Below are 56,473 nucleotides of genomic sequence, written 5' to 3'. Positions count from 1 at the left end.
CGCTTTTCCTTGTCGGCCATCGACTGCCGCAGGGCCTTCAGTTCGATATAGGCGGCAGTCAGCCCAGCATGGCTGCTGAAGTTGACTACCTGACCGTTGTCCTCCGGATACAGGCAGCGTAGCGCTGCCTCCGCGGATGCCGTCCCGTCGGCTGGCGGTGGTGTGTCGGTCTCCACGTAGCGCCAGAACTTGCACTCCAGCTCGATCAGGCGAGCAATCATCTGCTCGTCCCGCTCAATGCGGTGGATCTCCAGCGTCTGGCCACCAAGCAGCACGGCTACATCCGCAGCCTGCTTGCCAGTGACGGCGAGCTGGTGCATCACCTGAAGCTCGACATACTCGGGGATGCCTTCCTTCCAGAGACGTGCCCCGTTTATGCCGGCGGTCTTGCATTCGAGGATCTGCACATCGTCGGCACCGATTACCTCACGGTCGATGTTGGCCAGCATCCAGGGCAGCTCCGGATCCGGATGCTGTAGCACGGCGTTAATGCGGCGGACCTTGTTCTTGGTGCGCTTGCTGTAGTGCCAGGCCACGATGGGTTCCAGGACGTTGCCCCAATACATCGGGCTTTCCTCATCCTGGGTATCGCCCTTAGGCAGCGCAGTGTCGCGGCCGGTCTTCTCCAGCCACAGTTCGAGCTGCGATTTGTAGGGATTCAGTCCCACGGCAGCCGCGGCATCCGAACTGCCGATGCCTTGTTTACGGATCTGCAGCCAGTCCTCGCGCGGAAGCTCCTTGGTGCTGACCAGGCGCAGGGCCGGGCGGGCTTTGCGGGAGCTGCCGTTCAATGACGTTGCTTTCATGGTATTCAGCTGCAGACATGAAAACGCCCGACCAGCACAAGGCTGACCGGGCGCGAGGGTTGAAGTAAGTGAGGGCTAAGCGGCGAGCTGTAGCGCGGCATCCAGAGCGCGTTGCTTGATCTGTGCCCCCTGGCCGAACCAGGCCGAGTCCATGCGGTACTCGTTGCTGCGGGCACGACGTTCGTGGTCGACGTACTCGGTCACGGCGTTGAGTAGGCCCCAAGCTGTGCCACGTGCAGAGTCCAGCTGGCTACCGCGACCACGGCCTTCGTACAGCTCCTGGGCTTTGCGTAGCGCACGCTCGTTGGGCAGTACCTCCGGTAGGGCGCCGGTCGGGCTGGTCTCGCACAGCACGCCCATAAAGAATCCCAAAGCCTCATGCCACTGCACCTTGCGTTCGGCCAGCGCGCGCATGCGGTACATGAAGTCGTCCCACTGGGATACGGCGATACCGAGCTGTTTCTTCACTGCTTGCGGATCGAAGCGGGTGTTGTGCGGCACCTTGATCGCGCGGCTGGTGCCGTCCAGGGCGATGGTCAGGGTGTTATTGCACACCACCCGTACGGTGGTCGGAGTGGCGGTGGTGGCCAGGGTGCCGTCGCAGGACGTCGCCAGCAGCAGATAACCATTCACCTGGTCGTTGCCCTTGAGCGCCGCGCCTTGCCCGGTACGCGCCAGCGCCCAGAACTTGCGACCGCCCTTGAGTACGCCAGCCGTTTCCAACTCGTAGCCGGAAACCTCGGTGAGGTCACGATAAAATTCGAGCACTTCCCGGGGCTGCACGGTGTGGTAACGCTGTGAGACCACCGACAGCGGCGCCTTGCTGTCGGAGCGGTAGAGCACCTTTTGCTCGGGGAAGGAGTGGATCGCGCCCAGGTGGCCGACGGCATTCGATTTGAAATGCACGGGGCTTTCGAGGATCTGCCAGTCCATGCCGGCTTCGCGTTGCCAGACTTCGATGGGTTGCTTTTGCGTGAGCTGATTGCCCAGGCCATGCCACGGGGTAGCGCCAGCGTAGGCCATGGTTTCGACGAGATGTGCCATGTGAGTGATTCCTTTAGGTGCAAATCGGTATAAAGCGCTGAGCGAGGCGCAGCACCGACTAGATGAATGGATGGGAACAGCGCTGGATCAGGTCGGCAGGTTGAAGCGATGACCGCAGAGCAGGCAAAGGTTGTGGGCCAGAACGTGGCGGTCGAGCGACTCGCCGAGTTGAGCGCCGAGCGCGCATCCACCGACGCCACCCGCCAGACCGCCGAGGATGGCGCCCGACACTGAGCCGAGTGTGATACCGACCGGCCCGGCGAGCGCGCCGATGGCTGCGCCGGCCTGCCCACCGGTCCAGGCTGCGCTGACGCCACGCGCAACACCGCCTACAGTGCCAATAGCTGCACCGACTTTCATGGCGTGATGGAAGGAAGCGATCTTGGGGGAGTTACAGCGAGGGCACTGCAATGACATGGGGCTAACCTCCTTGGTGCTTATGTCATCGCGATAATGTGTGGTTGAGATTTTTTCGAGTCGAATGGTCGCATTTCAGAAGCGAAACCAATGACGTAACGAGCCACAATCGGCAGAGACAGGCCGGGATTAGTGCTGATAGCTACTGCTCGCGTAGCGTCGCTCAAACTCCATCGTGCAGAGATAGCCCTTTGAATCGCCCCTGGTTTCGTAGACACCTCCAAGCCTCATAATGAGGCCCAAATAGGAGGTGCCATGAGTCGTCAGCGTTACCCCGAAGAGTTCAAGATCGAAGCGGTCAAGCAAGTGACCGAGAAAGGCAAACCCGTCGCCGATGTCGCCCAGCGCCTGGGCATGTCCGTACATAGCCTTTACGCCTGGATCAAGGTCTACACCAAGCCCCAAGAGCAGCGTCAGCAAGACGACGATCAGCAGGCCGAATTGCGCAAGCTACGCGCTGAACTCAAGCGCGTGACTGAAGAGCGAGACATCTTAAAAAAGGCCGCCGCGTACTTTGCCAAGGAGTGCGGCTGAAGTACGCCTTCATCAAGAAGCACTCGACTGATTACCCGGTGCGGCGCCTTTGCCAAACCCTCAAGGTGCACCCCAGCGGCTACTACGCCTGGCTGGCCGAGCCTCAATCTGCCCGAGCAAAAGAAGATCAACGTCTGCTTGGCTTGATCAAGCACGCTTGGCTAGAAAGCGGAGGTGTATACGGCTACCGCAAAATTCACGATGACCTACGTGAGCTGGGAGAGGAATGCGGACGAAATCGAGTCGGGCGCTTGATGCAGGCGGAGGGGCTGCGTTCGCAAACGGGCTATCGGCGGCGTCCAGGGTTTTACGGTGGAAAACCAACAGTGGCCTCGCCCAACCACCTCGCGCGGCAGTTCAAGGTCAGTGAGCCGAACAAGGTCTGGGTGACAGATATCACTTACATCCGCACCTATGAAGGATGGCTCTATCTAGCGGTAGTGCTGGATCTGTTCTCACGCCAAAGGATCTGGGCGAGATTGTTCCCCACAGCGGGCGCTTCCCCGCTGCGGTAGAACGTGCACTGTTTTTCCTGCTACTGGCGCCATGGGAAGACTGGGCCGAGATGACCGAAGTGGACTGGCGGGGTTTCCGGCTGCCTTGGGTCTATACCCTCGACGATGACCTGTGCGCTTTCCCGCACCCGCCGCCCCACCCTGAGCGGCTGACGTGGGAGCCGTGCTCCTTCCAAGTGGACCACGACGAGTGGGAGGAAGCCGAACGCCCTATGTGGCTGCGAACTTGGGCAACCGCCGAGGATGTGCGGCAGGCACTGGAAGCCAGGTGGGAGCTGCTGCGTGTAGCTAGCCCCAAGCGTCGGAGCTTTTCTCAACTCCTGTCGAACACTTCCTGGTCCGTGCGTTTCTTTCTGACGGCATCGATGAAGTGATGGCGCACCTCATCATGATTGAGGCCGCGTTTGGCGCCGAGGAAGACCACAGGCGTAAGCTGCGACTAACAGGTGATAATTACGACGAATCGCCGACGCGCAGCGTTGCTGCAAGACTGAGCGCCGCCATCGTCGAGCCTGGCGCAGCGAAGGAGCATCCCGTCGCCGTGTGATGATGGACCTGGGGTACATTAAGCGTTTAACGCAGCGCTGCGCGAGTCCTGCATTGGGGGTGATTGCTTTGAGAGAGGCTGAAACACTGATTCGGCATACCGGCAAGCTGAATATTGGCGCTGTGGAGAAAGCGATATTGGAGACTTTTCCATGATGAGGTTCTCTGAAATTGAGGCGTTCAGGGCCGTCATGTTGTCGGGCTCAACCACTGCGGCCGCGCAGACGCTGCACACCTCACAACCTAATGTGAGCAGAGCGATTGCGCTGCTTGAACAAAAAACCGGCTTGAAACTTTTCGAGCGATTGCCAGGGCGACTGGTGCCCACCAGTGACGCCCGGTCCTTCTTCAAGGAGGTACAACGAAGCTTTGCGGGGCTGCACCATCTGGACGAAGCCGCCAAGCGGATCAAGCGGTTCAGCGGTGGCGCGCTGACGGTCGCCGCAGTACAGATGCTTGCGCTGGGCCTGGTGCCCAGGGTGATGCAGCAGTTTTGTCAAAATCTGCCCGAAGTCAGCGTGTCCATCCATACCGGCCACGCAACGACAGTGGCACGCTGGGTTGAAGATCAAACCTGTGATGTCGGCTTGGTCTCCCAGGTCAATAACAACTATGGCCTGGCCTATGAGCACCTGTATGAGGTAGACGCCGTCTGCGTGATGCCTGCAGACCATCGGCTCGCACGCAAGGACGTGATAACCCCCCAGGACCTGGCGAATGAGCCTTTCATCTCGCTGCCCCGCACCGAACATGGCTACTCACTGGTCGACACCCATTTTGAAAACGCCGGTATTGACCGGCACATTCGCCTAGAGACCTCTTACAGTTCAATCACCTGTTCGCTGGTCATGCAGGGGCTAGGCCTATCGATCGTGAACCCGCTCGCCTCATTGGATTACCGCCATTCGGGCATGGTGACGCGGCCTTTTCTGCCCACCGTAAAACATCAGGGGTACATCATCTACCCCAAAGAGCGCGCGAACGATCGGTTGATTTCAGACTTCGTGACGACCGTCAAAGACGTGCTGGCCCGCGAACTCGAGAGCCTCGGGTGTAAAGCGCCGGCGTAGGGATTGCTCCCGGGAGGGGGGGTATATCACCAGTGCATAGGCCAAGGCGATATTCTATTTGCTTGTCCACCGCTGCTCCCCTTAACGTTGTGTTCAGCCGGAACTGGGGCGCTAAGCGTCTCCTGGAAGACAACAATTATAGTCCGTGCATTGAAGCTGGGCTTCTGCCGACTGATGTTACCCAATTGAGTCAAAACAGAGGCGGACCACTGCCTCGTTAACTCGCGTGAGGAGGGGAAGCTGACATGAAAAAAATCAACACCTTTGCATTGGCCAGCGCCATTACGCTTAGCAGCGGCGCGTATGCGCAAGACACGCTCTATTTCGCAGGGTATTCCGGCGACTTTCAAAAGACCTTTGAAACGGTCATCCTTCCCGAGTTCGAAGCCAAGCATGATGTCAACGTCGTTTATGTGCCGGGCAGCTCGAGTGAAAACCTTGCCAAATTGCAAGCGCAGCGAGCCAGTCAGCAAATCAACGTTGCCTTGTTTGACGACGGCCCCATGCATTACGCCGTGCAATTTGGCCTGTGCGATAACTTGGCGCAGTCGCCGGTGTATCAGGACATCTACGATATCGCCGCAGCCTCGAACTTCAAGGGTAAGGCGGTCGGTATCGGGCTGGTGGCGACGGGCATTGCCTACAATAAAGCAGTCTTCGCCAAGAATGGTTGGGCGGCGCCCACATCGTGGTCCGACATCGCGGACCCCAAATATGCCAAGCGCGTCGCCTCCAACCCTATCTCCGGTACGTTCGGCCTAAATACCTTGATCATGTTCTCCCGCATCAACGGTGGCGGTGAGCATGATATGGACCCAGGCTTCAAAGCCGTTCGTGAAAATGTCGCGCCCAATGTATTGGCGTGGACCTCTTCGAATGCCCAATTAGCGCAGATGTTCCAGAGCAACGATATCGATATTGCTGTCTGGGGTAGCAACCGTGCCGTGGCGTTGAAAAAAACAGGCTTTCCTATCGAGTTTGTTTATCCAAAAGAAGGCACACCCGCCATTATTGCTTCGGCCTGTGTAGTTTCCGGGAATAAGCTCGCAGAAAAATCTCAAGCGCTGATTCAATACCTGGCGTCTCCCAGTGTGCAGGCCAAGTTCGCCACCGAGGGCTTCGGCCCCGTCAACCGGCAAGCCAAGCTCGAAGAGGGTTTGGCCGAAGAGGTCCCTTATGGCGAAGAGAAGCTTGCGCAGCTGGTGCCGATAGACTGGGACACCGTTAACCGTAAACGTGCTGAATGGACAAAACAGTGGAGCCGTACCGTTGAGTGAGCGCTTTTCTCGACGATGATAATAATAGTGAGTATTGGCCATGAGTAATTTGATTATCCGAGGGCTCTCGAAAACCTATTCGGGCGGCTTTACCGCTGTGCGCAACTTGGACCTAGAGGTTAAGAGCGGTGAGTTCATCTCGCTGCTGGGTGGCTCGGGATGCGGAAAAACGACGACACTTCAGATGGTCGCGGGATTTATTTCCCCTACCACGGGTTCTGTCCATCTCGGTGGCAACGACATCACCAGCATGCTGCCTGAAAAACGTGACATGGGCATCGTATTCCAAAGCTATGCACTGTTCCCGCATATGACCGTTGCCGAAAACGTCGGCTTCGGGTTGCAGATGCGCAAAGTGCCTAAACAAGAGCTGGCGACGCGTGTCGAAGAAGCGCTCGCGATGGTCCGTCTGTCGGGGCTCGGGGCGCGTTATCCACGGGAGTTGTCCGGTGGCCAACGGCAGCGTGTCGCTATCGCACGGGTTTTGACGATCCGTCCGAGTGTCTTGCTGCTCGATGAGCCTATGTCGAACCTCGACGCTAAGCTCAGGGGTGAAATGCATGTTGAGCTCCGGGCGCTCCAGCGCCGGCTCGGCATTACTACTATCTTGGTCACCCATGACCAAGTCGAAGCCATGACAATGAGCGACCGAATCGCTGTGATGGCCGACGGTTGCATCGCAGAGCTGGGTAAGCCTCAAGATGTCTACGACCAGCCCACCTCCAGCTTCGCCATGCGCTTCCTGGGTCAGACCAATATTCTCATGGGCAAGGTGAAGTCCATCTCCCAGGGACAGGCATTGGTCCACCTGGACGGCATCGTCGTGCCCGCGAACCGGCAGCAGCTCAAGGTGGGCGACGACGCCATGCTGTTCATCCGGCCTGAGCGCATCCGCTTCACCCCGCCCGGCGTTGGGAAAGCCGAGGGGCGTATTGCATCACGTTTGTTCCTCGGTGGCCTGTGGTATTACGAAATCGAAAGCGCCTTGGGCGCGTTGAAGATGACAGCACCGAACAATGGCGAGCGCCAGCCTCAAGAAGGCGAAACGGTCGGCATCGGTTGGGGCGACGGCGACCTGCAGGTCGTATCCGCGGAGGCCGCCCATGGCTGACACTACCTACCGCGCCAATGGTGCTCAGTGGGTACTCTCGCTGCCCGCGCTCCTGTTGTTTCTAGGGTTGCTCGTCGTACCCATCGCATTGACTGGCATGCTTTCATTCAATGTGTTCGACGCCATGAGTGGCACTCAAAACAGTTATACCTTGGCCAGTTACCTGGAGGTACTCAGCGACAGTTTCTATTACGAGCTGTTTGCCCGTACCGCTTTGATGTCACTGGGCGTCACCGCCGTCTGCATTGCCATTGGCGTTCCTGAAACGCTGATCCTTTCGCGCATGCGGCCCGCATGGCAAGGTGGCTTTTTCGTCGTGATACTCGGCCCGTTACTCATTTCCGTGGTGGTACGGACGTTGGGATGGTCGCTGTTGTTGGGACGTGAAGGTTTTATCAACTCAGCGCTGATGGCACTCGGTCTGATCGACCAGCCACTACAGCTCATGTTTACCCTGACCGGGGTAGTGATTGCCCTGACCCATGTGATGATGCCTTTCATGGTGATCTCGGTATGGAGCACGCTGCAAAAAGTCGATGGCCAGATTGCCCATGCGGCCCGCTCCCTCGGGGCCGGCCCGGTGACCACCTTCAGGCGCGTTGTGCTGCCGCAGCTGATGCCGGGTATTTTGTCTGGCGGGATCATCGTCTTTACCTTGTCTGCCTCGGCCTTCGCCACGCCGGCGATGATCGGCGGTCGCGGCGTCAAAGTCGTCACCACGGCGATCTACGATGAATTTCTCTCCACGATGAACTGGCCATTGGGCGCTTCCATTGCGGTGCTCTTGCTTATTGCCATTGTCTTCGTGGTGATCGGCAGCAATCGATTGATCGAGCGAAAATTCAAGCAGGTGTTCGTATGAGTGATCGCAGCCTGGAAAGTAACGGACCCTTTGCAATACTCTTCCACACACTGTTCGTCAGTTTCATTGTGGCGCCGCTGTTGATCATTGTATTGGTCTCTTTCTCAGACAAGGGCTATATATCGATGCCTTTCGACGGCGCCTCGTGGCGGTGGTACAAAGCCATTTGGGACGCCCCGGAGTTGATCAATGCGTTTTGGCTCTCGGTGTGGCTGGGGCTTGGCGCGGCGACGATTGCGTCCATTGTCGCGGTACCCGCCGCGATAGCTATTGCCAAATACCGTTTCGCCGGACGCGAAGCACTTACATCATTGATTCTCTCCCCCTTGATGATTCCTCATGTCGTGCTTGGTGTAGCGTTTCTCAGGTTCTTTTCAGTGGCGGGGATTTCGGGTTCCTTCATCGGGCTGTTATTGGTGCATGCATTGATCGTCACGCCTTACTCACTGCGGCTTACCCTGGCGGCTGTCATCGGGATTGATCGCGATGCGGAACTGGCGGCACGCTCACTCGGCGCCTCTAAATATGTGTCCTTTTGGAAAGTGTTGTTTCCCTTGATTCTCCCAGGCGTGGCCGGCGGTTGGTTATTGGCCTTCATTCAAAGTTTCGATGAAGTCACCATGACGATATTCGTCTCCACCCCGGGTACTACGACACTTCCGGTTGCCCTGTATGAACGGATCGCATTGATGACCGACCCGGTGACGACTTCGGTTTCCACGGTAATGATTGTGGGAACGATGATCCTCATGTTTTTGCTAGACCGTATTGTCGGTTTGGACAAAGTATTAATCGGTAAAAAATAGGCCCAGGTGCACTTTTCGCTTCCAAAGACTTTGGCAGCGAGGAGCCGCTCGCCCTTTTTTCAAGAGCTGCCGCACAGTTGCGGAGGTGAAGTATGAGCAAAGAACACATGATCGTAGTGGGCGGTGGACTCGTCGGCGCGGCAATTGGCTACGGTGCCGCGCGCAGGGGCCTTAAGGTCACCGTCCTCGACCAAGGGGATGCCGCATTACGCGCCTCTCGGGGAAATTTTGGCCTGGTCTGGTTATCGAGCAAAGGTGGTGGGATGCCCCGCTATGCGCAATGGACGCGCGATGCCGTAAGACAGTGGCCGGAACTGCACCGGGAGTTGCTCAGCCTGACGGGTGTCGATACGGGGCTTGAGCAAACGGGCGGCTTCTGGCTTGGGTTCAGCGAAAAAGAGGTACAAGCGCGGGCGGACTTGCTTGAGAAAATCAACAAAGCAGTGGGTGATATCCCCTATCAAATGATGGGCCCTGCAGAGCTGAGGCAGCATTTGCCTGGGCTAGGCCCCAAGGTCGTCGGCGGAAGCTTCGGTACTCATGATGGCCACGCCAACCCCTTGATGCTGCTCAGGGCACTGCATGCGGGTCTGAAAATGAAGGGGGCAGATATCATTTCTGGCGTTGACGTTGTTGCGGTCTCGCAGGACCCCGGTACCGGTAAATTCACGGCGCGTTCCCGGGATGGCCAATCCTGGAACAGCGACAGGCTCGTACTCGCCGCCGGTATCGGGATCTCCGAGTTGGCATCGCAAGTGGGGTTGCATGCCCCAACCCGCCCGACGCGCGGGCAAGTGCTGATCACCGAGCGGCTCAAGCCGTTTATCCCCTACCCGACGAACAAGGCGCGGCAGACCAAGGAAGGGTCGGTGCAGATCGGCTCGACTTCAGAAGATGTCGGTCTGGATGATCGCACGACACCTGACAAGATCAGCTGGCTCGCCGAACGGGCTGTAGATACGTTTCCCGCCCTCAAGGATGTGAGGCTCGTTCGAGCATGGGGCGCCATTCGGCCTTTAACCCCCGACGGCTACCCGGTGTACCAGAGTTCGACGACGTGCCCAGGGGCCTATGCCGTTATTTGTCATAGCGGCGTGACACTGGCGGCAATCCACGCCTACGTCATCGGGCCCTGGGTCGGGGGCATAACACCCTCACCCCCGAACTTCGAAGGGTTCCACAGCGACAGATTCCTAGACCCCAACGCGAGTTTTACCCATGACCACTAAGCCGCTTTTTTCTGTTTCGAACGCGCCTGCTGGGCGGACGGTAAAAATCACATTCGAGGGGCAAGAATTGCGCGTCGCCGAGGGCATCAGTGTGGCTGCCGCGTTGCTGACCCAAGGCGCCCGTGATTTCCGCTCCAGTATCGTCGGTAATGTTTCCCGCGCTCCGTACTGCATGATGGGTGTTTGCTTTGAATGCCTCGTTGAAATCGACGGCGTACCCGCACGGCAAAGTTGCATGGTCCCGGTGCGCGACGGCATGCATATCAAGCGTCAACTCGGCGCTGTGGCACTGGACCTCGGCGAAATGGGAGGGTGCCATGAATAATGTCCCGGTAGACCTGGTGGTCGTCGGTGCCGGCCCAGCTGGAATGGCCGCAGCCTGCCAGGCACGCGCCCAGGGGTTGACGGTGGTCGTGCTGGACGAGCAACCAGCGCTCGGCGGCCAGATCTATCGGCGGATCGAGTCCGCTCCTGAAGCCATACAACACATCCTCGGCGCGGATTACGTCGCAGGCCGAGCCCTTGCTCGTGAATTCAAAGCCAGCGGTGCTATCCACATCACCGGTGCGGTGGTCTGGAACGTGGCCGCTTCGGGGGAAATCAATTACATCGCCAATGGCCATAATGAAGACATCGTCGGCAAGTATGTCGTACTGGCCAGCGGCGCCATGGAGCGACCATTCCCCATCAAAGGCTGGACGTTACCTGGTGTAATGGGCGCGGGTGCCGGTCAGATCATGCTCAAAGGGGCTGGTGCACTGCCTACCGAGCCCGTTGTCCTCGCCGGTTGCGGTCCGCTGCTCTACCTCTTGGCTTGGCAATACCTCAGGGCAGGCGTGGCGATCAAGGCGTTGGTGGACACCACACCACAGTCGGCTTATGTCCGGGCGTTGCGCGAAGCGGCTGGTGCGCTCAAAGGCTGGCGTGATCTTGCCAAGGGCATGAAGCTGCTCGCGTCGATCAAGCGTCACGGGGTCAAGGTTTACTCGGGCGCTACCGACCTGGCAATCGTGGGGGACCATGCGGCCCAAGGCATTCAATTCAAACATCGCGGGCAGCGCACGTCCGTCGCGTCTTCTCTGGTGTTACTGCATCAAGGGGTGGTCCCGAATGCGCAACTCAGCCTCTCGACGGGCGCCGCGCACTATTGGAGCCCCGAGCAACTTTGCTGGTTGCCGCATACCGATGAGCATGGACGCCTGGGCGACACCGTGATCTACGTCGCCGGTGATAGCCGAGGCATCGTCGGCGCCAAGGCATCTGCTGTACAGGGACGCTTGGCGGCCTTGGCAATTGGGGCGCAGCTTGGAAGTTTGCAGGGCTTGGGACATCAACTGGCCGGACTGGCTCAGCAGTTGGAAAACGCTACGAGCATCAGAAAGTTCCTGGATGTTCTTTATCGCCCCCAAGAGGAAAATAGAATTCCCGCAGACGATAACGTGCTGGTGTGCCGCTGCGAGGAAGTGACTGCTGGGCAGATTCGCAGCTATGTAGCGTTGGGCTGCCATGGGCCGAATCAAACCAAGGCATTTGGCCGCTGCGGCATGGGGCCATGCCAAGGACGTTTCTGCGGTTTAACCGTCACCGAAATTATCGCGAAAACGCGCAACGTCGATCCTAACGAGGTCGGCCACTACCGCGTTCGCGCCCCTATCAAACCTATTTTACTGGGCGAACTTACACATTAGTTCGCCCGTTCTTCATACTAAAATCCAGGAGCCTATATGAGTGATATCGTTCGCATCGAAACTGACCCGCGCCGTAGCCGGGTCGTTATTTATAATGGTGTGATTTATGTCGGCGGGATGACCGCCGATGACCGCACTCAAGATATCGCCGGCCAAACACGCGATACATTGGCGAAAATTGAAGCTTATCTTGAGAAGGCGGGCTCAGACAAAAGCCGGGTGCTGACAGCGCAAATCTGGATCAAAGACCTGGCCCGTGACTTCGACAGCATGAATGAGGTCTGGAACGCCTGGACCGCACCGGGTTGCGCCCCCACGCGCGCCACCGCCCAGTGCGACATGGGCGCGCCGGATGTGCTGGTCGAGATCATCGTGACCGCCGCGGTTGCTGAGTAAGCCGCCTCGCAGTACTACAGCTAAACCGGTCTGTACGGTGTTCACGGCACCGCGCAATGTGATGAGGCGTTTCAACTACAGCTTCTGACTGGCGTGAGCGCGCGCACCGGCGCAAGGTGCGCCGCTGCGCCCACGGCTTACCAATCAGCCGGGGGGATATCCGCGGCTATCGCACCCGGCATGCCATCTACGGCCGCTACGCGCCCGATCGCGCAGCCCAGCGGGCTGAGTGGACTCCCCACAGGATTTCTAGGCCTTCAGAACAGTCTTCTCCCGCTTGTTCCGCATCCGCCCAGCCTCCACATCCGCGAGAATCGCCTGGGCAAGCCCACTCAGGTAATAGGCGGCCCAGATCATGTCGCCATCTTCATCCACAGCCCCCGCGAGGATCAGCTTGTGCACGCACCCCAACAGGGTCGAGGCCTGTTCCAGGGCATAGTCGCAGGGCACGCCAGGGCTGATGTGGAACAAGTCCATGGGCGGATTCTGGTTCGTGATGAAGCTCGTCACATCTGCGGTAGTGGCCTTCTCGGCCTCGGGAAGCGCGCTCATGTCATCACCTCCTGGCGCTCAGCCCTTTGGCTGCGTCCCGTGTCAGCACGGCGCTGGAGTCGCACATCAAACATTGTCTGTTCATCGTCATGCTCCCTATTGAATTGAGGCGGCCAGTGCAGGCCTGGCGGCTCGGGCTAGTGATTAGTTCTGTGGTGCAGTGGTGGACTCTGCCGCGGCTGTTCCGGGCGCCAACGCCTTCACTAGGCGGCAGAAATCCAGCATGCCAGCAGCACGGCGATCAGCAGGGGCGGAAAGCGCGCCAGCAGAAGCACCAGCAGCAGAAGGGCCAGGCAGCCTGCGAGGATGCCGGCGAACAGGAACACGGCAGCAAAAACTCGTAGTAGCTTCATTGTCGCTCTCCTCACAGGTAGCCCTGTTCCGCCAGCGATATGCAGCCCTTGTGGCCCACCACGATGTGGTGCAGGGTTCGTACCCCGACCAGGTTCAAGGCCTCCCGCAGCTTGTGGGTGAGGGTGAGATCCGCTTGGCTGGGTTCCGGATCACCGGAAGGGTGGTTGCGGACCAGCACGGTTGCTGCGGCGTTGTGCTCCAGGGCAGCCTTGACGACTTCCGGGGATAGACACTGGCGCTGTCCAGGGTGCCCCGGAACAGTTCGTGAAAGACGATCATCCGGTGCCGGCTGTCGAGCAGGAGCAGGGCGAATGCCTCATGCTCGTAGTCGCCCAGCTGCGCCTGCAGGTGGCTGAATACTTCCTTCGGTGAAGTCAGTGCTCGCTCCCGACGCAGACGCAGATTCGCCAACTGCCGGGCCATCAGCAGGATGTCGGTTTCGGTGACCGGCGACTCGACCAGGTAGGTGCCGGTCGATTCGCTGGCCTTCAGCTTGTGCGGGTGCATGCTGGGCTCCTTGATGGTGATCTGTCGGTGGGGTATGGAGCTGGGCTTGTGCGTCCAGCTTCTCAGCCAGGCTGGTTTTCGCGGAACGCTGGGAAGTATTGGTGGTTGGAGATGAGGTTTCTTCGGCGGGGTAGAACTCCTCGGCGATGGCACCAGCATCTTCCTCACTGTCCTCGAACGCGCCATTGCCGAAGCCACGCTTCGCCGCTTCATCCAAGGCGGCCTGAACGAATCCTGCTGCTTGCCGCTGCGCATCGAGCTCGTTGGCGGCCTGCAGCGTCTCGGCAATGTCCATACCGCCGCGTACCGTCAGGTCGACGTAGAAGATCGGCGTGCCATGGCTTTGCCGGGTGGATTTACCGCGCAGGCGCAGTTCGAGCGGCAGGCACGCCAAGCGGTTCCCGGAGATGGCCTGAAAGTAATGCAGCCGGGCGGCGAGGGTGCGGATGCTGTTGAAGCCGGTGGTGCGGAACACGAAGCTGCCCAGCGGATCGTCGTCACCAATGATCACGTTCAGTCGGCCGTAAGGTTTGCAGGCATTGCCTTTGGCCAACGAGCAGGTGTCTGGCGAAGGGCAGGGCAGTGACTGCATGCCGTCCTGGGTGACCCGCTTGCAGATCTCGCCGTTGCCCACGCACAGCGGCCGCCCGGATTGCCGGTCGAACAGGGTGTAGTCGGCGCGAAAGTTCAGCTCCGGTTCGTTGAACAGCAGGCGTACCGGGATGCTGCGCAGCTTGTCTTCCTTGCCCTGACGCAGCTCATCATTGAGCGGGTGCAGCAACCAGCCGTCATTGCCTTGTACCTGGGAGGTGATGGTGAACTGGTCATCCTTCTCCGGAAGGCGCTTGCCGTTCTTCTTGACGACCTTACCGATAGAGATGCGTCCGAGCACCGGGGGCGTGATAGCCAGACCTTTGAGCATGGGGGTTCTCCTGAAAATGAAAAAAGGCCAGCCACGCAGCACGAACTGCATGGACTGGCCAAGGGGGGGAAGAGTTGATGGAGATGGAAATCAGCCGACCAGGAAACGCCGCGCACCGGGTTTCAGCAGCGGGTACTTGGCCTGCAGGTAGGGCTTTTCCTGGAGCAGTTGAGCGACATCGAGACCGACGCTGTCCTTGGCCTTGCGCCAGCTGACGTAGCCGCTGGAGAACTCCGCCCGACTGGCATCACCCATGGCCTGTTGCAGCATCTGCTTGAGCTCGGCCTCGCGCTTTTCCTTGTCGGCAATCGACTGGCGAACGGCCTTGAGCTCGATGAAGGCAGCGGCCAGTCCGGCATGGCTGCTGAAGTCGACGACCTGACCGTTATCCTCTGGATAGAGGCAGCGCAGTGCTGCTTCAGCAGAGACGGTGCCATCGGCTGGCGGTGGCGTATCGGTTTCCACGTAGTGCCAGAACTTGCGCTCCAGTTCGATCAGGCGAGCGATCATCTGCTCGTCCCGCTCGATGCGGTGGATATCCAGCGTCTGGCCGCCGAGCAGCACGGCCACATCCGCAGCCTGCTTGCCGGTGACGGCGAGCTGGTGCATCACCTGCAGCTGCACATACTCGGGCACGCCTTCTTTCCAGAGGCGTGCCCCGTTTATGCCGCCGGTCTTGCATTCGAGGATCTGCACGTCGTCGGCACCGATCACCTCACGGTCGATGTTGGCCAGCATCCAGGGCAACTCGGGATCGGGATGCTGCAGCACGGCGTTGATACGCCGGACTTTGTTCTTGGTGCGCTTGCTGTAATGCCAGGCTACGATGGGTTCCAGGACATTGCCCCAGTACATCGGGCTTTCCTCATCGTGGGGATCGGCCTTGGGCAGCTCGGTGTCGCGGCCGGTTTTCTCCAGCCATAGCTCCAGCTGCGACTTGTAGGGGTTCAGTCCCACGGCAGCGGCGGCATCCGAACTGCCGATGCCCTGCTTGCGGATCTGCAGCCAGTCCTCGCGCGGCAGCTCCTTGGTGCTGACCAAGCGCAGGGCAGGACGTTTCTTGCGGGTGCTGCCGTTCAATGACGTTGCTTTCATGGTATTCACCTGCTGACATAAAAACGCCCAGCCAGCACAAGGCTGACCGGGCGCGATGGGTGAGGTAGGTGACGATTAAGCGGCGAGTTGCAGTGCGGCATCTAAGGCGCGTTGCTTAATCTGTGCGCCCTGGCCGAACCAGGCCGAGTCCATGCGGTATTCGTTGCTACGGGCACGGCGCTCATGGTCGACATACTCGGTTACGGCGTTGAGCAGGCCCCAGGCGGTGCCGCGTGCCGAGTCCAGCTGACTGCCTCGACCGCGACCCTCGTACAACTCCTGGACCTTGCGCAAGGCGCGTTCGTTGGGCAGTTGCTCCGGCAGCGCGCCGGTCGGGCTGGTCTCGCACAGCACATTCATGAAGAACCCCAATGCTTCATGCCATTGCACCTTGCGTTCGGCCAGCGCCCGCATGCGGTACATGAAGCCGTCCCATTGCGAAACGGCGATACCGAGTTGCTTCTTCACCGCATTGGGGTCGAAGCGGGTGTTGTGCGGCACCTTGATCGCCCGACTGGTGCCGTCCAGGGCGATGGTCAGGGTGTTATTGCACACCACCCGTACGGTGGTCGGAGTGGCGGTGGTGGCCAGGGTGCCGTCGCAGGACGTCGCCAGCAGCAGATAACCATTCACCTGGTCGTTGCCCTTGAGCGCCGCGCCTTGCCCGGTACGCGCCAGCGCCCAGAACTTGCGACCGCCCTTGAGTACGCCAGCCGTTTCCAACTCGTAGCCGGAAACCTCGGTGAGGTCACGATAAAATTCGAGCACTTCCCGGGGCTGCACGGTGTGGTAACGCTGTGAGACCACCGACAGCGGCGCCTTGCTGTCGGAGCGGTAGAGCACCTTTTGCTCGGGGAAGGAGTGGATCGCGCCCAGGTGGCCGACGGCATTCGATTTGAAATGCACGGGGCTTTCGAGGATCTGCCAGTCCATGCCGGCTTCGCGTTGCCAGACTTCGATGGGTTGCTTTTGCGTGAGCTGATTGCCCAGGCCATGCCACGGGGTAGCGCCAGCGTAGGCCATGGTTTCGACGAGATGTGCCATGTGAGTGATTCCTTTAGGTGCAAATCGGTATAAAGCGCTGAGCGAGGCGCAGCACCGACTAGATGAATGGATGGGAACAGCGCTGGATCAGGTCGGCAGGTTGAAGCGATGACCGCAGAGCAGGCAAAGGTTGTGGGCCAGAACGTGGCGGTCGAGCGACTCGCCGAGTTGAGCGCCGAGCGCGCATCCACCGACGCCACCCGCCAGACCGCCGAGGATGGCGCCCGACACTGAGCCGAGTGTGATACCGACCGGCCCGGCGAGCGCGCCGATGGCTGCGCCGGCCTGCCCACCGGTCCAGGCTGCGCTGACGCCACGCGCAACACCGCCTACAGTGCCAATAGCTGCACCGACTTTCATGGCGTGATGGAAGGAAGCGATCTTGGGGGAGTTACAGCGAGGGCACTGCAATGACATGGTGAGAACCTCATTGGTAGGAATGTCGCTGCTGTTATGTAGGGCTGAGTTTTTTTCGAATCGAATGGCCGTTTTTCAGCAGCTTACTAAGGCGCAGTGAGCTACAGTCGGCCAAGAGTGGACGAACAGATATATTGTTCTGAATTGGTGTGCCCCCATGGATTGAGAGGAACCAAAATGCCAGAAGCGGTTGTCGCCACGCCGGTAGCTGGAAGCATCACCCTTCGACTCCTAGAGCTTTGTCAGTTCCGGCGGCTTGGCAAGGTCCAGCTAGATATCGATAAGAAAACTACTATTCTTGTCGGAGCCAACAATAGCGGCAAAACATCGGTTCTTGCAGCGCTACGCCACTTCCTTTCAGATGGCTCTCGCTTCGGCGCTTTCGATATCAGTCTGTCGCAGTGGCCGAAGTTGCGAGCGCTTGGTAAAGCTTGGGAATTGCTGAAGGAAAACCCGTCGACAGTGATTGGATCCGAAGAGCAATGGATCGAGCAGCTTGGAGTCATTCACTCGGCTATGCCGACGTTGGACCTATGGTTCGATGCGGAGGCTGGCATGTTCCACTATGTCGCCCCGTTTCTCTCAAAATTCAGCTGGAAAGGAGGGGCCGTTGGGGTACGGTTGCGTCTGGAGCCCGCTGCAAGCGTTGACGAGTTGAAGCAGCTGGCTTGGGCATACCACACCGCGCGACTGCCGGTGAAGGATATGGGGGCGGATTCGCTTGCCTGGCCCATTGACCTCCTCGACTTTTGGTTGCGCGAGCCACAAAGGTTGGGTCAAGTCCGAGCATACAAATTAGATGCAGACAAAAATCCACTGGACGGGCTCGAGACCTATGCCGCTCAGACTCTGCCGGCAGACGCCAGTCCAATTGAGCGCAAAAATCTACAGAAATTGATACATGTTGACTTCGTAGCAGCGCAGCGGGGTCTTGGAGGTGAGGAAGCTGATTCTCGATCTGCTTCTGGCCCCCATCGTGTCGGCATGTTCTCCAATCAACTTCTCAAGTTTGCTCGACAACACCTAAATATTGCTACAACAGGTCATGGGCATCGCGCAGACCTTATTAAGGCGGTCGCGGAGGCACAGCAGGAACTGGACAAGAAAATTCACGAGGCGATCGCTCCGTCGGTGGAAGAGGTCAGAGAACTCGGATACCCAGGGCTGCACGATCCCCAAGAAATTCGCTTCCGCACGCGCATACAGACAGCTGATTTGCTCGACCATGGTACTGCAGTCCAATACAGCATGCAGAAGGACTCACTAGAAGAGCTTCTTCCCGAGTACTCCATAGGCCTTGGATACCAAAATCTCCAATCGCTCAGCTATCAACTGGTTTCTTTCAAAGCGGCTCGACTCAAGCCTGAAAAAGGTGCCCCGGTACCCGTTCATCTAGTATTGGTTGAGGAGCCTGAGGCGCATCTTCATGTTCAAGTGCAGCGTATCTTCCCAGATAAGGCTCACAAGCTGATCAGCCCGAACGAAAAAGAAGCGTCAGGACTTAAAAGCCAGTTAATTATCAGTACTCACTCCAGCCATCTCGCGCACGCAGAGAGTTTTGATCGATTACGATACGTCCGTCGCATAGCAAAGAGCGCAGAAAATCCCATGCCGACCACTGAGGTGGTTAATCTTGGGAAAATTTTCGGTGATGACCAAAAGACCCGTCAATTCGCAGAGCGGTATTTCCGCGTTCAGCATACTGACCTTTTGTTTGCCAATGCTGCAATCTTCGTTGAAGGCGTTGCTGAGCGCATGCTGGTCCCGCTTTTCATCGAACGAGATTTTGAAGTTCTCAACAGCCGCTATCTGTCGTTCCTAGACATCGGCGGTAGTCACGCTCATCGGCTTAAGCCTCTCGTGGAAAAGCTTCGTATTCCCACGGTCATCATCACCGACGTCGACCCCGTTGAGGAGAAAGCTGGGAAGCCGACGAAGGATGGTGAGCCGACCACCACTCTAGTTGCAGTGGCTAATACTGGCCAAGCCGGGCTGCAATGCGGGAACCCGACGCTGCGCGGTTGGCATCCGAAACTGCAGCAGCTCGAAGATTTCAAAAACCCAGTAGAGGTACAACTTGTTTGGAGCGAAGTCTCTGAATGTTTAGTGCGCTTCGCCTGGCAACTGCCCGTGGCTGAAGCGGGCGACCATTGGCCTAGCACCTTTGAAGACTCACTTATTCTCAAGAACATTCCTTGGTTCAAAGGTCTTATGGATGAGAAGGTCGACGGCTATGGCAACAAAATTAAGCCGCCCAAAGGCGCACTCGGCTCCGTAGCTCGACGCGTTGCCGACCATGAAAATATTTCGGATTTGGTCGCATCTCTACACAAACTCATGCACGGCTCATTCAATAAAGGAGACTTCGCTGCAAGCATCTTTGAGATGATTGCGGCGGCCGAACCAATTGCTTGCCCTAAGTACATTGCGGATGCCTTAGAATGGCTTCAAAAACAATTGGATCCCAATCCGGAGTTGCTGCCATGACTGCGGTTCCGACCCTTGGCAACGATCGCGATGCCGGCGTAGTTGATGAAATCTGTGGCTACCTTACGGAAGAACCGCCGCGCAGCTATTTCCTTTTTGCGGGTGCCGGTTCCGGTAAAACTCGTACTCTGGTTGAAGTTCTTCGGCGACTTACCGGCGTCATCGAACACGATAAAGGCAATAAGTTAGCACGGCGTCTGCGAATGTACGGGCGCTCGATTAGGGTGGTGACATATACCAAGAATGCCGTCTCGGTCATCAACGGACGCCTCGGCGACAACGACTTAGTCTGCGTATCGACGATCCACTCATTTTGTTGGGAGCTCATCAGCGGCTTCAACGATGATATTCGAGAAGCACTTGTTGCCGTTAAAGAAGCTCAACTTGCGAAAGAAACTGCCGAGGCGCAAGCCAAGCCGAGAGGCATTACGCCAGCTAAACAGCGAGATCTTGACGAAATCAAGGATGATATCGAGGCCTTTAGAGCGACCGAAGTGTTCATCTACCATCCTGATCGCAACACGTACGGCCCCGGCGCACTTGCGCACAACTATGTCCTCGACGCGACAGCGTGGCTGCTCCGAAATAAACTTACGCTCCAAACCATTCTCAAGGACCGCCACCCCATAATTCTTATTGATGAGTCGCAGGACACAATGAAAGGCATGCTGGACGCTTTGATGGGGCTTGCAGAGCAGGAAGGGAGCGACTTGACTCTTGGGCTGCTCGGTGATCACCGGCAACGCATTTATGCGCACGGGCACGCCGATCTTTCAAGTCTTGTCCCGCAAAACTGGGCAACGCCAGAGCTGCAGATGAACCATCGCAGCCAGCGCCGAATCGTCACTCTCATTAACAGAGTTTGGGAAGCTGAGCTTGATGGCCGGACGCAGCCTATAAACGGTGTGGAGCAGCATCCTAGAACTGAAAAGGCCGGAGGAGTGGTTCGGATCTTCGTGGGGGATACTTCGCGTTCTCCGGAGAACAAAGTGATCGGTGAACGTTGGTGCTCAGATCGGATGCACGGAGCCACTGGGGACGCCGCGTGGTATCAAGGCCAGTATCAGTTGCTCGCGCTGGAGCACAAGCTCGTCGCCACTCGTGGCTCATTTCTCGATGTGTATGAGGCTATGGTCCTGCTAGATCCTGACGCCGCAGCGCCTTCTGGCAGTGGTGATAACAAGGGGCCTTCTGCAGTGCAGGTTCTCCTAAACGAGCTTGCTCAGCTTGAAGCATGCGTAGATATTGACGGTGCCGTAAACGAGTTAAAGGTCACAGAGGTATTTCGTCGGTATGGACGCCTCGACAACCTACCGGAGGAATGTGTCTCACGAGCGAGTCGCGTGGAGGAGATGCTGAATGCCATCACTGCATTTGCCACCGCCTGCGGCAATTCAAACTCAACTATTGCAGAAGTGCTCGCACCAGTCTTGAGCGCACACTTATTTGAAGTCGATCATCGCCTCTCGGAAGCATATGCGGACAAGTCGCCACCTCTTCCGGCACCGGGCCGGGGGGAAGAGGAATCCAAACAGGCCAGGATGCGGCGTGGGTGGTGTGCGCTGTTCGCCGCACCTTGGAGTCAACTCAGACTTTACCGAACTTACCTCGCCGGGAATTCAGTTCTTGCAACGCATCAGGTGGTGAAAGGTTCTGAGTTTATGCACGTCATGGTTGTTATGGATGATGCTCTTGCTGGTGGTTTCCTTATTTCCTACGACAAGATTTTTGGTGGTGTGGAGCTTAGCAAGCGGGACAAAGAGAACGCAGAGCAGGGCAAAGAAACGACTATCGACCGCACCTTGCGGTTGTTTTACGTAACCTGCAGCCGCGCTCAGGAGTCGCTTGCCCTGGTGCTCTGGTCGTCCGACCCAGCAGCGGCACTTGATAGAATCAAGGAAAGCAACTGGTTTACCATAGACGAGGTAGAGACAATACCTTAGCTAATCCGATAGGTAACAAAGGTGCGCCGGTCAACCCTGATGTAGAGGGTCCTTAAAGAAATGACGGGTCTCCAATAGCGGCGTGCTATCGGGCTAAATCCGGCACATCCGTATTCCGTGCAAATGTCTGCGAATAGTAGTTATTTGTCTATTGCAAACGACTACTTTTGGGCAGTGTTTGTTGGTCAACGTATCGAAACGACTTTTTTGTCCCTATTCTCCTGGATAGCTGATACCGACAGATTGCCCGTTGCTGCTCCCTGGATGTGCTCACTCCACCAGGTCATCATCGGGCGTCTCCGCTCGATGTAGTCCGCACGGTTGTAGGCACTGCGAACCTCGTCTTTATCGACGTGGGCCAGTGCTACCTCGATCAACTCGGGATCCCAGCCATGCTCGTTGAGGATGGTGCTACCCATCGAGCGCATGCCGTGGCTGACCAGGCGTCCCTCGAAGCCCATTCGTTTCAGCGCCATGTTGGCGGTCTGGCTGTTGCAGTGGGTGCGGGGGTTTCGGTCTGCGGGGAACACATACTCCCGATGTCCACTGTAAGGTTTGATAGCTTCCAGGAGCGCGAGAGCCTGCTCCGTGAGCGGGACAATGTGCGTGCGGCGCTTCTTCATACGCTCCGCAGGGATCGTCCAGATCTTCTTCTCGATGTCGATATCTGCCCAGCGGGTGGTTGCTGCCTCGATTGGTCGAGTCATGGTGTGGAGCTGCCATTCGATCAGGCAGCGGGTTGTTCTTTTTATGCTGGCATTGGCTATTGCCACCATGAGCTCTTTCAGCTCATCGGGGGGTAGTGCCGGCATGTTTTTCTTTTTCGGTTTCTTGAAGACGGAGCGGATGCCGCTAAGGGGGTTCGCGTGAATCAGTCCCGAGTTGACCCCGTAGGTCATGATCTCGTTGAGTCGCTGCGTCAGCCGCTTCACAGTCTCAAGGCTGCCCTTGGTTTCGAGTGGTCGGAGCAAGTTGATAACCTGAGGGGCGTTGATGGCTGAGATCGGAGTGGTGCCCAAATCAGGGAAGATGTGTAGCGTGAGGGAGCGCCAGATGTCCTCAGCGTAGGCCTGTGTCACCGAGTCCTTTTTCAGCTCATACCAAGCCGTCGCGATGTTCTGAAAGGTATGTTCGGTCGCGGCTTTTTTCGCCTGACGGTTAGCGTTGCGCTGTTCCTTCGGATCGACTCCTTGGGCAACAAGCTCCCTAGCCTCGACGGTTCGCTTGCGCGCCTGAGCCAGGCTCACTTCAGGGAAAGTTCCTAGACCCATGTTTATCCGTTTCTTCGTTACGGGATGGATATAGTTAAAATTCCACAGCTTAGAGCCATTGCTTCTCACTCGCATCTGGAGGCCGTTGCCATCAGTTAGTGTGTAGTCCTTTTCACTAGGCTTGGCGGTTTTGACTTTGAGGTCAGAGAGGCGAGTAGCTTGGGCACCCATGATGTATTCCAAAGCTGGTTGTGTATTCCAAAAAATACCAGCTGAGTGCTTGGAATACCACGTGGAATACACGAAAACATAGATGCTGCTGGACGCTATTGGATCGCCATGGCGCTGAAAGCCCCGTATTTGCTGAGTTTCAGGCACAAAAAAAGACGTCCGTGGACGTCTTTGATTGATCATTTGGTGGAGCCGGGGGGATTTGAACCCCCGTCCGCCAGTACTCCGCTGTCGGTACTACATGCTTAGCCGTGTCTACTGATTTAATCCGCAGCCGCCCGACGGGCAGGGTGCTTTGGATGAGTTGGGTAAGTTTTAGTCGCTTTGCCCCCAACGTGCTACACGACGATCCTGTTCTGTATGACAATCATTTCGGGTTTACAGGCATCCCCTGATGATTGCTGGAGCCGAAGCTACCAGGAGAGCGGGCTCAGCTGCTTACGCAGCGAGAGCGTAGCCCTCGTAGTTTTCGTCATTGGCAACTATAGAAAGTTGCAACAGTGGATTTACGAGTTCTGTTACCAACTCGGCATGCACCTAGAGTTTCGCTACCGGCGTCGAATCCTGATCGGCCCCACACTAGCTCTTGGCTAACGCACCTTACGGCACGTGAGACGGAGTATACGCCATTGCGCGGGCGACGTCGACAGCCGGTCCTGTCGCCCGCACTGCAGGGGTTCAAGCACCGCTGCCTGCCGCGCCGCCGCCTTTCTCGGTCTTTTCCAGGCGCTCCAGTACTTTGCTGGTGATGGCGATGCAGCCCTTGGTGTCACCTGACGCCTGGGCGGCCTTGGCTTTGTCTACCTGCTCGGTGAGGGCTTTGTCCAAGCCTTCGGAGGTAGCACCGGCGGTGGCCATGCTGTCGTCGATCTTCTGCAGGTTGGCGGTGCACAGGTCATCTGCGGCGAAGGCCGGGGATGCCAGGAGGGTAGCGGCCGCGAAGAGGGCCGAAAGCGCGGTACCTTTCATGGGTGTCTCCTTTTATGGCCGCTTGGAGGTGGGCCTGTAAGGGTGGACTGCCGGGATTTGCCGAGGGTTCAATCGGGGTGATGGTGTGTGGCAGCTTGAGGGGCCGCAGCGCGGCCCCGGGGCAGGTCAGACGCTGCGCGGGCGGGTGACGCGGTCTACCAGGTAGACCAGGCCGTGATAGTCGATACCGCTGTGGCTGGACAGGCCGATTTCACAGGTGCGGCTGGTAGAGATGCCTTCACTGCAATACTGCACCGCATCCTTCAAGCTACGCAGCGAGTGGGCGTTGAGTTCGGGGGTGGTGAAGCCCTTGTCGCCGGCAAAGCCACAGCAGTGAATGCCTTCCGGAATCACCACCTGCTTGCTGCAACGGCGCGCCAGGTCGATCAGTGCCTGGCTTTCGCCCAGGTGCTGGGTGCTGCAGGTCACGTGCACGGCCACCGGCTCGTCCTGGGGGGTGAACTCCAGCTTGTCGAGCAGGTGGGTGCGGATGAAGCGCACCGGGTCGTACAGGTCCAGCCGGGTTTCGCCCAGGTCTTGCACCAGGCGCAGTGTGCACGGGCTGGTGTCGCAGTAGATCGGGTCGAGGCCGCCGCGGCTGGCGTGGAGCAGGGCGTTGATCAGCTCCTGGCGCTTGTGTTCGGCCTGCTCGGGGTAGCCCTTGGAGGCGAACGGCTGGCCGCAGCAGAGGCTGTCGGCGTTATCCGGGAACACCACTTGGTAACCGGATTTTTCCAGCAGGGCGCGGGTCTTGTCGAGCAGCGAGCTTTGCTCGCGGTCGGCGTAGGCCGGGCCCATCACGCGCGATACGCAGGCGGCGAGGTACACCACGCGGGGGCGGGCGTCGTTGCTCGTCGGGCCGAAGTCCATGGTGCGCAGCGGCTGTGGCATGGCCGGGGTCCACTGCGGCAGGCGGCCTTTGCTGGCCTTGCTCAGTGATGCGCTGAGGCGCCCGAGGCGTGGGGCGCCGAGCAGTTTGCGGGCGGTGTTGGCGGCGGTGAGGGTGAAGCGGGCGCCGCCCAGGGCGGTGTGGAAATGCTCGGCCAGCCAGTCGGCGGCCTTGGCGTGGTTGGCAGCCTGGCTGCGCAGCTTTTTCACCAGTTCGCCGGTGTTGATGCCGACCGGGCAGCGCTGGGCGCACAGGCCAGTGGCGGCGCAGGTGTCGATGCCTTGGTACTGGTAGGTCTGCAGCAGCTCGCGGGTGTCGACGCCGGCGCGTTGCTTCGCCTGGATGTCGCGCCACATGACGATGCGCTGGCGTGGGCTGAGGGTCAGGCCCTTGGAGGGGCACACCGGCTCGCAGAAGCCGCACTCGATGCACTTGTCGACGATTTCGTCGGCGGCGGGCAGTGGCTTGAGGTTCTTCAGGTGGATATCCGGGTCTTCGCTCAGCACGACGTCGGGGTTGAAGATGCCGTTGGGGTCGAGCAGGCGCTTGAGCTTCCACATCAGCTGGTAGGCGTCATGGCCCCATTCCAGCTCCACGAACGGTGCCATGTTGCGGCCGGTGCCGTGTTCGGCCTTGAGCGAGCCGCCAAACTCGACGGCAACCAACTGCGCGACGTCGTCCATGAACGCCTGGTAGCGCGTGACTTCCTCGGCGCTGTTGAAACCCTGGGTGAAGACGAAGTGCAGGTTACCCTCCAGCGCGTGGCCGAAGATGATCGCCTCGTCGTAGTGGTGCTTGTCGAACAGCTGGATCAGGCGGTTGACGCCTTCGGCCAGCTGCTCGACGGGGAAGGTGACGTCTTCGATGATCACCGTGGTGCCGGTCTGGCGCACGGCGCCGACGGCGGGGAAGGTATCCTTGCGGATTTTCCACAGCTGGTTGTACACGGCCGGGTCTTCACTGAAGTCGACCTTCTGCTCCAGCGGGTAGTCGGCGATCGAGGCCATTACCAATTGCAGTTGTTCGTGCAGCAGGCTCTGGCTGGCGGCGCGGGACTCGATCAGCAGGGCGCAGGCGTTGTCCGACAGGCCTTTGACCCACAGCGGCATGCCCGGCATGTTCTGCACCGAACGCAGGCTGCGGCGGTCGAGCAGTTCCACGGCGGACACCGGCTGGCGCTTGAGTACGGTGACGGCGCGGCAGCAGCTTTCCACGCTAGGGAACACCAGCAGGGCGCTGGCCTTGTGCGGGTGATCGGGCACGGTGTCGTAGGTGACGGCGCTGATGAAGCCCAGGGTACCTTCGGAACCGACCAGCAAGTGCTGCAGGATATCCAGCGGCTGGTCGTAGTCCACCAGCGCATTGAGTGACAGGCCAGTGGTGTTCTTCAGTCGGTATTTGTGCCGGATGCGGTCGGCCAGTTCGGTGTTGGCGCGAGTTTCGCGGCCCAGGCGGGCCAGCGATTCGAGCAGGTCGGCGTGGCTGCTTTTGAAGGCTGCGACACTGGCCGGATCTTCGCTGTCCAGGCGGGTGCCGTCGGCCAGCACCAGGCGTAGGCCGGCGAGGGTGTGGTAGGTGTTCTGGGCGGTGCCGCAGCACATGCCGCTGGCGTTGTTGGCGACGATGCCGCCGATCTTGCAGGCATTGATCGAAGCCGGGTCGGGGCCGATCTTGCGCCCGTACGGGGCCAGCCACGCGTTGGCCTGGGCGCCGATGACGCCGGGTTGCAGGCGGATCTGCTCGCCCTGGCCGCGGATTTCACGGCCGTTCCAGTTATCGCCGAGCACGATCAGCACCGAGTCGCTGATGGCTTGGCCGGACAGGCTGGTGCCGGCGGCGCGGAAGGTCACTGGTACGCGATCGCGTTGGGCCAGTTGAATCAGCCCGACCACTTCGTCCTCGGACTCGACGCGCACCACCAGCTTGGGAATCAGCCGGTAGAAGCTGGCATCGGTGCCGAAGGCCAGGGTGGATGTCGGGTCGTCGAAACGTCGTTCGGCGGGGATCAGGCGCTCGGCATCACGCAGGAACGCAGCGGGCAGGCTCATGCAATCTCCTCGCGGGGCCGCAGCGTCTGGCGCGCGGCGTGCCCCCGGTCATTCAGGCGGTACGGTTGGCAGGCGCTCAGGCGCCCAGTTCGCGGACCAGCGAGTCGCGGGTGATCTCGCTGATCGACTTGGCGCCGGTCAGCACCATGGCCACGCGCATTTCCTTCTCGAACAGTTCGAGCAGGTTTTTCACCCCGGCCTGGCCATGCACCGCCAGGGCCCAGAGGAAGGCGCGGCCGATCAGCACGGTGTCGGCGCCGAGGGCGATCATGCGCACCACGTCGAGGCCGCTGCGGATGCCGGAGTCGGCGAGGATCTTCAGGTCACCTTTGACCGCGTCGGCAATCGCCGGCAGGGCGCGGGCGCTGGACAGCACGCCGTCGAGCTGGCGGCCGCCGTGGTTCGACACGACGATGCCGTCGGCGCCGAACTTGACCGCGTCACGGGCATCATCGGCGTCAAGGATGCCCTTGATGATCATTGGGCCGTCCCAGAATTCACGAATCCACTCCAGGTCCTTCCACGAGATCGACGGGTCGAAGTTGTTGCCCAGCCAGCCGATGTAGTCGGCAAGGCCGGTGGGGTTGCCGCGGTACTTGGAGATGTTGCCCAGGTCGTGCGGGCGGCCCATCACGCCGACGTCCCACGCCCACTCAGGGTGCGTCATGGCCTGCAGCACGCGGCGGATCGGGCCGTTCGCGCCGCTCATGCCGGAGTGGGCGTCGCGGTAGCGGGCGCCGGGCACCGGCATGTCGACGGTGAACACCAGGGTTTTCACGCCGGCGGCCTTGGCCCGCTCCAGGGCGTTGCGCATGAAGCCGCGGTCCTTGAGCACGTACAGCTGGAACCACATCGGCCGGTCGATGGCGGGCGCCACTTCTTCGATCGGGCACACCGACACCGTCGACATGGTGAAAGGAATGCCATGGGCTGCCGCCGCGCGCGCCGCCTGCACTTCGCCACGGCGGGCGTACATGCCGGTAAGGCCGACCGGGGCCAGGGCCACGGGCATGCTCAGGGTCTCGTCGAACAGTTTGGTTTCCAGGCTGAGCTCGGACATGTTCTTCAGCACGCGCTGGCGCAGGGCAATGCTGGCCAGGTCCGAGACGTTGTGGCGTAGGGTGTGCTCGGCGTAGGCACCGCCGTCGGCGTAGTGGAAGAGGAAGGGAGGCAGCTTGCGTTGGGCCGCGGCGCGATAGTCGGTGGAGGCGGAAATGATCATGGATTCTCGCAGCGTGGGTTGAAGGAGATGCCGGGCGCGTGATGGCGCCCGGCCCCTTTCACTTTAGTGATGAACCAGCATGCCGGTCAGCCAGTAGGCCTGGATCAGGGTGATCAGGCCGACGATGGTGGCGAAGAACAGGCTGTGCTTGACGGTGAAGCGGAACAGGTCGGATTCCTTGCCGACCAGGCCGGTGGCGGCGCAAGCCACGGCGATCGACTGTGGCGAGATCATCTTGCCGGTCACGCCGCCGCTGGTGTTGGCCGCTACCAGCAGGGTGTCGTTGACCCCGATCTGGTGCGCGGTGGTGGCCTGCAGCGAACTGAACAGGGCATTGGACGAGGTGTCGGAACCGGTCAGGAACACGCCCAGCCAGCCGAGGAACGGCGAGAAGAACGGGAACGCGGCGCCTGTGCCGGCCAGCACCAGGGCCATGGTCGAAGACATGCCCGAGTAGTTGGTGACGAAGGCGAAGGCCAGCACCATGCCAATCGACAGGATCGGCCAGCGCAGTTCCCAGAAGGTCTCTTTGAAAGTGGTCAGACCAGTTTTGAAGTTGATCTTCAGCACGGCCATGGAGATCAGGGCCGAGAGGAATATGGCCGTGCCGGTGGCGGAGATCGGGTCGAGCTTGAACACCGCTGGCATGGCCGTCGGCGCGGTGACGATCGGCGCGGTCTTGATCACCAGTTGGTCGAGGTGTGGGATGGCGAAGTTGAACACGAAGTTGTACATCGCGCCGCCCGGGGCGAAGGCCGCCTTGAACGGCTTCAGGGTCCAAATGGTGACCAGCACGGTGAGGATCAGGAACGGCGACCACGCCTTGAAGATTTCGCCGAAGCTGTACGGGGTCGGCTGGCTGCCGCTCGGCTGCACCACGGCGGCGCCGACGCTGCCTTTGGCTTCGCTGAATGAGCGCTTGGGTTGCCAGACTTTCAGGAACAGCGTCAGGCAGATCAGGCTGGCCAGGGCCGAGGTGATGTCTGGCAGCTCAGGGCCGATGAAGTTCGAGGTGAAGTACTGGGTCACGGCGAAGCTCAGGCCGGCAACCAGGGCGGCAGGCCAGGTTTCCTTCACGCCGCGCAGGCCGTCCATCATGAACACCAGCCAGAATGGTACGAACAGCGACAGCAGTGGCAGCTGGCGGCCGGTCATGGCGCCGATGTGGAAGGCGTCGATGCCGGTGACCTGGCCGGCCACGATGATCGGGATGCCCAGGGCGCCGAAGGCCACCGGTGCGGTGTTGGCGATCAGGCACAGGCCGGCGGCATACAACGGGTTGAAGCCCAGGCCCACCAGCAGCGCGGCAGTGATGGCCACCGGGGCGCCGAAGCCGGCCGCACCTTCGAGGAAGGCACCGAAGCAGAAGCCGATCAGCAGCACTTGCAGGCGCTGGTCGTCGGTGATCGACAGCACCGAGCTGCGGATCACTTCGAACTGGCCGCTCTTGACCGTGAGTTTGTACAGGAACACCGCGGCAACGATGATCCAGGCAATCGGCCAGAGGCCGTAGAGGAAGCCATAACCTGCGGCAGCAAGGGCCATGTCGACAGGCATCTGGAAGGCGAAGATCGCCACCAGGATCGACAGGCCAAGGGTGATGCTGCCAGCCACGTGCCCTTTGAGGCGGAACACGGCCAGGGCCAGGAAGAAGAACACGATAGGGATGACCGCCGCCAGTGCGGACAGGCCGAGACTACCAAGCGGGGTATAGAGTTGTTGCCAGGTTTGCATATGGGGTGGCCCCTAATTGTTGTTGGTCAGGCACTGGCATTGGATAATTGGTAAGACCAATTTACAATGGCTGGCCGCTAGGTTAAAAGCGCTGTTGTGGGTGTGTCAATTTGTCTCGTGCAAAACTTTGGTCGCGGGTCGATGAACGGGCAGCTGCTTGCAGGCGAAAACCGCCGCCTGATGCGTGCTGGCGTGGCGTGGATCGGCGAGAATAGGCACCCCCGTGAAATTGGCCGGGGTTTGTGGAGAGCATGTGATGGTTTTTGATCAGGTCCGCCAACGGCGCCTGTCCGACGACATCGTCGATCGGTTGGAAGGGATGATTCTGGAAGGCACGCTGACCTCTGGGCAGCGGCTGCCGGCCGAACGCGTCCTGGCCGAGCAGTTCGGTGTGTCGCGCCCGTCACTGCGTGAGGCGATCCAGAAGCTGGTGGCCAAGGGGCTGCTGGTGAGCCGCCAGGGTGGCGGCAATTACGTGGCCGAATCGCTCGGCTCGACGTTCAGTGACCCGCTGCTGCAATTGCTCGAGCACAGTGCAGAGGCGCAGCGCGACCTGCTCGAGTTTCGCCATACCTTGGAGGCGTCATGCGCCTACTACGCGGCCCAGCGCGCTACCGAGCCCGATCGCGCGCGGCTGAAGGCGGCGTTCGATACCTTGCAGGATTGCTATGCGCGCGCAGACGAGGTAACGCGGGCGGAGGAGGGCGCGGCCGATGCACGCTTCCACCTGGCAATTGCCGAGGCCAGCCATAACGCGGTGTTGCTGCATACCATTCGTGGCCTGTTCGATCTGCTCAAGCGCAACGTGGTGACCAACATCGGTGGCATGTATCAGCAGCGCACGGAAACACGCGACATGCTGATCAATCAGCACCGCGAGTTATACCAGGCGATTGTCGAGGGTAGGGCGGAGGATGCGCGGGAGGTATCCAGCCGGCACATTCTGTATGTGCAGGAGGTGCTGGAAGAGGCGCAGGACGAGGCGCAGCGTGTAGCGCGGGCGGAGCGGCGCAGCGGGCGTTGAGATGGGGGACTGCCTCTTCGCGGGTAAACCCGCGAAGAGGCAGTCACAGGCTAAAGAGTGATTACTCTTCCTTGCCCTTGTTCCGCACCGCACGCTGCAGCTCGCGGTTGGAGTCGCGTTCGCGCATGGTGTCGCGCTTGTCGAACTCCTTCTTGCCCTTGCCAAGCGCGATCTCGCACTTGATCAGGTGCTTGCTCCAGTACAGCGCCAACGCCACGCAGGTGTAGCCTTTTTGCGCCACGGCGGCCTCCACACGCTCGAGCTCGCGCTTGTTCAGCAGCAGCTTGCGGGTGCGCATGGGGTCGGCGATGACGTGGGTGCTGGCGGTGTTCAGCGGGGTGATGTGGCTGCCGAACAGCCAGGCTTCGCCATCCTTGAGCAGCACGTAGCTGTCGGTCAGGTGCGCCTTGCCGGCCCGCAGGCTTTTTACTTCCCAGCCGGACAGGACCAGCCCGGCCTCGAACTTGTGTTCGATGAAGTAATCGTGTCGCGCCTTTTTGTTTTGCGCGATGGTCCCGGTCGGATGTTTCTTTTGTTTAGCCATAGGGGCGGCATTATAGGCAAGTCATAACCCGGTCGGCTATGGGATTTCGGTGTGCTTGAGCCACTGCAATGAATACCGGACAATACAAGGCCTGTTCTATGCACTGAACCTGTTTTCGGCACGCTGCGAAGCGCCGCCACCCAGCCTTGGAAGTGACGCCTGGATGACTACCCATATTCAACGTTCCGCCCTGCTGCCGTACCCTGCCCAGGCGCTCTACGATCTGGTCAATGATGTGGCCAGCTACCCTGAATTCCTGCCCTGGTGCTCGGCGTCGACCGTGATCGAGGCCAGTGACACGCACATGCGGGCGAAGCTGGAAGTGGCCAAGGGCGGCATGAGCCAGCAGTTCGTCACCCGCAATGTGCTGGTGCCAGGGCAGTCCATCGAGATGAATCTGGAAGAGGGGCCGTTCACTCAGCTGCATGGCCTGTGGGTGTTCAAGCCGCTCGGTGAAAAGGCCTGCAAGATCAGCCTGGACCTGACCTTCGACTACGCCGGCGCAATTGTGCGTGCCACGCTTGGGCCGCTGTTCAATCAGGCAGCCAATACCCTGGTGGATGCGTTCTGCCAGCGTGCCAAGCAGCTCAATGGTCAAGGTTGAAGTGGCCTACGCCACGGCCGAGCGCCAGTGGCTGTTGGTCTGTGACGTAGCGGATGGGACGACTGTGCGTGAAGCATTGCGCCTGTCCGGGATTGCCGCGCAAGTCGGCGGGCTGAATGTCGAGGAATGCTCGGTGGGCATTTTTGGCAAGGTGGTCGCGGATGCGCACGAGCGTGTGGTCGAGGAGGGGGATCGCCTGGAGATCTACCGGCCTCTGCTGATCGACCCGGTCGAGGCGCGCAGGCAGCGTGCCGCACAGGCCAAGGCCAAGCGCTAGCTGCTCTGGCAGGCAATAAAAAGCCCGGACCATGGTCCGGGCTTTTTCGTCTGGCCGGCAATTACTGCGGCGAGGTTTCCAGCGGTGCTGGCGTCGGCACTGGGGTGGTCTCGATGGTATCGATCTCGCGCTGGATGGATTCTTCCGTCGAGCCTGGCTTGGCTGGCTTCTCTTCCGGCTGCGGCTTGGCCTGCTCTGGCTGGGTGGCCGGGCTGACCGTGGTGTTGCTGCTGCCACCGAGGATTTCCTGGTCGCGGCTCACACCTGGCATGAAGTCGCCAGACAGGCTGACCAGTTGGTCGCTGTCGTTGAAGAAGATACTCATGCGTTCCTGCTGGCGTTTGCCGCCACCAGGTTGCAGGCTATACAGGTAGTCCCAACGGTTGGTGTTGAAAGTGTCCTGCAGCAACGGGTTACCCATGATAAACCTTACTTGCCGACGGGTCATTCCGGGGCGTAATTGGTCTATCATGTCTTGCGTGACGACATTGCCCTGCTGGATGTCGATCTTGTAAACCCCGGGAAACGAGCAACCGGCGAGTGCGAGCAGTCCCGCGAGGGCGAGGCTGTTTAGCAAGAGCTTGGTGTTTTGCATCGGTGGGCGACTTCCACTATCTTGGCTGGACAACGTAAACCCCGATCATACCCGTATTAAGAGAAGCTGCGAAGCAGCATCGGCGAGAAAGCTGACCATGGTTGAAAATAGCGAATTGCGCAAAGCCGGCCTCAAGGTGACCCTGCCTCGAGTCAAGATCCTTCAGATGCTCGACTCCACCGAGCAACGTCACATGAGCGCCGAGGATGTTTACAAGGCGCTGATGGAGGCTGGCGAGGACGTCGGTCTGGCAACCGTCTATCGTGTACTGACCCAGTTCGAAGCAGCTGGCCTGGTGGTGCGCCATAACTTCGACGGTGGCCATGCGGTGTTCGAGCTGGCTGACGGCGGTCACCACGACCATATGGTCAACGTGGAGACCAGTGAAGTCATCGAGTTCATGGACGCTGAAATCGAGCGCCGCCAGAAAGAGATCGTGGCCGAGCATGGCTACGAGCTCGTGGACCACAATCTGGTCCTTTATGTGCGTAAGAAAAAGTAACGATTTAGCTCGTTATGAATGACAAAGGCGACCTTCGGGTCGCCTTTGTGCTTTCTGGCAGCCTGAAGGTGCTCTCAGGCCTTGCCGGAAACCACCATCTTGCGCGCATGGGCCAGGGATTCCTTGGTCAGGTCGATGCCGCCCAGCATGCGCGCCACTTCCTCGACCCGCTCGCGCTTGCCCAGGCTGGCTACTGCGGTGTGGGTGGTATCGCTGTTGCGCACCTTGTGCACGAACAGGTGATGGTGCCCTTGCGCCGCCACCTGAGGCAGGTGGGTCACGGTCAGGACCTGGCCGCGCTCGCCCAGGCGACGCAGCAACTGGCCGACGATTTCGGCCGTAGGGCCGCCGATGCCGACGTCTACTTCGTCGAACACCAGGGTCGGAATGCGCGAGGTCTGCGCGGTGATCACCTGGATCGCGAGGCTGATGCGTGACAGCTCGCCCCCGGACGCTACCTTGGCCAGTCCCTTGAGTGGCTGCCCGGGGTTGGCGCTGACCAGCAGTTCGATCTGCTCCAGACCATGGGGTGATAGGTCGTTGCCTTCATTGGGGGTGAGTTCGATGCAGAACCGACCGCCCGGCATGCCCAGGCGCTGAATTTCCTGCTCCACGGCGACAGCCAGCTGTTTGGCTGCCTGCTGGCGCAGGGCGCTCAGTTCCAGTGCCTTCACTTTATAGTGCTGGGCAAAGGCACCAAGCTCCTCGCCCAGGCGTTCGATCGACTCGTCACTGGCGTTCAGGCCTTCGAGTTCGTCCATCAGCTGCTGCTGCAGGTGCGGCAGTTCGGTGGGATGAACGCGGTGCTTGCGCGCCAGGGTGTAGATCGTGTCGAGGCGCTCTTCCAGGGCTTGCAGACGCATGGGGTCTGCATCGAAGTTGTCGAGGAAGCGGTTGAGCTCGCCCATCGCTTCTTCTACCTGAATCTGTGCGCTGGCGATCATGTTCGCGGCTTCGCCCAATGCACGCGGGGCGTTTGCTGCAGCGCCGAGGCGATTGAGGCTGGAGGTGAGGGTGCTGAGCACGTTGCCCGAATCGCTTTCGCTGCACTGGTCGATGACCTGGCGGCAGATGCCGAAGAGGGCTTCGGCGTTGGTCAGGTTCTTGTGTTCCTGCTCCAGTTGTTCCAGTTCGTTTTCGCCCAGGCCGAGGTTGTCGAGTTCTTCAAGCTGGTAGCTCAGCAGCTGATGGCGGGCGCGTTGCTCGTCGCCGGAGTTGCTCAGCCGCTCAAGCTCCAGGCGGGTCTGGTTCCAACGCTTGGCGGCAAGCTGTACCTGGCGGGCCAGGTCGATGGCGCCGGCGTATTCGTCCACCAGGCGGCGGTGGGTGTCGGTCTTCAGCAGTGACTGGTGTTCATGCTGGCTGTGGATGTCGATCAGTAGCTCGCCGAGCGCCTTGAGGTCGCCGAGCGGGCAGGGCGTACCGTTGATATAGCCACGGCTGCGGCCTTCGGCGGTGATGACCCGGCGCAGGATGCACAGGCCGTCGTTGTCCAGGTCGCGTTCGGCCAGCCAGGCATGGGCTTCGGGGATGTCCACCAGGTCGAACGTGGCCAGGATGTCCGCCTTGTCGGTGCCGGGGCGCACCACGCCGCTGTCGGCACGGTCGCCCAAGGCAAGGCCGAGGGCGTCGAGCATGATCGACTTGCCTGCACCGGTCTCGCCGGTGATGACCGACATGCCGCGGGCGATTTCGAGGTCGAGGTGTTCGACGATGGCGTAGTTGTGGATGGACAGGTGCACCAGCATGGGGGCGGCTCCCGAAGTTCAGGTCTGGTTATTTATACAGTACTTTTTTCAGCCCTGCCAATGCCCTCTGGCGGATTCTGTTGCGGCCTGCAAAACCCACTTGCCCCTTGAAGCTGGTTTTTCCGGCCCCATATAGCCGGCAGACACGGCGAGCTTTGCTCGTACAACAGAAATTGCGGAGGAGAGAACCCATGGCTGACGAACAGCTGAATGAAAAAGACCTTAACGCCGAAGAGGCTGGTGCAGTGGATAACGGCGCCCGCGTTCAGGAGCTCGAGGAGCAGCTGGCCGCCGCCAAGGATCAGTCCCTGCGTGTTGCTGCAGAAGCGCAGAACAGCATTCGCCGCGCCGAACAGGAAGTCGACAAGGCCCGCAAGTTCGCCCTCGAGAAGTTTGCTGGCGACCTGCTGCCGGTGATCGACAGCCTGGAGATGGCTCTGACCCACCTCAACCCTGAGGATGACCAGGTCAAGAACACCCGTGAAGGCGTCGAGCTGACCCTGAAAATGTTCCAGGACACCCTCAAGCGCTACAACCTCGAAGCCATCGAGCCGCACGGCCAGCCGTTCAATCCTGATCACCACCAGGCCATGGCCATGCAGGAAAACGCCGACGTCGAGCCGAACAGCGTGCTGAACGTCTTCCAGAAAGGTTACCTGCTCAACGGCCGCCTGCTGCGCCCCGCCATGGTGGTGGTGAGCAAGGCTCCGGTTGCCCCGCAACCTTCTATCGATGAGAAGGCTTGAAATCTTTCGGGTCATCCCCATCTAGGTGTCAAGCGTTCAAGTATTACCGCAGTTGGCCAGAAGTAGCCGCTGCCACCAAATTCAAGTTTCGGGAGAGTTAACATGGGCAAAATCATCGGTATCGACCTGGGGACCACCAACTCGTGCGTCTCCATTCTGGAAAACGGTAACGTCAAGGTCATCGAAAACGCCGAAGGCGCGCGTACTACCCCTTCGATCGTGGCCTACGCCAACGACGGCGAAATCCTGGTAGGGCAGTCGGCCAAGCGCCAGGCTGTCACCAACCCGCACAACACTCTGTTCGCAGTGAAGCGCCTGATCGGCCGCCGCTTCGAAGAAGACGTCGTGCAGAAAGACATCAAGCTGGTGCCATACAAGATTGTCAAAGGTGGTAACGGCGACGCTTGGGTACAGGCCAACGGCAAGGACATGGCGCCGCCACAGATCAGCGCCGAAGTGCTGAAGAAAATGAAGAAGACCGCCGAAGACTACCTCGGCGAGTCCGTGACCGAAGCGGTCATCACCGTTCCGGCCTACTTCAACGATAGCCAGCGCCAGGCTACCAAGGACGCCGGCCGCATCGCCGGTCTGGACGTCAAGCGCATCATCAACGAGCCGACCGCTGCTGCACTGGCGTACGGCATGGACAAGGCCAAGGGCGACCACACCGTCATCGTTTATGACCTGGGTGGTGGTACCTTCGACGTTTCGGTCATCGAAATCGCCGAAGTCGACGGTGAGCACCAGTTCGAAGTACTGGCCACCAACGGCGACACCTTCCTGGGTGGCGAAGACTTCGACATGCGCCTGATCGACTACCTTGTAGACGAGTTCAAGAAAGAGTCCGGCATGGACCTGAAGAACGATCCACTGGCCCTGCAGCGTCTGAAAGAAGCTGCTGAAAAGGCCAAGATCGAGCTGTCCTCGGCCCAGTCGACCGACGTCAACCTGCCGTACATCACTGCAGACGCTACCGGTCCGAAGCACCTGAACGTGAAGATCTCCCGCGCCAAGCTGGAGTCGCTGGTCGAAGACCTGGTCAACCGTACCATCGAACCGTGCCGCATCGCCCTGAAAGACGCCGGCATCGATGCCAGCAAGATCGACGACGTGATCCTGGTCGGTGGCCAGACCCGTATGCCGATGGTGCAGAAGGCCGTTGCTGACTTCTTCGGTAAAGAAGCGCGCAAGGACGTCAACCCGGACGAAGCCGTGGCCATGGGTGCTGCCATCCAGGGCGCCGTACTGGCCGGTGACGTGAAAGACGTACTGCTGCTGGACGTAAGCCCGCTGACCCTGGGTATCGAAACCATGGGTGGTGTGATGACCGCGCTGATCGAGAAGAACACCACCATCCCGACCAAGAAGTCGCAGGTGTTCTCGACTGCCGACGACAACCAGGGTGCCGTGACCATTCACGTTCTGCAGGGCGAGCGTAAGCAGGCTGCGCAGAACAAGTCGCTGGGCAAGTTCGACCTGGCTGACATTCCGCCAGCGCCACGTGGCGTGCCTCAGATCGAAGTGACCTTCGACATCGACGCCAACGGCATCCTGCATGTCGGCGCCAAAGACAAGGCCACCGGCAAGGCTCAGTCGATCGTGATCAAGGCCAACTCTGGCCTGTCCGACGAAGAAATCGAGCGCATGGTGCGTGACGCCGAGGCCAACGCCGAGGAAGACCGCAAGTTCGAAGAGCTGGCCGCTGCCCGTAACCAGGGTGACGCGCTGGTGCACTCGACTCGCAAGATGGTCGCTGACGCCGGTGACAAGGTCACTGCTGAAGAGAAGACCGCGATCGAAGCCGCCGTGGTTGCCCTGGAAGCCGCTGTCAAAGGCGACGACAAGGCTGCCATCGACGCCAAGGTCGAAGAGCTGTCCAAGGTATCGGCTCCGGTTGCCCAGAAGATGTACGCCGAGCAGCAGGCCGAACAGCCTCAGGGTGGCGCTCAGCAGCACGCCGAGCCGGAAGCCAAGCACGATGACGTGGTTGACGCCGAGTTCGAAGAAGTGAAAGGCGACGACAAGAAGTAATCGTTGCCTGCTGTCGACCCGTTCACCGGCTTGTGCCGGTGAACTGGTAAGGTGTCGCCGCGCGGGGGCTTGCTCCCGCGTTGGCGTATCTGGAATTCGAGATTTTTTACAGCATTTGTCTGGGCCATTCGTGGTGTGCAGGCAGGTGCTGATGGCGCGGCGCAGATGCCGGACGCCCCACAAGGTGCAAATGACCTATGTCCAAGCGTGATTATTATGAGGTCCTGGGTGTCGAGCGCGGCGCCAGCGAAGCTGACCTCAAGAAGGCCTACCGCCGCCTGGCGATGAAATACCACCCGGACCGCAACCCGGGCGATAAAGAGTCGGAAGACAAGTTCAAGGAGGCCAACGAGGCCTACGAAGTACTGTCCGATGCCAGCAAGCGCGCGGCGTTCGACCAGTACGGCCATGCCGGCGTCGACCCGAGCATGGGTGGCGGCGGTGCCGGCTTCGGCGGTGCCAACTTCTCCGACATCTTCGGCGATGTTTTCAGTGACTTCTTCGGTGGCAGTCGCGGTGGCGGACGTGGCGGTGCCCAGCGTGGCAGCGACCTGCGCTACACCCTGGAGCTGAATCTCGAAGAGGCGGTGCGTGGCACCACGGTCAGCATCCGCGTGCCCACGCTGGTCAACTGCAAGCCATGTGACGGTTCTGGCGCCAAGAAGGGTTCGACCCCGTCGACCTGCCCGACCTGCGGCGGTATCGGTCAGGTACGCATGCAGCAGGGCTTCTTCTCGGTGCAGCAGACCTGCCCACGCTGCCACGGCCAGGGCAAGATCATCACCGACCCGTGCACCTCCTGCCATGGCGAAGGCCGTGTCGAGGAATACAAGACCCTGTCGGTCAAGGTGCCGGCTGGTGTCGATACCGGCGATCGCATTCGCCTTTCCGGCGAGGGCGAGGCGGGCACCCATGGTGGTCCGACCGGCGATCTGTATGTTGTGATCAACGTGCGCGAGCACGAGATCTTCCAGCGTGACGGCAAGCACCTGTATTGCGAAGTGCCGATCAGCTACACCGATGCTGCCCTGGGTGGCGAGCTGGAAGTGCCGACCCTCGATGGTCGCGTGAAGCTGAAAATTCCGGAAGGCACCCAGACCGGCAAGCAGTTCCGCTTGCGTGGCAAGGGTGTTGCCCCGGTGCGCGGTGGTGGTGCCGGTGATCTGTTGTGCCGCGTGGCGGTCGAGACCCCGGTCAACCTGACCCGTCGCCAGCGTGAACTGCTCGAAGAGCTGCGCAGCTCGCTGGAAGGCGACAACTCGCCCAAGGCCAACGGCTGGTTCGATGGCGTGAAGCGCTTCTTCGGCGATCTCTGAGAAGGAAAATGGCTATGCGACGTATTGCAGTGATGGGCGCGGCGGGGCGGATGGGCAAGACCCTCATCGAAGCCGTTCAGCAAACCCCTGGTGCGGGGCTGACAGCGGCGATCGATCGTCCGGACAGCTCGCTGGTCGGGGCCGATGCGGGTGAGCTGGCAGCGCTGGGTCGGATCGGCGTACTGCTGTCCGATGACCTGGCCAAGGTTGCCGATGAATTCGACGTGCTGATCGACTTCACTCACCCTTCGGTGACGCTGAAGAACCTGGCGTTCTGCCGCAAGCACGGCAAGGCGATGATCATTGGTACCACTGGTTTCACCGCCGAGGAGAAGCAATTGCTCGCCGAGGCGGGCAAGGACATCCCGATCGTGTTCGCCGCCAACTTCAGTGTCGGTGTCAATCTCAGCCTCAAGCTGCTGGACATGGCTGCGCGGGTATTGGGTGATGATGTCGACATCGAGATCATCGAGGCGCACCACCGTCACAAGGTCGATGCGCCGTCGGGTACCGCGCTGCGCATGGGTGAAGTGGTTGCCAATGCGCTGGGGCGGGATCTGCGGGAAGTGGCGGTGTATGGCCGTGAAGGCCAGACCGGCGCGCGTGATCGCAAGACCATTGGCTTTGCCACCGTGCGTGCCGGCGATGTGGTCGGTGATCACACCGTGCTGTTCGCTGCTGAAGGTGAGCGCCTGGAAATCACCCACAAGGCTTCCAGCCGCATGACCTTCGCCAAGGGCGCGGTGCGTGCTGCACTGTGGCTGGATGGGCGCGAACCGGGCCTGTACGACATGCAGGACGTGCTCGAGCTGCGCTGAGCAGCTCGGGTCGCTGCGCCCTCTGTCGCAATCATGTGTTTTAGAGACACATATGCGGTAGACCGAAAACGCACTTTTCTGTAAGCTACAGCTTTAGTGTGTCCACTAAAAGCGCGCAGCGAATTGAATTCAGCACATAAAAGCGGGGTGACGTGTCCATACGTCACTCCGCTTTTTTGCAACCTGCGATCGCCCTTTCATGCTTGATTTACGGGAGGTCTTCTTGACAAAGCCAGCCATACTCGCCCTTGCCGACGGCAGTATTTTCCGCGGTGAAGCTATCGGAGCCGACGGTCAGACCGTTGGTGAGGTGGTATTCAACACCGCTATGACCGGCTACCAGGAAATCCTTACAGACCCTTCCTACGCGCAGCAAATCGTTACCCTGACCTATCCGCACATTGGCAACACCGGCACCACGCCGGAAGACGCCGAGTCGAACCGGGTCTGGTCCGCTGGCCTGGTCATCCGTGACCTGCCGCTGCTGGCCAGCAACTGGCGTAACACCCAGTCGCTGCCTGAGTACCTCAAGGCCAACAACGTCGTCGCCATCGCCGGCATCGACACCCGTCGCCTGACCCGTATTCTGCGCGAAAAAGGCGCTCAAAACGGCTGCATCCTGGCTGGTGACAACATCAGCGAAGAAGCCGCCATCGCTGCTGCCCGCGGCTTCCCTGGCCTGAAGGGCATGGACCTGGCCAAGGTCGTTTCCACCAAGGAACGCTACGAGTGGCGTTCCAGCGTGTGGGAACTGAAAACCGACAGCCACCCGACCATCGACGCTGCCGACCTGCCGTACCACGTGGTCGCTTTCGACTACGGCGTCAAGCTGAACATCCTGCGCATGCTGGTTGCCCGCGGCTGCCGCGTGACCGTGGTGCCTGCCCAGACCCCGGCCAGCGAAGTGCTGGCACTGAATCCGGACGGCGTGTTCCTGTCCAACGGCCCTGGTGATCCGGAGCCATGCGACTACGCGATCCAGGCGATCAAGGAAATCCTCGAAACCGAGATTCCGGTATTCGGCATCTGCCTCGGCCACCAGCTGCTGGCCCTGGCCTCCGGCGCCAAGACCGTGAAGATGGGCCACGGTCACCACGGTGCCAACCACCCGGTCCAGGACCTGGACACCGGCGTGGTCATGATCACCAGTCAGAACCACGGTTTCGCCGTTGACGAAGCCACCTTGCCGGGCAACGTCCGCGCCATTCACAAGTCGCTGTTCGACGGCACCCTGCAGGGTATCGAGCGCACCGACAAGAGCGCGTTCAGCTTCCAGGGCCACCCTGAAGCGAGCCCAGGCCCGACCGACGTCGCGCCACTGTTCGATCGTTTCACCGATGCCATGGCCAAGCGCCGCTGAGCATCCTGCATCAAGGCCCCGGGCCGGCTCGCGCCGCGCCCGGAAGCGCCTGACCCAGATTGTTCAAGACGGCTTGCCGACTGACCCGCGGATTTGAGTGACAACCATGCCAAAACGTACAGACATCAAAAGCATCCTGATTCTCGGCGCTGGCCCGATCGTGATCGGCCAGGCCTGCGAATTCGACTATTCCGGCGCCCAGGCCTGTAAAGCCCTGCGCGAGGAAGGTTTCCGCGTCATCCTGGTGAACTCCAACCCAGCCACCATCATGACCGACCCGGCCATGGCCGATGCCACCTACATCGAGCCGATCAAGTGGCAGTCGGTGGCCAAGATCATCGAGAAAGAGCGCCCGGACGCAGTACTGCCAACCATGGGTGGCCAGACTGCTCTGAACTGCGCCCTGGACCTGGAGCGCCACGGCGTTCTGGAGAAGTTCGGCGTAGAGATGATCGGTGCCAACGCCGACACCATCGACAAGGCCGAAGACCGTTCGCGCTTCGACAAGGCGATGAAGGACATCGGTCTGGAGTGCCCGCGCTCTGGTATCGCCCACAGCATGGAAGAGGCCAATGCGGTCCTCGAGAAGCTTGGCTTCCCGTGCATCATCCGTCCTTCGTTCACCATGGGCGGCACTGGCGGCGGTATCGCCTACAACCGTGAAGAATTCGAAGAAATCTGCACCCGTGGTCTGGACCTGTCGCCGACCAAGGAACTGCTGATCGACGAATCGCTGATCGGCTGGAAGGAATACGAGATGGAGGTGGTCCGTGACAAGAAGGACAACTGCATCATCGTCTGCTCCATCGAGAACTTTGACCCGATGGGCGTGCACACCGGTGACTCGATCACCGTGGCTCCGGCACAGACCCTGACCGACAAGGAATACCAGATCATGCGCAACGCCTCGCTGGCGGTGCTGCGTGAAATCGGTGTCGAAACCGGTGGTTCCAACGTGCAGTTCGGTATCTGCCCGAACACCGGCCGCATGGTCGTGATCGAGATGAACCCGCGCGTTTCGCGTTCGTCCGCCCTGGCGTCCAAGGCCACCGGCTTCCCGATCGCCAAGATCGCCGCCAAGCTGGCCATTGGTTACACCCTCGACGAACTGCAGAACGACATCACTGGCGGTCGTACTCCGGCGTCCTTCGAGCCGTCGATCGACTACGTCGTGACCAAGCTGCCACGCTTCGCCTTCGAGAAATTCCCGAAAGCCGACGCCCGCCTGACCACCCAGATGAAGTCCGTGGGTGAAGTCATGGCCATCGGCCGTACCTTCCAGGAGTCCCTGCAGAAAGCCCTGCGCGGCCTGGAAGTCGGTGCCTGCGGCCTCGACCCGAAAGTCGACCTGGCCAGCCCAGAAGCTGCCAGCATCCTCAAGCGCGAACTGACCGTGCCGGGTGCCGAGCGTATCTGGTACGTTGCCGACGCCATGCGTTCGGGCATGACCTGTGAAGAAATCTTCGCGCTGACCGGCATCGACATGTGGTTCCTGGTGCAGATGGAAGATCTGATCAAGGAAGAAGAGAAGGTCAAGACCCTGGCCCTGTCGTTGATCGACAAAGACTACATGCTGCGCCTCAAGCGCAAGGGCTTCTCGGACCAGCGCCTGGCCAAGCTGCTCGGTATTACCGACAAGAACCTGCGCCGTCACCGCCACAAGCTGGAAGTGTTCCCGGTGTACAAGCGCGTCGACACCTGCGCCGCCGAGTTCGCCACCGACACCGCCTACCTGTACTCGACCTATGAGGAAGAGTGCGAGGCCAACCCGTCGACCCGCGACAAGATCATGATCCTGGGTGGCGGCCCGAACCGTATCGGCCAAGGTATCGAGTTCGACTACTGCTGCGTACACGCCGCACTGGCGCTGCGTGAAGACGGTTACGAGACCATCATGGTCAACTGCAACCCGGAAACCGTCTCCACCGACTACGACACCTCCGACCGCCTGTACTTCGAGCCGCTGACCCTGGAAGACGTGCTGGAAGTCTGCCGCGTCGAGAAGCCGAAGGGCGTCATCGTTCACTACGGCGGCCAGACCCCGCTGAAACTGGCTCGCGCCCTGGAAGAAGCCGGCGTGCCGATCATCGGTACCAGCCCGGACGCTATCGACCGTGCCGAAGACCGTGAGCGCTTCCAGCAGATGGTTCAGCGCCTGAACCTGCTGCAGCCGCCAAACGCTACCGTGCGCAGCGAAGAAGAAGCCATCCGCGCTGCTGGTGGCATCGGTTACCCGCTGGTGGTGCGCCCATCCTACGTACTGGGTGGCCGCGCCATGGAGATTGTCTACGAACTGGACGAGCTCAAGCGCTACCTGCGTGAAGCCGTACAGGTTTCCAACGACAGCCCGGTACTGCTCGACCACTTCCTCAACTGCGCCATCGAGATGGACGTGGATGCGGTATGCGACGGCACCGACGTGGTGATCGGTGCGATCATGCAGCACATCGAACAGGCCGGCGTTCACTCCGGTGACTCCGCATGCTCGCTGCCGCCGTACTCGCTGAGCAAGGAAGTGCAGGACGAAGTCCGCGTACAGGTCAAGAAAATGGCCCTGGAACTGGGCGTTGTCGGCCTGATGAACGTGCAGTTGGCTCTGCAGGGCGACAAGATCTACGTGATCGAAGTCAACCCGCGTGCTTCGCGTACCGTACCGTTCGTGTCCAAGTGCATCGGTACCTCCCTGGCCATGATCGCTGCCCGCGTCATGGCCGGCAAAACCCTGAAAGAACTGGGCTTCACCCAGGAAATCATCCCGAACTTCTACAGCGTCAAGGAAGCCGTCTTCCCGTTCGCCAAGTTCCCAGGGGTTGACCCGATCCTCGGCCCTGAGATGAAATCGACCGGTGAAGTCATGGGTGTCGGTGACAGCTTCGGTGAAGCGTTCGCCAAGGCCCAGATGGGTGCCAGCGAAGTGCTGCCGACCGGCGGTACTGCGTTCATCAGCGTGCGTGACGACGACAAGCCGCAAGTGGCTGGCGTTGCCCGCGACCTGATCGCCCTTGGCTTCGAAGTGGTTGCAACGGCAGGCACTGCCAAGGTCATCGAAGCGGCTGGCCTCAAAGTGCGCCGTGTGAACAAGGTGACCGAAGGTCGTCCGCACGTGGTCGACATGATCAAGAACGACGAAGTGTCGCTGATCATCAACACCACCGAAGGCCGCCAGTCGATCGCCGATTCCTACTCGATTCGTCGCAATGCGCTGCAGCACAAGATCTACTGCACCACTACCATTGCGGCTGGTGAAGCCATCTGCGAGGCGCTGAAATTCGGTCCCGAGAAGACTGTTCGTCGCCTGCAGGATCTGCATGCAGGACTCAAAGCATGAGCATGACCAAGTACCCGATGACCGTCCAGGGCGCTCGCGCCCTGGAAGAGGAGCTGACCTTCCTGAGCAAGACCGAGCGCCCGCGCCTGAGCCAAGCCATTGGCGAAGCGCGTGAGCTGGGCGACCTCAAGGAAAACGCCGAATACCATGCGGCCCGTGAAGAGCAGGGCATGGTCGAAGCGCGTATCCGTGACATCGAAGGCCGTCTGCAGAACTCGGTGGTGATCGACGTCACCACCATCGCCCATACTGGCAAGGTGATTTTCGGCACCACCGTGGTGCTGGCGAACACCGAGACCGATGACGAGGTGACCTACCAGATCGTCGGTGAAGATGAAGCTGACGTGAAACAAGGCAAGCTTTCGAGCAGCGCACCGATCGCCCGTGCCATCATTGGCAAGGAAGAAGGTGACACCGTGGTGGTCAAGACACCAAGCGGTACGGTCGAGTACGAGATTGTCGAAGTCAAACACATCTGACCGGCGCCTGCGGGCGCCATCCCTCGAGGGGATCCTCTGGCAGCTGGCCCAGGTTTTCTGGGTCGGTGGCCTGTGGGTGTTCCATGTGGGGCTGGTGCCGGCGCTGAAAGTCAGTGGCCTGGCACCCTTGCTGGTGCAGGACATCGCCGGGCAGATCGACCGCTGGTTGATCGGCGTGGCGTTGCTTGGCTTGTTGACCCAGCTGGCGGTGCTGGCAAGGGTAGACGGCCTGGCGGCCTGGTGGCGGCAGTTTCGCGGCCAGATGCTGTTGTTGGGCTTTGCGGCCTGTGTGGGGTACTACACCTTGCGCTACGGCATCTCGGTCGGCGAGCGCTGGCAGATGTTCTGTTTTCTCGTGTTGGGCTTCTCCGGCATCGTGCTGGTAGCCCAACCGGTCCCGGTCAGGGCGCGCCAGGCGCGCCACTGAGCGGAGCCACCGTCACTTGTAACGGTGGATATTGGACAGCTGCTTGTTCGGCTGCGGATTCTTGCGATAGATGAGCGCCTTCTTGCCGATGGTCTGTACCAGTTCGGCACGGCCGGCCTTGCACAGTTCGCTAATGACAGCGGCGCGCTCTTCGCGATCTTCCGAGCGAATTTCGACCTTGATCAGTTCGTGATCGACCAGCGCACGCTCCAATTCGGCGATCACGCCTTCGTTCAAACCGTTGCCAGCGACGATCAGGACCGGCTTCAGGTCATGACCAATGGACTTGTATTGCTTCTTCTGCTCGTTATTGAGCGGCATAATCTGACCCTTTCCGTCTGATTCTGTAAAATTGACCGGCATTTTACCCGAGGGCCACCGGCTCCGCCCAGTCAATCACGACGCATATCATCGAGGTGCCCCGTGGTACAACGTTCCAAAAGCAGCGCAAACTGGCTGCGAGAGCATTTCAACGATCCTTTTGTGAAACAGGCACAGAAGGATGGCTACCGCTCGCGTGCGAGCTACAAACTCCTTGAGATCCAGGAAAAGGACCGCCTGATCCGCCCCGGCATGAGCGTGATCGACCTCGGCGCGGCCCCTGGAGGCTGGTCGCAGGTGACCAGTCGTCTGATTGGTGGCCAGGGTCGTCTGATCGCTTCCGATATCCTGGAGATGGACTCGATCCCGGATGTGACCTTCATTCAGGGTGACTTCACCGATGACGCAGTGCTCCAGCAGATTCTGGAGGCGGTCGGCGATTCGCATGTAGACCTTGTGATTTCCGACATGGCCCCCAATATGAGTGGTACGCCCGAAGTGGACATGCCGCGCGCCATGTTCCTCTGCGAGCTGGCGCTGGATCTGGCAACCCGCGTACTGAAGCCCGGCGGTGATTTCCTGATCAAGATTTTCCAGGGCGAAGGCTTCGACATGTACCTGAAGGACGTGCGCACCAAGTTCGACAAGGTGCAAATGCGCAAGCCGTCCTCTTCGAGGGACCGCTCTCGTGAGCAGTACCTGGTGGGCAAAGGTTTCAAAGGCGTATGAAAGGCGTGAAGCGCGGCGGCCGATAGTTATTTCCAATCGGCCGCAGCGTCTGGATCGTCCGAACTTCGTGTAGTCTAGCTTTCACAAAGGGTTACAGACGGTGCCTGCGGATGCGTAGGTAATGTAGTAAGTTAGGGCGATGAATATCATGCGAGGCACGGCTGCGTCGTGCGCCGGCCTCAGAGGGTAGCGAATTGAACGACATGGCAAAGAATCTGATCCTGTGGTTGATCATCGCAGCTGTCCTGGTGACAGTGATGAACAACTTCTCCAGCCCTAACGAGCCGCAGACCCTCAACTATTCCGACTTCATCCAGCAGGTCAAGGATGGCAAGGTCGAGCGTGTGACCGTCGACGGCTACATCATTACCGGCAAGCGCGCCGACGGTGACAACTTCAAGACTGTGCGCCCGGCCATCACCGACAATGGCCTGATCGGCGACCTGGTCGACAACCACGTGGTCGTAGAAGGCAAGCAACCTGAACAGCAGAGCATCTGGACTCAACTGCTGGTGGCGAGCTTCCCGATCCTGGTGATCATTGCCGTGTTCATGTTCTTCATGCGCCAGATGCAAGGTGGTGCGGGTGGCAAGGGCGGGCCGATGAGCTTCGGCAAGAGCAAGGCGCGCCTGCTGTCCGAAGATCAGGTCAAGACTACCCTGGCTGACGTCGCGGGTTGCGACGAGGCCAAGGAAGAGGTTGGCGAGCTGGTCGAATTCCTGCGCGATCCGGGCAAGTTCCAGCGCCTGGGTGGCCGCATTCCGCGCGGTGTGCTGATGGTCGGCCCACCCGGTACCGGTAAGACCTTGCTGGCCAAGGCCATTGCCGGTGAAGCCAAGGTGCCGTTCTTCACCATTTCCGGTTCCGACTTTGTCGAGATGTTTGTCGGTGTTGGTGCCAGCCGTGTTCGTGACATGTTCGAACAGGCCAAGAAGCACGCGCCTTGCATCATCTTCATCGACGAGATCGACGCCGTTGGTCGCCACCGTGGCGCCGGCATGGGCGGTGGCCACGACGAGCGCGAGCAGACTCTCAACCAGTTGCTGGTGGAAATGGACGGCTTCGAAATGAACGATGGCATCATCGTCATTGCCGCCACCAACCGTCCGGACGTGCTCGACCCGGCGCTGCTGCGCCCAGGTCGTTTCGACCGTCAGGTCGTGGTTGGGCTGCCGGATATCCGGGGCCGTGAGCAGATCCTCAAAGTGCACATGCGCAAGGTGCCTATCGGCGAAAACGTCAACCCGGCGGTCATTGCTCGTGGTACTCCAGGCTTCTCCGGTGCCGACCTGGCCAACCTGGTCAACGAGGCTTCGCTGTTCGCTGCCCGCTCCAACAAGCGCCTGGTCGAAATGAAAGAGTTCGAACTGGCCAAGGACAAGATCATGATGGGCGCCGAGCGCAAGACCATGGTCATGTCCGAGAAGGAAAAGAAGAACACCGCTTATCACGAGGCTGGGCACGCGATTGTTGGCCGCCTGGTGCCGGAGCACGATCCGGTCTACAAGGTTTCGATCATTCCGCGTGGTCGCGCCTTGGGTGTCACCATGTTCCTGCCGGAAGAAGACCGTTACAGCCTGTCCAAGCGTGCGCTGATCAGCCAGATCTGCTCGCTCTATGGCGGCCGTATCGCCGAGGAAATGACCTTGGGCTTCGATGGCGTCACCACCGGTGCTTCCAACGACATCATGCGAGCAAGCCAGATCGCTCGCAACATGGTGACCAAGTGGGGCCTCTCCGAGAAGCTCGGTCCGCTGATGTACGCGGAAGAGGAGGGTGAGGTGTTCCTCGGTCGTAGCGCTGGTAGCCAGCACGCCAGCGTATCCGGCGAGACTGCCAAGTTGATCGACTCCGAGGTGCGCAGCATCATCGACCAGTGCTATGCCACTGCCAAGCAGCTGCTGATCGACAACCGCGACAAGCTTGAGGCAATGACCGAAGCTTTGATGAAGTACGAGACCATCGATGCCGATCAGATCGACGACATCATGGCTGGTCGTACTCCGCGTGAGCCCCGTGATTGGGATGACGACAAGGATTCGGGCACGCCGACTGCCCAGAATGATCGCCCGGAATCGCCGATTGGCGGCCCGGCAGCTCAACACTAAGGGCATCTATGAGCTCAGTGCAGTACCCGACCCGGTTGCCTTGCGGCAACCGGGTTCTTGATCTTTCCCGTACCCATGTCATGGGTATTCTCAATATCACTCCCGATTCCTTCTCCGATGGTGGGCGTTTCAGTCAGCGCGACGAGGCGTTGCGCCATGCCGAGGCGATGATCGCGGCCGGCGCCACGCTGATCGACATCGGTGGTGAGTCGACCCGCCCCGGCGCGCGTGCGGTTTCGGTCACCGAAGAGATAGAGCGCGTGGCGCCGATGGTCGAGGCCATCAACAGTCGCTTCGACGTGGTCATTTCGGTCGATACCTCAACGCCTGCGGTCATTCGCGAGTCGGCTCGGCTGGGCGCTGGCCTGATCAACGACGTGCGTGCCCTGGAACGCGACGGTGCCCTGGATGCGGCAGCGGACACCGGCTTGCCGGTCTGCCTGATGCATATGCGCGGCGAGCCCGGGAACATGCAGGACGACCCGCATTACGAAGATGTGACCGTCGACGTTACGCGCTATCTTGAACAACGGATGGCCGCCTGCTCAGCGGCAGGCATCCCCGCCGAACGAATCATTCTTGATCCGGGCTTCGGCTTCGCCAAGACACTGGCGCACAATCTCAGCCTGTTCAAGCATATGGAAGCGCTCTATCGCCTTGGGCGCCCGCTGCTGGTGGGCGTTTCGCGCAAGAGCATGATCGGTCTGACGCTGGATCGCCCGGTCGGTGAGCGACTGTACGGCAGCCTCGCGCTGGCGGCTTTGGCCATGACCAAGGGGGCCAGCATCCTGCGTGTCCATGATGTGGCCGAGACCGTCGATGTGGTGCGCATGATTGCCGCGGTGCAGAACGCCGAATAAGAACATTGGAGTCCCTATGAGCAGAAAATACTTTGGTACCGACGGCATCCGTGGCCGCGTCGGCGAATACCCGATCACGCCGGACTTCATGCTGAAGCTTGGCTGGGCGGCTGGCATGGCCTTCCGCAAGCAAGGCAATTGCCGTGTGCTGGTGGGCAAGGACACGCGTATTTCCGGTTATATGTTCGAGTCTGCGCTCGAAGCCGGTTTGTCTGCAGCGGGTGCCGACGTGATGCTGCTCGGGCCGATGCCGACACCGGCGATCGCCTACCTGACCCGCACCTTCCATGCTGAAGCGGGCATCGTCATCAGTGCCTCGCACAACCCGCATGACGACAACGGCATTAAGTTCTTTTCCGGGCAGGGCACCAAGCTGCCCGACGAAGTCGAACTGATGATCGAAGAGTTGCTCGATCAGCCGATGACCGTGGTCGAGTCGAGCAAGCTGGGCAAGGTTTCCCGTATCAACGATGCAGCTGGTCGCTATATCGAGTTCTGCAAGAGCAGCGTACCGACCAGCACCAGCTTCGAAGGCCTCAAGCTGGTGATCGATTGCGCTCACGGTGCTACCTACAAGGTCGCCCCGAGCGTGTTCCGTGAGCTGGGTGCCGATGTCACCGTACTGCATGCGCAGCCTGATGGCCTGAACATCAACGAAGGGTGCGGTTCCACTCACATCGAGTCGCTGCAGGCCGCTGTACTGGTGGGGCATGCCGATCTGGGCATCGCCTTCGATGGCGATGGTGACCGGGTATTGATGGTCGACCACACCGGGGCCATCGTCGATGGCGATGAGCTGCTGTTCATCATCGCGCGCGACCTTCAGGAGCGTGGCAAGCTGCAAGGTGGCGTTGTCGGCACGCTGATGAGCAACCTGGGCCTGGAACTTGCGCTCAAGGAGCTGGATATTCCGTTCGTGCGGGCCAAGGTCGGCGATCGCTACGTGATGGCAGAACTGCTTGAGCGCGATTGGCTGCTCGGGGGCGAGAATTCCGGGCACGTAGTGTGCTGTAACCACACCACTACCGGTGATGCGATTATCGCTGCCCTGCAGGTGCTGATGGCGCTCAAGCGCCGTGACGAAACCCTGGCGCATGCGCGTCAGGCCCTGCGCAAATGCCCGCAGGTCCTGATCAACGTGCGTTTTGGCGCGAGCAAGGTCGACCCGCTGGAACATCCTGCCGTCAAGGAAGCCAGTGCCAAGGCCACCGAGGCCATGGCCGGGCGTGGGCGTGTGCTGCTGCGCAAGTCCGGAACCGAGCCTTTGGTGCGAGTAATGGTCGAAGGTGACGACGAAAACCAGGTACGTGGCCACGCCGAAGCCCTGGCCAAGCTGGTCGCAGAAGTTTGTGCCTGAAAGAGGCTTGCCAGCGCAGATCGGGTTGGGTAAGATCTGCGCCCACTTTGACCGACGAGGTAAAGCATGCGTCGCCCTATGGTAGCTGGTAACTGGAAGATGCACGGTACCCGCGCCAGCGTCGCTGAGCTGATCCTGGGCCTGGGCAATATGCCGGTGCCACCTGGTGTCGAAGTCGCGGTGTTCCCGCCGGCGCTGTTCATCAATCAAGTGATTGATGGGCTGCAGGGCAAGGGAATCACTGTCGGAGCACAGAATTCTGCAGTAAAGCCCGAACAGGGCGCGCTGACCGGTGAAGTTGCACCGAGTCAGTTGGTTGAAGCGGGTTGCAAGTTGGTCTTGATTGGCCACTCCGAGCGTCGCCAGATCATCGGCGAAAGTGAAGAAGTGCTGAAAGAGAAGTTTGCAGCCGCTCAACTTAGTGGTTTAATGCCGGTGCTCTGCGTAGGGGAAACTCTTGAAGAGCGTGAGGCAGGCAAGACCCTTGAAGTTGTCGGGGGTCAATTAAGCAGTATCATCGACGCGTTCGGTGTTAAGGCTTTCGCCAATGCAGTAATCGCCTATGAGCCGGTTTGGGCCATTGGCACAGGTTTGACGGCTTCGCCTCAGCAAGCTCAGGATGTGCATGCAGCCATCCGTGCTCAGTTGGCGGCCGAAGACGCCGAAGTTGCCGCAAACGTGCAGCTTCTCTACGGCGGCAGCGTGAAGGCGGCCAATGCGGCCGAACTGTTCGGCATGCCGGATATCGATGGGGGGCTCATTGGTGGAGCGTCCCTGAACGCAGACGAATTCGGTGCAATTTGTCGCGCCGCAGGAAACTGAACAAATGCTGGAAACAGTTATCGTTGTTTTTCATCTGTTGGCAGCGCTGTCGCTTGTAGTGCTGGTTCTGTTGCAACAGGGTAAAGGTGCGGAAGCAGGTGCATCTTTCGGCGCAGGTGCCTCAAATACTGTGTTCGGAAGCCAAGGTTCCGCTACGTTCCTGAGTAAATTGACTGCAATACTCGCTGCCACTTTCTTTTTGACAGCACTTGGGTTAGGATACTTCGCGAAGCAACAAGCTCACCAGCTTAGCCAAGCAGGTCTTCCAGATCCAGCGGTGCTAGAAGTGAAAGAGCCGCAGAAGCCGGCAGTTAATGATGATGTACCGGTGCTCCAGGAGCAGAAGAGCGACAACGCCCCTAAAGGTGATGTTCCTCCTCCAGCCGAAGAGCAGAAGTAACGGGTTTCAAATGTAGTATTGCCGAGGTGGTGGAATTGGTAGACACGCAACCTTGAGGTGGTTGTGCCCATAGGGTGTAGGGGTTCGAGTCCCCTTCTCGGTACCAATTGAAGCTTGAGAGCCCGCTTTAGCGGGCTTTCTTGCAGGTGAAGGTTTGGGTTTGACCCATAAGCAGGTTAAGTCTTATACTTTCGCCCCAGCTTTGTCGCGGGGTGGAGCAGCTTGGTAGCTCGTCGGGCTCATAACCCGAAGGTCGTTGGTTCAAATCCAGCCCCCGCAACCAGCTTCAGCGGAGCCCCTTTTCAGGGGCTTTTTGCTAGCCGAACAAAATTTACGGCGTCGTTGTCCTACGGCGCTTTCAGGGATGGGCGCTTCGCCCATTTTTTATTTGCACAGCATGCACGAGGGGGTTCAGGTGTCGAGCAAGCTAGAACAGTTGCAGGCCTTGTTGGCCCCGGTGGTCGAGGGTCTGGGCTATCAGTGCTGGGGGATCGAATTCGTATCCCAGGGTAAGCATTCGGTACTGCGCATCTATATCGACAAGGAAGACGGCATCCTGGTGGACGACTGCGAAGCGGTCAGCCGTCAGGCCAGCGCGATCCTCGATGTGGAAGATCCGATCAGCAGCGAATATACCCTTGAGGTCTCCTCTCCAGGCATGGATCGCCCACTGTTCACTCTGGAACAGTTTGCCTCGCATGCCGGCGAACAAGTGAAGATCAAGCTGCGTTCACCCTTTGAGGGTCGTCGTAACTTCCAGGGCCTTCTCCGCGGTGTGGAGGATCAGGACGTGGTGGTCCAAGTGGACAACCAAGAGTTCCTGCTGCCGATCGACTCGATCGACAAGGCCAATATTATTCCCAGTTTTGACTGAGACGTGCCGGGCCCGGCGGACTATCCGGGCCCAATGGCTTGCGCAAGGCGAGGCGTACGATGAGCAAAGAAGTACTGCTGGTTGTTGAATCGGTATCCAACGAAAAAGGTGTACCGCCCGGCGTCATTTTCGAAGCGCTGGAAGTGGCCCTGGCTACTGCAACCAAAAAACGTTTTGAGGACGAAGTCGACCTGCGTGTGGAAATCAACCGCCACACCGGTAGCTACGAGACTTTCCGTCGCTGGACCGTGGTCGACGAGAACGACCTGGACGACCCGGCGATCGAAACCTGGCTGGACAAGATCAAGGACACTCACCCGGAAGCTAAAGTCGGTGACGTGATCGAAGAAAAGATCGAGTCCATCGAATTCGGCCGTATCGCCGCGCAGACCGCCAAGCAGGTCATCGTGCAGAAGGTCCGTGAAGCCGAGCGCGCCCAGGTGGTCGACGCCTACCGCGAGCGGGTCAACGAGATCATCTCCGGCACCGTCAAGAAGGTCACCCGCGACAACGTCATCGTTGACCTGGGTAACAACGCCGAGGCCCTGCTGGCCCGCGAAGACATCATTCCACGTGAGACTTTCCGTGTTGGCGTGCGCCTGCGTGCGCTGCTCAAGGAAATCCGCACCGAGAACCGCGGTCCTCAGCTGATCCTGTCGCGCACCGCGCCGCAGATGCTGATCGAGCTGTTCCGCATCGAAGTGCCGGAAATCGCCGAAGGCCTCATCGAAGTCATGGCTGCTTCCCGTGATCCGGGATCGCGTGCCAAGATCGCCGTCCGCTCCAAGGACAAGCGCATCGACCCGCAAGGTGCCTGCATCGGCATGCGCGGTTCGCGCGTCCAGGCCGTATCCGGCGAGCTGGGTGGTGAGCGTGTGGATATCGTCCTGTGGGACGAGAACCCGGCGCAATTTGTCATCAACGCCATGTCGCCGGCTGAAGTCGCGGCGATCATCGTTGATGAAGATGCCCATGCAATGGACATCGCCGTTGCCGAAGACAACCTGGCGCAAGCCATTGGCCGTGGTGGTCAAAACGTTCGCCTGGCCAGTCAGCTGACCGGCTGGACCCTGAACGTGATGACCGAGAAGGACATCCAGGCCAAGCAACAGGCTGAAACCGGCGACATCCTGCGCAATTTCATCGAAGAGCTGGAAGTCGACGAGGAGCTGGCCCAAGTGCTGGTCGACGAAGGCTTCACCAGCCTCGAAGAAATTGCCTACGTACCGTTGGAAGAAATGCTCAACATCGATGGCTTTGACGAAGATATCGTCAATGAGCTCCGCGCTCGAGCCAAGGACCGTTTGTTGACCAAGGCCATCGCTACCGAAGAAAAACTGGCAGACGCCCACCCGGCCGAAGACCTGCTCTCCCTTGAGGGCATGGACAAGGACCTGGCGGCTGAACTGGCGGTGCGCGGCGTGGTTAACCGCGAAGACCTGGCCGAGCAGTCGATTGACGACCTGCTCGACATCGACGGCATCGACGAAGAGCGTGCCGGCAAGTTGATCATGGCCGCCCGAGCCCACTGGTTCGAGTAATTAGGCGCGGCCTGAGGAGAGAAGTGCATGACGCAAGTCACGGTGAAAGAACTGGCCCAAGAGGTCGAGGCACCGGTAGAGCGCCTGCTGCAGCAGATGCGTGAGGCAGGTCTGCCGCACACCGACGCCGGTCAGGTAGTGACCGACAATGAGAAGCAGACTCTGCTGACCCATTTGAAGAGCAGCCACAAGAGCAAGGCGGAAGAGCCGCGCAAGATTACCTTGCAGCGCAAGACCACCAGCACCCTGCGTGTCGCCGGTAGCAAGAGCATCAGCGTAGAAGTACGCAAGAAGAAAGTTTTCGTTCAGCGCAGCCCGGAAGAAGTCCAGGCTGAGCAGAAGCGTGAGCTGGATGAGCGCCGCGCGGCTGAAAATGCCGCCCGCAACAAGGTCGAGGCCGAAGTTCGCCAGCGCAACGAAGAGCAGGCTCGCCGTCAGGCGGCCGACGCCGTTGCCGCTGCGCCAGCCCCGGCACCTGCTGCCAAGGCCGAGCCAGCGCCTGCCGCCGCTCCGGCCCCGGTAGTCGCCGACGTACCAGCGTCCGAAGACGCCGCAGCCCGTGCTGCCGAGCGCAAGAAGGACGAAGCCCGTCGCAACGAAGGCCGCACCCGTGACGAAGACCGTCGTGGTGGCGAGCGTCGTGGCGAAGCGCCGCGCGTGTCGATCAAGGTCAAGGTCAAGGAGAAGGAAAAGGCCCCGACGCCTCGTGCCGCTCCGCGTACCACTGACGAAGAGAGCGATGGCGCTCGTCGTGGCCGTGGTGGCAAGAGCAAGCTGAAGAAGCGTAACCAGCACGGCTTCCAGAACCCGACTGGCCCTGTCATTCGTGACGTGACCATCGGCGAGACCATCACCGTCTCGGAACTTGCCAACCAGATGTCCGTCAAGGGCGCCGAAGTGGTCAAGTTCATGTTCAAGATGGGTACCCCGGTTACCATCAACCAGGTGCTCGACCAGGAAACCGCTCAGCTGATCGCAGAAGAGTTGGGCCACAAGGTCACGCTGGTCAGCGATACCGCCCTGGAAGATTCCCTGGCCGAATCGCTGAAGTTCGAAGGTCAGACCGAGTCGCGTGCGCCGGTCGTTACCGTCATGGGTCACGTTGACCATGGTAAGACTTCGCTGCTCGACTACATCCGTCGTGCCAAGGTTGCTGCTGGCGAAGCTGGCGGTATTACCCAGCACATCGGTGCCTACCACGTGGAAACCGACCGCGGCATGGTCACCTTCCTCGATACCCCAGGCCACGCTGCGTTCACTCAGATGCGTGCTCGTGGTGCCAAGGCGACCGACATCGTCATCCTGGTGGTGGCGGCGGACGACGGCGTGATGCCGCAGACCCGCGAAGCCGTTCAGCATGCCAAGGCAGCTGGCGTTCCGCTGGTGGTTGCAGTGAACAAGATCGACAAGCCGGGTGCCGACCTCGATCGCATCCGCAACGAACTGGCCGTCGAAGGCGTGACCTCCGAGGACTGGGGTGGTGATACTCCATTCGTCAAGGTTTCGGCGAAGATGGGTACCGGCGTCGACGAACTGCTTGAAGCCGTCCTGCTGCAGGCCGAGATCCTCGAGCTGACCGCCACCCCGACCGCTCCAGGTCGTGGCGTCGTGGTCGAATCGCGCCTGGACAAGGGCCGTGGCCCGGTGGCGACCATCCTGGTTCAGGACGGTACCCTGCGTCAGGGCGACATGGTCCTGTGCGGTTCCAACTATGGCCGCGTGCGTGCCATGCTCGA

Annotated in this window: 50 protein-coding genes, 2 tRNA genes, 1 other RNA gene and 3 pseudogenes (2 of these 56 cut by a window edge); 36 read left to right on the top strand and 20 right to left on the bottom strand. The window is 60.0% G+C overall.

What is annotated here, in order from left to right; genetic code table 11:
- From ACOKS3_RS25545 to ACOKS3_RS25535, 3 genes are all read right to left on the bottom strand, one after another.
- On the bottom strand, positions 1-806 hold the 5' portion of the coding sequence (locus ACOKS3_RS25545) for a YqaJ viral recombinase family nuclease (RefSeq protein ID WP_034023887.1). Its footprint begins 199 nt before the window's first position; only the first 806 of its 1,005 coding nucleotides appear in the window; the start codon lies at positions 804-806; its stop codon lies beyond the left edge, outside the window.
- Positions 807-881: 75 nt separating this feature from the next.
- On the bottom strand, positions 882-1,850 hold the full coding sequence (locus tag ACOKS3_RS25540; RefSeq protein WP_463581459.1) for a DUF932 domain-containing protein: 969 nt from the start codon (positions 1,848-1,850) through the stop codon (positions 882-884).
- A gap of 87 nt (positions 1,851-1,937) precedes the next feature.
- Entirely contained in the window at positions 1,938-2,267 is a 330-nt protein-coding gene (locus ACOKS3_RS25535) for a hypothetical protein (protein ID WP_014003962.1), read from the bottom strand.
- Positions 2,268-2,522: 255 nt separating this feature from the next.
- Between ACOKS3_RS25535 and ACOKS3_RS25530 the strand changes: the two are divergent.
- The 11 genes and pseudogenes from ACOKS3_RS25530 to ACOKS3_RS25480 all read left to right on the top strand — a co-directional run.
- Positions 2,523-3,271, top strand: a pseudogene (locus ACOKS3_RS25530) (IS3 family transposase); the annotation flags it as partial.
- Between the two features lie 418 nt (positions 3,272-3,689).
- Entirely contained in the window at positions 3,690-3,863 is a 174-nt protein-coding gene (locus tag ACOKS3_RS25525; RefSeq protein ID WP_422764665.1) for a hypothetical protein, read from the top strand.
- Positions 3,864-4,014: 151 nt separating this feature from the next.
- Positions 4,015-4,932, top strand: a complete 918-nt coding sequence (locus tag ACOKS3_RS25520; protein ID WP_009681612.1) for a LysR substrate-binding domain-containing protein — start codon at positions 4,015-4,017, stop codon at positions 4,930-4,932.
- Positions 4,933-5,177: 245 nt separating this feature from the next.
- Positions 5,178-6,209 carry an ABC transporter substrate-binding protein gene (locus ACOKS3_RS25515; protein ID WP_009681611.1) on the top strand — a complete coding sequence of 344 codons (1,032 nt, stop codon included), beginning with the start codon at positions 5,178-5,180 and terminating at the stop codon, positions 6,207-6,209.
- Positions 6,210-6,249: 40 nt separating this feature from the next.
- Entirely contained in the window at positions 6,250-7,320 is a 1,071-nt protein-coding gene (locus ACOKS3_RS25510) for an ABC transporter ATP-binding protein (RefSeq protein ID WP_009681610.1), read from the top strand.
- On the top strand, positions 7,313-8,182 hold the full coding sequence (locus ACOKS3_RS25505; RefSeq protein WP_009681609.1) for an ABC transporter permease: 870 nt from the start codon (positions 7,313-7,315) through the stop codon (positions 8,180-8,182). The genes ACOKS3_RS25510 and ACOKS3_RS25505 overlap by 8 nt, the downstream gene beginning before the upstream one ends.
- 11 nt (positions 8,183-8,193) lie before the next feature.
- Positions 8,194-8,988, top strand: coding sequence for an ABC transporter permease (locus ACOKS3_RS25500; protein WP_197844851.1), 795 nt, complete (start codon positions 8,194-8,196; stop codon positions 8,986-8,988).
- A gap of 92 nt (positions 8,989-9,080) precedes the next feature.
- Positions 9,081-10,217, top strand: a complete 1,137-nt coding sequence (locus ACOKS3_RS25495; RefSeq protein ID WP_017638571.1) for an NAD(P)/FAD-dependent oxidoreductase — start codon at positions 9,081-9,083, stop codon at positions 10,215-10,217.
- On the top strand, positions 10,207-10,542 hold the full coding sequence (locus tag ACOKS3_RS25490) for a (2Fe-2S)-binding protein (protein ID WP_009681606.1): 336 nt from the start codon (positions 10,207-10,209) through the stop codon (positions 10,540-10,542). The genes ACOKS3_RS25495 and ACOKS3_RS25490 overlap by 11 nt, the downstream gene beginning before the upstream one ends.
- Positions 10,535-11,905 carry an FAD-dependent oxidoreductase gene (locus ACOKS3_RS25485; protein ID WP_009681605.1) on the top strand — a complete coding sequence of 457 codons (1,371 nt, stop codon included), beginning with the start codon at positions 10,535-10,537 and terminating at the stop codon, positions 11,903-11,905. The genes ACOKS3_RS25490 and ACOKS3_RS25485 overlap by 8 nt, the downstream gene beginning before the upstream one ends.
- A gap of 36 nt (positions 11,906-11,941) precedes the next feature.
- Entirely contained in the window at positions 11,942-12,301 is a 360-nt protein-coding gene (locus tag ACOKS3_RS25480) for a RidA family protein (RefSeq protein ID WP_009681604.1), read from the top strand.
- Positions 12,302-12,550: 249 nt separating this feature from the next.
- Here the strand turns inward: ACOKS3_RS25480 and ACOKS3_RS25475 are convergent, their stop codons facing one another.
- The 7 genes and pseudogenes from ACOKS3_RS25475 to ACOKS3_RS25445 form a co-directional block, all read right to left on the bottom strand.
- Complete coding sequence (locus ACOKS3_RS25475; RefSeq protein ID WP_009681603.1) at positions 12,551-12,853, bottom strand: DUF3077 domain-containing protein; 303 nt, start codon at positions 12,851-12,853, stop codon at positions 12,551-12,553.
- Positions 12,854-13,056: 203 nt separating this feature from the next.
- Positions 13,057-13,206 carry a hypothetical protein gene (locus ACOKS3_RS25470; RefSeq protein WP_009681602.1) on the bottom strand — a complete coding sequence of 50 codons (150 nt, stop codon included), beginning with the start codon at positions 13,204-13,206 and terminating at the stop codon, positions 13,057-13,059.
- A gap of 11 nt (positions 13,207-13,217) precedes the next feature.
- Positions 13,218-13,714 (bottom strand): annotated as a pseudogene (gene radC, locus ACOKS3_RS25465) (RadC family protein).
- Positions 13,689-14,636, bottom strand: a pseudogene (locus ACOKS3_RS25460) (recombination directionality factor); the annotation flags it as partial. The pseudogenes radC and ACOKS3_RS25460, both read right to left, overlap by 26 nt.
- Before the next feature lie 90 nt (positions 14,637-14,726).
- Positions 14,727-15,731, bottom strand: a complete 1,005-nt coding sequence (locus tag ACOKS3_RS25455; RefSeq protein ID WP_033959472.1) for a YqaJ viral recombinase family nuclease — start codon at positions 15,729-15,731, stop codon at positions 14,727-14,729.
- 75 nt (positions 15,732-15,806) lie between these two features.
- Positions 15,807-16,775: a DUF932 domain-containing protein gene (locus ACOKS3_RS25450; RefSeq protein WP_023101482.1), complete on the bottom strand. Its 969-nt coding sequence runs from the start codon at positions 16,773-16,775 to the stop codon at positions 15,807-15,809.
- A gap of 87 nt (positions 16,776-16,862) precedes the next feature.
- On the bottom strand, positions 16,863-17,192 hold the full coding sequence (locus ACOKS3_RS25445) for a hypothetical protein (RefSeq protein ID WP_014003962.1): 330 nt from the start codon (positions 17,190-17,192) through the stop codon (positions 16,863-16,865).
- A 177-nt stretch (positions 17,193-17,369) separates the two neighbouring features.
- On the opposite strand from ACOKS3_RS25445, the gene ACOKS3_RS25440 reads away from it, so the two are divergent.
- Positions 17,370-19,679, top strand: coding sequence for an AAA family ATPase (locus ACOKS3_RS25440; protein ID WP_023101480.1), 2,310 nt, complete (start codon positions 17,370-17,372; stop codon positions 19,677-19,679).
- Positions 19,676-21,622, top strand: a complete 1,947-nt coding sequence (locus ACOKS3_RS25435; RefSeq protein WP_009685258.1) for a UvrD-helicase domain-containing protein — start codon at positions 19,676-19,678, stop codon at positions 21,620-21,622. Before ACOKS3_RS25440 ends, ACOKS3_RS25435 begins: the two co-directional genes overlap by 4 nt.
- A 185-nt stretch (positions 21,623-21,807) precedes the next feature.
- On the opposite strand, the gene ACOKS3_RS25430 is transcribed toward ACOKS3_RS25435, so the two are convergent.
- The 6 genes from ACOKS3_RS25430 to ACOKS3_RS25405 form a co-directional block, all read right to left on the bottom strand.
- Positions 21,808-23,064, bottom strand: a complete 1,257-nt coding sequence (locus ACOKS3_RS25430; RefSeq protein WP_009685259.1) for an integrase domain-containing protein — start codon at positions 23,062-23,064, stop codon at positions 21,808-21,810.
- Between the two features lie 184 nt (positions 23,065-23,248).
- Positions 23,249-23,640, bottom strand: a transfer-messenger RNA (tmRNA) gene (gene ssrA, locus ACOKS3_RS25425).
- 102 nt (positions 23,641-23,742) lie between these two features.
- Positions 23,743-24,033, bottom strand: coding sequence for a hypothetical protein (locus ACOKS3_RS25420; RefSeq protein ID WP_103448889.1), 291 nt, complete (start codon positions 24,031-24,033; stop codon positions 23,743-23,745).
- A 126-nt stretch (positions 24,034-24,159) separates the two neighbouring features.
- On the bottom strand, positions 24,160-26,970 hold the full coding sequence (locus tag ACOKS3_RS25415) for an FAD-binding and (Fe-S)-binding domain-containing protein (RefSeq protein WP_103448890.1): 2,811 nt from the start codon (positions 26,968-26,970) through the stop codon (positions 24,160-24,162).
- Positions 26,971-27,046: 76 nt separating this feature from the next.
- The gene (lldD, locus tag ACOKS3_RS25410; RefSeq protein WP_103448891.1) at positions 27,047-28,192 is read right to left on the bottom strand and encodes an FMN-dependent L-lactate dehydrogenase LldD; all 1,146 of its coding nucleotides are present in this window, start codon (positions 28,190-28,192) and stop codon (positions 27,047-27,049) included.
- A 63-nt stretch (positions 28,193-28,255) separates the two neighbouring features.
- Positions 28,256-29,926, bottom strand: coding sequence for a lactate permease LctP family transporter (locus ACOKS3_RS25405; RefSeq protein ID WP_103448892.1), 1,671 nt, complete (start codon positions 29,924-29,926; stop codon positions 28,256-28,258).
- A gap of 256 nt (positions 29,927-30,182) precedes the next feature.
- On the opposite strand from ACOKS3_RS25405, the gene ACOKS3_RS25400 reads away from it, so the two are divergent.
- The gene (locus tag ACOKS3_RS25400) at positions 30,183-30,950 is read left to right on the top strand and encodes an FCD domain-containing protein (RefSeq protein ID WP_103448893.1); all 768 of its coding nucleotides are present in this window, start codon (positions 30,183-30,185) and stop codon (positions 30,948-30,950) included.
- 61 nt (positions 30,951-31,011) lie between these two features.
- Here ACOKS3_RS25400 and smpB read toward each other — a convergent pair whose 3' ends face one another.
- On the bottom strand, positions 31,012-31,494 hold the full coding sequence (smpB, locus tag ACOKS3_RS25395; RefSeq protein ID WP_027917703.1) for an SsrA-binding protein SmpB: 483 nt from the start codon (positions 31,492-31,494) through the stop codon (positions 31,012-31,014).
- Between the two features lie 163 nt (positions 31,495-31,657).
- On the opposite strand from smpB, the gene ACOKS3_RS25390 reads away from it, so the two are divergent.
- A complete protein-coding gene (locus tag ACOKS3_RS25390; protein WP_103448894.1) occupies positions 31,658-32,098 on the top strand; it encodes a type II toxin-antitoxin system RatA family toxin in 441 nt (146 codons plus the stop codon).
- A complete protein-coding gene (locus ACOKS3_RS25385) occupies positions 32,085-32,375 on the top strand; it encodes an RnfH family protein (RefSeq protein WP_422764509.1) in 291 nt (96 codons plus the stop codon). The genes ACOKS3_RS25390 and ACOKS3_RS25385 overlap by 14 nt, the downstream gene beginning before the upstream one ends.
- Positions 32,376-32,436: 61 nt before the next feature.
- Here the strand turns inward: ACOKS3_RS25385 and ACOKS3_RS25380 are convergent, their stop codons facing one another.
- Positions 32,437-32,970 (bottom strand): outer membrane protein assembly factor BamE, encoded by a 534-nt coding sequence (locus tag ACOKS3_RS25380; protein WP_103448896.1) that lies wholly within the window; start codon positions 32,968-32,970, stop codon positions 32,437-32,439.
- Between the two features lie 97 nt (positions 32,971-33,067).
- Between ACOKS3_RS25380 and fur the strand changes: the two genes are divergently transcribed.
- The gene (gene fur, locus ACOKS3_RS25375; RefSeq protein ID WP_008096237.1) at positions 33,068-33,472 is read left to right on the top strand and encodes a ferric iron uptake transcriptional regulator; all 405 of its coding nucleotides are present in this window, start codon (positions 33,068-33,070) and stop codon (positions 33,470-33,472) included.
- A gap of 74 nt (positions 33,473-33,546) precedes the next feature.
- Here fur and recN read toward each other — a convergent pair whose 3' ends face one another.
- On the bottom strand, positions 33,547-35,220 hold the full coding sequence (gene recN / locus ACOKS3_RS25370; protein WP_422764510.1) for a DNA repair protein RecN: 1,674 nt from the start codon (positions 35,218-35,220) through the stop codon (positions 33,547-33,549).
- A gap of 191 nt (positions 35,221-35,411) precedes the next feature.
- On the opposite strand from recN, the gene grpE reads away from it, so the two are divergent.
- The 8 genes from grpE (at position 35,412) to ACOKS3_RS25330 (ending at position 45,725) form a co-directional block, all read left to right on the top strand.
- On the top strand, positions 35,412-35,966 hold the full coding sequence (gene grpE / locus ACOKS3_RS25365; protein ID WP_422764511.1) for a nucleotide exchange factor GrpE: 555 nt from the start codon (positions 35,412-35,414) through the stop codon (positions 35,964-35,966).
- 102 nt (positions 35,967-36,068) lie between these two features.
- Positions 36,069-37,997, top strand: a complete 1,929-nt coding sequence (gene dnaK / locus ACOKS3_RS25360) for a molecular chaperone DnaK (RefSeq protein ID WP_422764512.1) — start codon at positions 36,069-36,071, stop codon at positions 37,995-37,997.
- A gap of 197 nt (positions 37,998-38,194) precedes the next feature.
- Positions 38,195-39,313, top strand: a complete 1,119-nt coding sequence (dnaJ, locus tag ACOKS3_RS25355) for a molecular chaperone DnaJ (protein ID WP_103448900.1) — start codon at positions 38,195-38,197, stop codon at positions 39,311-39,313.
- Positions 39,314-39,327: 14 nt separating this feature from the next.
- Entirely contained in the window at positions 39,328-40,131 is an 804-nt protein-coding gene (gene dapB, locus ACOKS3_RS25350; protein ID WP_103448901.1) for a 4-hydroxy-tetrahydrodipicolinate reductase, read from the top strand.
- A 223-nt stretch (positions 40,132-40,354) separates the two neighbouring features.
- Positions 40,355-41,491 carry a glutamine-hydrolyzing carbamoyl-phosphate synthase small subunit gene (carA, locus tag ACOKS3_RS25345; protein WP_003249935.1) on the top strand — a complete coding sequence of 379 codons (1,137 nt, stop codon included), beginning with the start codon at positions 40,355-40,357 and terminating at the stop codon, positions 41,489-41,491.
- Between the two features lie 106 nt (positions 41,492-41,597).
- Positions 41,598-44,819, top strand: coding sequence for a carbamoyl-phosphate synthase large subunit (carB, locus tag ACOKS3_RS25340; protein ID WP_422764513.1), 3,222 nt, complete (start codon positions 41,598-41,600; stop codon positions 44,817-44,819).
- A complete protein-coding gene (gene greA / locus ACOKS3_RS25335) occupies positions 44,816-45,298 on the top strand; it encodes a transcription elongation factor GreA (RefSeq protein ID WP_177326679.1) in 483 nt (160 codons plus the stop codon). Before carB ends, greA begins: the two co-directional genes overlap by 4 nt.
- Positions 45,276-45,725 carry an MFS transporter gene (locus ACOKS3_RS25330; RefSeq protein ID WP_103448903.1) on the top strand — a complete coding sequence of 150 codons (450 nt, stop codon included), beginning with the start codon at positions 45,276-45,278 and terminating at the stop codon, positions 45,723-45,725. The genes greA and ACOKS3_RS25330 overlap by 23 nt, the downstream gene beginning before the upstream one ends.
- Positions 45,726-45,737: 12 nt before the next feature.
- Here ACOKS3_RS25330 and yhbY read toward each other — a convergent pair whose 3' ends face one another.
- Positions 45,738-46,046: a ribosome assembly RNA-binding protein YhbY gene (yhbY, locus tag ACOKS3_RS25325; RefSeq protein ID WP_103448904.1), complete on the bottom strand. Its 309-nt coding sequence runs from the start codon at positions 46,044-46,046 to the stop codon at positions 45,738-45,740.
- A gap of 102 nt (positions 46,047-46,148) precedes the next feature.
- Between yhbY and rlmE the strand changes: the two genes are divergently transcribed.
- The 11 genes from rlmE to infB form a co-directional block, all read left to right on the top strand.
- On the top strand, positions 46,149-46,775 hold the full coding sequence (rlmE, locus tag ACOKS3_RS25320) for a 23S rRNA (uridine(2552)-2'-O)-methyltransferase RlmE (protein ID WP_422764514.1): 627 nt from the start codon (positions 46,149-46,151) through the stop codon (positions 46,773-46,775).
- Between the two features lie 203 nt (positions 46,776-46,978).
- Positions 46,979-48,883 (top strand): ATP-dependent zinc metalloprotease FtsH, encoded by a 1,905-nt coding sequence (ftsH, locus tag ACOKS3_RS25315; protein WP_103448905.1) that lies wholly within the window; start codon positions 46,979-46,981, stop codon positions 48,881-48,883.
- An 8-nt stretch (positions 48,884-48,891) separates the two neighbouring features.
- Positions 48,892-49,743: a dihydropteroate synthase gene (gene folP / locus ACOKS3_RS25310; RefSeq protein ID WP_103448906.1), complete on the top strand. Its 852-nt coding sequence runs from the start codon at positions 48,892-48,894 to the stop codon at positions 49,741-49,743.
- A 16-nt stretch (positions 49,744-49,759) separates the two neighbouring features.
- A complete protein-coding gene (glmM, locus tag ACOKS3_RS25305; RefSeq protein ID WP_103448907.1) occupies positions 49,760-51,100 on the top strand; it encodes a phosphoglucosamine mutase in 1,341 nt (446 codons plus the stop codon).
- Positions 51,101-51,166: 66 nt separating this feature from the next.
- The gene (gene tpiA, locus ACOKS3_RS25300; protein ID WP_103448908.1) at positions 51,167-51,922 is read left to right on the top strand and encodes a triose-phosphate isomerase; all 756 of its coding nucleotides are present in this window, start codon (positions 51,167-51,169) and stop codon (positions 51,920-51,922) included.
- Between the two features lie 4 nt (positions 51,923-51,926).
- Positions 51,927-52,322, top strand: a complete 396-nt coding sequence (gene secG, locus ACOKS3_RS25295) for a preprotein translocase subunit SecG (RefSeq protein WP_103448909.1) — start codon at positions 51,927-51,929, stop codon at positions 52,320-52,322.
- 20 nt (positions 52,323-52,342) lie between these two features.
- Positions 52,343-52,428 (top strand) — tRNA-Leu (locus tag ACOKS3_RS25290).
- A gap of 100 nt (positions 52,429-52,528) precedes the next feature.
- A tRNA-Met gene (locus ACOKS3_RS25285) sits at positions 52,529-52,605 on the top strand.
- A gap of 132 nt (positions 52,606-52,737) precedes the next feature.
- The gene (gene rimP, locus ACOKS3_RS25280) at positions 52,738-53,196 is read left to right on the top strand and encodes a ribosome maturation factor RimP (RefSeq protein ID WP_054885662.1); all 459 of its coding nucleotides are present in this window, start codon (positions 52,738-52,740) and stop codon (positions 53,194-53,196) included.
- 59 nt (positions 53,197-53,255) lie between these two features.
- Complete coding sequence (nusA, locus tag ACOKS3_RS25275; RefSeq protein ID WP_103448910.1) at positions 53,256-54,737, top strand: transcription termination factor NusA; 1,482 nt, start codon at positions 53,256-53,258, stop codon at positions 54,735-54,737.
- Between the two features lie 27 nt (positions 54,738-54,764).
- Positions 54,765-56,473, top strand: the 5' portion of a protein-coding gene (infB, locus tag ACOKS3_RS25270) for a translation initiation factor IF-2 (RefSeq protein WP_103448911.1). The gene runs 838 nt beyond the window's last position; the window shows 1,709 of its 2,547 coding nt (coding positions 1-1,709); it begins with the start codon at positions 54,765-54,767; its stop codon lies beyond the right edge, outside the window.

Source organism: Pseudomonas sp. HS6-2, from assembly GCF_049325675.2.
GTDB lineage: Bacteria > Pseudomonadota > Gammaproteobacteria > Pseudomonadales > Pseudomonadaceae > Aquipseudomonas > Aquipseudomonas putida_N.
The sequence above is the reverse complement of the archived record's forward strand: the minus strand, read 5'-3'. Positions and strand labels throughout refer to the sequence as shown.

What these genes read in the sequence shown, in the direction of transcription:
- ACOKS3_RS25540 (WP_463581459.1), bottom strand. Translation starts at nt 1,850, where the DNA reads ATGGCACATCTCGTCGAAACCATGGCCTACGCTGGCGCTACCCCGTGG.
- ACOKS3_RS25535 (WP_014003962.1), bottom strand. Translation starts at nt 2,267, where the DNA reads ATGTCATTGCAGTGCCCTCGCTGTAACTCCCCCAAGATCGCTTCCTTC.
- ACOKS3_RS25525 (WP_422764665.1), top strand. Translation starts at nt 3,690, where the DNA reads ATGGCGCACCTCATCATGATTGAGGCCGCGTTTGGCGCCGAGGAAGAC.
- ACOKS3_RS25520 (WP_009681612.1), top strand. Translation starts at nt 4,015, where the DNA reads ATGATGAGGTTCTCTGAAATTGAGGCGTTCAGGGCCGTCATGTTGTCG.
- ACOKS3_RS25515 (WP_009681611.1), top strand. Translation starts at nt 5,178, where the DNA reads ATGAAAAAAATCAACACCTTTGCATTGGCCAGCGCCATTACGCTTAGC.
- ACOKS3_RS25510 (WP_009681610.1), top strand. Translation starts at nt 6,250, where the DNA reads ATGAGTAATTTGATTATCCGAGGGCTCTCGAAAACCTATTCGGGCGGC.
- ACOKS3_RS25505 (WP_009681609.1), top strand. Translation starts at nt 7,313, where the DNA reads ATGGCTGACACTACCTACCGCGCCAATGGTGCTCAGTGGGTACTCTCG.
- ACOKS3_RS25495 (WP_017638571.1), top strand. Translation starts at nt 9,081, where the DNA reads ATGAGCAAAGAACACATGATCGTAGTGGGCGGTGGACTCGTCGGCGCG.
- ACOKS3_RS25490 (WP_009681606.1), top strand. Translation starts at nt 10,207, where the DNA reads ATGACCACTAAGCCGCTTTTTTCTGTTTCGAACGCGCCTGCTGGGCGG.
- ACOKS3_RS25485 (WP_009681605.1), top strand. Translation starts at nt 10,535, where the DNA reads ATGAATAATGTCCCGGTAGACCTGGTGGTCGTCGGTGCCGGCCCAGCT.
- ACOKS3_RS25480 (WP_009681604.1), top strand. Translation starts at nt 11,942, where the DNA reads ATGAGTGATATCGTTCGCATCGAAACTGACCCGCGCCGTAGCCGGGTC.
- ACOKS3_RS25475 (WP_009681603.1), bottom strand. Translation starts at nt 12,853, where the DNA reads ATGAGCGCGCTTCCCGAGGCCGAGAAGGCCACTACCGCAGATGTGACG.
- ACOKS3_RS25470 (WP_009681602.1), bottom strand. Translation starts at nt 13,206, where the DNA reads ATGAAGCTACTACGAGTTTTTGCTGCCGTGTTCCTGTTCGCCGGCATC.
- ACOKS3_RS25455 (WP_033959472.1), bottom strand. Translation starts at nt 15,731, where the DNA reads ATGAAAGCAACGTCATTGAACGGCAGCACCCGCAAGAAACGTCCTGCC.
- ACOKS3_RS25450 (WP_023101482.1), bottom strand. Translation starts at nt 16,775, where the DNA reads ATGGCACATCTCGTCGAAACCATGGCCTACGCTGGCGCTACCCCGTGG.
- ACOKS3_RS25445 (WP_014003962.1), bottom strand. Translation starts at nt 17,192, where the DNA reads ATGTCATTGCAGTGCCCTCGCTGTAACTCCCCCAAGATCGCTTCCTTC.
- ACOKS3_RS25440 (WP_023101480.1), top strand. Translation starts at nt 17,370, where the DNA reads ATGCCAGAAGCGGTTGTCGCCACGCCGGTAGCTGGAAGCATCACCCTT.
- ACOKS3_RS25435 (WP_009685258.1), top strand. Translation starts at nt 19,676, where the DNA reads ATGACTGCGGTTCCGACCCTTGGCAACGATCGCGATGCCGGCGTAGTT.
- ACOKS3_RS25430 (WP_009685259.1), bottom strand. Translation starts at nt 23,064, where the DNA reads ATGGGTGCCCAAGCTACTCGCCTCTCTGACCTCAAAGTCAAAACCGCC.
- ACOKS3_RS25420 (WP_103448889.1), bottom strand. Translation starts at nt 24,033, where the DNA reads ATGAAAGGTACCGCGCTTTCGGCCCTCTTCGCGGCCGCTACCCTCCTG.
- ACOKS3_RS25415 (WP_103448890.1), bottom strand. Translation starts at nt 26,970, where the DNA reads ATGAGCCTGCCCGCTGCGTTCCTGCGTGATGCCGAGCGCCTGATCCCC.
- lldD (WP_103448891.1), bottom strand. Translation starts at nt 28,192, where the DNA reads ATGATCATTTCCGCCTCCACCGACTATCGCGCCGCGGCCCAACGCAAG.
- ACOKS3_RS25405 (WP_103448892.1), bottom strand. Translation starts at nt 29,926, where the DNA reads ATGCAAACCTGGCAACAACTCTATACCCCGCTTGGTAGTCTCGGCCTG.
- ACOKS3_RS25400 (WP_103448893.1), top strand. Translation starts at nt 30,183, where the DNA reads ATGGTTTTTGATCAGGTCCGCCAACGGCGCCTGTCCGACGACATCGTC.
- smpB (WP_027917703.1), bottom strand. Translation starts at nt 31,494, where the DNA reads ATGGCTAAACAAAAGAAACATCCGACCGGGACCATCGCGCAAAACAAA.
- ACOKS3_RS25390 (WP_103448894.1), top strand. Translation starts at nt 31,658, where the DNA reads ATGACTACCCATATTCAACGTTCCGCCCTGCTGCCGTACCCTGCCCAG.
- ACOKS3_RS25385 (WP_422764509.1), top strand. Translation starts at nt 32,085, where the DNA reads ATGGTCAAGGTTGAAGTGGCCTACGCCACGGCCGAGCGCCAGTGGCTG.
- ACOKS3_RS25380 (WP_103448896.1), bottom strand. Translation starts at nt 32,970, where the DNA reads ATGCAAAACACCAAGCTCTTGCTAAACAGCCTCGCCCTCGCGGGACTG.
- fur (WP_008096237.1), top strand. Translation starts at nt 33,068, where the DNA reads ATGGTTGAAAATAGCGAATTGCGCAAAGCCGGCCTCAAGGTGACCCTG.
- recN (WP_422764510.1), bottom strand. Translation starts at nt 35,220, where the DNA reads ATGCTGGTGCACCTGTCCATCCACAACTACGCCATCGTCGAACACCTC.
- grpE (WP_422764511.1), top strand. Translation starts at nt 35,412, where the DNA reads ATGGCTGACGAACAGCTGAATGAAAAAGACCTTAACGCCGAAGAGGCT.
- dnaK (WP_422764512.1), top strand. Translation starts at nt 36,069, where the DNA reads ATGGGCAAAATCATCGGTATCGACCTGGGGACCACCAACTCGTGCGTC.
- dnaJ (WP_103448900.1), top strand. Translation starts at nt 38,195, where the DNA reads ATGTCCAAGCGTGATTATTATGAGGTCCTGGGTGTCGAGCGCGGCGCC.
- dapB (WP_103448901.1), top strand. Translation starts at nt 39,328, where the DNA reads ATGCGACGTATTGCAGTGATGGGCGCGGCGGGGCGGATGGGCAAGACC.
- carB (WP_422764513.1), top strand. Translation starts at nt 41,598, where the DNA reads ATGCCAAAACGTACAGACATCAAAAGCATCCTGATTCTCGGCGCTGGC.
- greA (WP_177326679.1), top strand. Translation starts at nt 44,816, where the DNA reads ATGAGCATGACCAAGTACCCGATGACCGTCCAGGGCGCTCGCGCCCTG.
- yhbY (WP_103448904.1), bottom strand. Translation starts at nt 46,046, where the DNA reads ATGCCGCTCAATAACGAGCAGAAGAAGCAATACAAGTCCATTGGTCAT.
- ftsH (WP_103448905.1), top strand. Translation starts at nt 46,979, where the DNA reads ATGGCAAAGAATCTGATCCTGTGGTTGATCATCGCAGCTGTCCTGGTG.
- folP (WP_103448906.1), top strand. Translation starts at nt 48,892, where the DNA reads ATGAGCTCAGTGCAGTACCCGACCCGGTTGCCTTGCGGCAACCGGGTT.
- glmM (WP_103448907.1), top strand. Translation starts at nt 49,760, where the DNA reads ATGAGCAGAAAATACTTTGGTACCGACGGCATCCGTGGCCGCGTCGGC.
- tpiA (WP_103448908.1), top strand. Translation starts at nt 51,167, where the DNA reads ATGCGTCGCCCTATGGTAGCTGGTAACTGGAAGATGCACGGTACCCGC.
- secG (WP_103448909.1), top strand. Translation starts at nt 51,927, where the DNA reads ATGCTGGAAACAGTTATCGTTGTTTTTCATCTGTTGGCAGCGCTGTCG.
- nusA (WP_103448910.1), top strand. Translation starts at nt 53,256, where the DNA reads ATGAGCAAAGAAGTACTGCTGGTTGTTGAATCGGTATCCAACGAAAAA.